Genomic DNA, 55,758 nt, shown 5'->3' with positions numbered 1-55,758 from the left:
CGTTCGGATAGCGAGCGGTCAAAAGTGCAGCAGCGCGATAGGGAGATTCCGAAATCCATCAAGCTTCGCCCGCCTCAGGAAAAGGACAGAGACCGCGGCCGCTGATGTCGTTATTAGGGGCTACCGACGATCGATCGGGTCACACTTAAAAAACTGACCGATTGCTGCAGAAAAACACATCTCATCCTTATTGTTTTAGCCGTGCTTGTTCGGGATAGCCTAGACCGCCACGGTTTCCCAAACCCCGGCCTTGCTCCAACGCCGGAAACGACGATAGATCAAGTTCCAACTGACATATTTGGGCGGGAAATCGGGCCACGGCTCTCCGCACCGAAGCCGCCAAAGGATACCATTGATGATCGTTCGATTTTGCTCAGGAGCCCGCCCCTGACCACGGCTTTCAGGCTCTAACGGCAGCAAGTCTTTCAGAACCCGCCATTCCACTTCAGTGAGATCGCCCCAGCCCAAGTCTGCCCCCAACTAGCAGCCTCGATTCAACCATCTCTCATTCCGGCAATATCAGCCACGTTTCCGATCCGGGCTGAGCGCCAAAACTTCGATGCCATCTGGTGCATAGGCCTTTCCGTCCGACATCCGAATATGCATTTCATCAAGCGGTCCCTCATGACCTTGCTTAGCCGTGATCACTAAAATCCAGAGACGATCAGTTCGAATGTCATAGCCGCCGACCCTATTGCTCAGCGTTCCGATCTGATCCCAATCAACGGCCATACTGCTACCCACCGATCTCAATCTCGATTCTACCGCCACCGCCCACTATGGTCGACGTCAAACACCAATTTCTCCCCGATGCCTAGGGTTCGTCCGATGGCGCTGGAAAGCGAGTCCATGTCGGTAATTTCAATTCGATCAGGTTGCGCCTTAATTTCGTTGAGAATATTCTCATCGCCTCGCCGGCTAGAACATAAAATTCCCAAGATGCCCGCTTCTTTTGCCGCACGGATAGATTTCACTAAACTGCTGACAATCACGACACTACCTTTATCGGCCCCATAGCACTCGATGGCTCTGAAAATCATGCGCGTGGCGGTATTGGGTCGCGATTTGTTTGAACCTTGAAGTTCGGTTCCGTTTGGTTGAGACGAATCCGTGTCCGTGATCCAGAAATCGGGTCGTGCTCCCCGAATGGAAAGCAACTCAAAGAGGACTGCCATCACGGTCGAAATTTCTGATGTTCCGTCCCCTTCACTGCGGCGCGAGATAAAGCCAAAGTGAACGTTAAATTCTCGGATTTGTTTTAGAACTTCGACGAATTCGTGATTGATATCCTTCAGCGTCATGTCTCTGGATACACCTCTATGCCTCAGGAGGAGACCTTCTTCCTCAAAAATAACTAGGCCGGCAGAAGCAATTCTTCGTATTTGGCAAATCATACCTTGACCACCGGGGCCAACAAGGTCCCGCCTTTTTGAAGTGTGCACATATAATCAGACGCTGGCTAACGAGTCGGGGGCTGTTTCGCCGCCATGTCTGGTCATGGTTGCCTAAAGCCTAACACCTTGTGTTTGCTGCTTCGGATTCGGATAAAGCCGATGAGGAAGGTCAGTATAGACATATTCTCCTGGTATTGCGGCCGGGCACAGCTTCGATAGAAAGAGGTCGAGATTTTTTGCGCTGTTGCTGGACACAAGCGAATAAAAATTGCCGCTGTTCCATGTGACGAATGTGTGCTCGAAAAAGCGACTCAGTGTCTTGGCTATGTTCGCCAAGCTGACTTCGTTTCGATTCATTCGTGTTAAAACAGTTTCTTCTTTTTTTCGAATGTCGGAAGGGGTAAAAAACCGAGCCTTGAAGCCGTGGTCCTTTTGCCGCTCGCGCCGATGGTATTCCTCGGCGTCGTCGTGCCTGAATTTTTCGATGAAGATGAAAAGCCCGTCTTTTCTGAGATGCTGCGATACAAAGCGAATTTGATCGAAGCGATTGGGCGAATACATCTGAAACGTCGTGTCCTCGACGATGATGTCAAAGCCGCCAGTGAATGCGCGTAGCTCATCATCATCTTGGATTTTTCGCGCAGTCAGATGATGAAATGGTCCGTGAAAAAATGTGGCATGCGGAGGAACACCGTAGGCGTAGAAACTTCGCAGATTCTCGACATTTGGGCTGCAAGATAATGTGTCTATCCTGCCATTGCCGAGTTCGGCAATCACGCGCGCCATCGTGCCCTCTGCTGTTCCCAATGTGTAGAGCTTCAACCGTCCCTTTCTGGCTCGGGCATATTTGAGGATTGCACAGCCCATGCGGCATTCCTCTTCGAACCTATAGGGTATGCTGCCGAGATAGTGCTGATCGAATGGCCCTTGCCGTAGCGGATGAAGAGCTGAAAAGCGCTTAAATGTTGAGTCGAGCGGGAAGAGCCGATAGTCGAGCTTCGGTGGCCGAATGGGCATGCCAGTTTGACCGGCTGCCGTTGTCGAAAAGAATTCCGAGAGCTCGTTGAGACGGGGTGCGCGGTCGCACTCCACTATGAAATCTTCAAATCCGTGCATGCGAAAGACCTGCCTTTCTCTCGCATTATCGCAGCCTGCTCATTTGAAAGACGAACTTCAGAAATTCGACGCGCCGGCGCTGATCTTGGATGATCAACGACACCAACGCCCTTTTTGCGACAATGCTCGGCCGAAACATGACCGCGCGCTCTGGTTTCTTGCATCCACGATTTTGATCGGCTTACATGAAATTGATATGAAATTCGACCTCAGGTTAGAGGAGGTTTGATCGGCAACTTTTAGTCAGATATGCTTGCCTCTACACCGATCTTAAACAGGAGAAGCCAGTCAACTTGGGGATCGTTCCGGCCGTCCAACCCGAAAAAATAAAGCAGTCGCAAGCGCAGGTCATCCTTCACAAGCAAGGTCGTTGGAGCCACGCGCGGGCCGATGTCGTTCGTCGGATCGGCTTAGCTCGGCAGGAAATCGACGTGGTAACGGATCACCACCTGATTTTTCTCAACATACGCGGTGCGGCGAAGTCCGGCGAAAATTATATTGACGGGCGAAATGTCGGCTTTACTCCGCGTCAGGACGGCTCACTCGTTTACGTTCCGCCTGGCTGCCGCTGGAGTGGTTGGGACGAGGGCGACTGCGAGGCCTGTTATCTCATGATAATAGTGGCGAGCGAGTTCTTGTCCGACTTATCTGCAAGGTTGCCGAGTGCGGAAAGCTTGCGTCCGAAGCTCGGTTTCAGGGATCTGCCGATACAATGCTTAGTGCGTCAGATTGCCCGCGAGCTCTTGAATGACGATCCTATTACCGACCTGATCGTCGAAGGACATCTAACGGCCATCTTTGGACTTTTGCAACGTGGCTCTCGAACATCGGGCAAGGCGCACCGCGGAGGCCTGGCGCCGGCGCTGCTCAAGAGAGTGATTGAAAAAATCGATGCGTATATCGAGCGACCTCCAAGCGTGCGCTTGCTCGCTGAAGAAGCAGGCGTGACCTACGAGCACTTTTGCCGCGCATTCAAGTACTCGCAAGGCATAACACCCTACGCCTTTTACAATATGCGTCGCCTCGAGCGCGCCAGCGACCTTCTTCGTACGACAGCGATGACTGTAACGGAGGTGGCGCTTGCCTGTGGCTATGCGAGTGGAAGCCATCTCTCGACCAGATTTCGACGCGATACGGGGATTTCTCCTGAGGGATACCGTGCTGTCTGGAGGGAACCTGCTCGTTCCGAGCCAAGAATAATATCAATTTCATGAAAGCCGCAGGCCCCTGAGGGGACTAGAATGAAATCATTCTATTGCCAGAGGGCTTGCTGATGGGGTCGGGATATTGATACGCGGCGCAATCGAGCGGAAGGCCGCTTGCCGCATCTTTTTGTTCTGCGTAGTGGCATCGTCTGTCGGCCGCAATGCCTATTTTGTGCTAACGGCATGGATCGCCGTCGATATTGGCCACAGGGCGAGCGCTCTTGCCATTCTCCTCGCGCTCGGCAGTGCCGCCGAATTGTTGACGAGTAATGTCGGCGGCGCGGTGGTCGATCGATTTGATCGCAGCATTGTCTGTATGATCTGTGATCTGCTGCGGGTGGCGCTGATGGTATCGACCGGAGTAGGTTTTTCGTTTGTGGACCCCCTCCTCATCCTATACATTTCATGGATCATCTTTGCTGTCATCGTCAGAACCTATTCGACGGCATTACAAGCCATGATTCCGTCGATTGTCGGTGCCGAAAAGCTCGAGTCATTCAACTCTGCCTCGTATGTTGGAATGCAAGCAGGCAATTTGCTCGCAGCCATTGTCATGGGAGCCGCTCTGACCGCTATGGGCATGGATCTGGTGCCTGTCCTACCTGGCGCTTGCTTTATTCTCTCTCTGTTGGCGTTGCGGGCTATGCGCAGCCGAAGGCAACTCTACTCTTCCAAACAGCTCGCTATGAGCGGCGGCATTCGTTACCTCGACCTCTTGCCAACGACGTTCACACTTCAGTCGCTGAAGGCCAACGCGTCTATATACGCTCTGATTTACACAATGGGCATGCTTGTGAGCGTGCTCGCCTCAGCATATGTGATCCATGAACTGGACGGCACGGCGCTGCAATTTGGCTATCTTGAGGCGGGATGGGCCTTTGGTTCAATCTCTGGGTCTGCGAGCTTTTTTTTGGGCCGTGGGCATTGGTGGCAGAACATTCTTGTTCATTTGGGGCTTGCTGGCCTATTTCTTCTCGGTTTTTGGATGGTCCCAGGCGTTGTCTTGGCGGTCTTTCAAATGACGATTCTTGGTATGAGCTATAATATCGCGCGTGTTCTGATCGACGTGCAGGTTCAATCCGTTGTCCCAGTTAGTATGCTGGGACGTGCTCGCAGCCAGATCCACACACTTTGCATGGCTGTCGGGCTCTTAACCTATGGAATCATCGGCTTTTTCGGTAACACCGTCCTGCCTTCACAAATATTCGCGTATTTCGGCGCGGTTATGATCGCCGTTGCTCTCGTCCTTTACTTTAGGATGGATCGGGGAGGGCCGCTGAAAAGCCGGCTTGTTTGAGGAGTAGAGATGTCGAGCGAAGCAGAACTCGTATCCAAGGGCAAGGTTTTGGCTCTGATATTTGAGCTTTTACCCTGGGCTCGACCGTTCGAGCAGGCGCCGGTGGAAGCTTATGCCAAGTCGGTCTTCTCTGTTGCGCGCCATCATCCCGCTTGCGCTGCTCGCAGCCAAGCCATGTCGCTGTTGCAGTCACGGATTGGTGCGGTGGCGCGGCGCCGGGGTTTTTCGGAAGAACAAGCATCTCGACTTGAAAGAGAGATTGAGTTCGCGCCCGTCCTGCAGACCGGTCCGCACCTTCACCTTTTGATTGAGCCTGATGCATTCTATACCCATCTTTTCTCATTGATGGGACTGCGCGCCCATGGCAGGAGGTGCTACATCTCCTATGGTTGTTCGACCGTAAAGTTCGTGGAACGCGGCCGTAAGGGTCCTGCTTGGCTTCAAATTGAAGGCGAGGCGATCAATGTCTTCGGCCTGTCGCGCAGCAAGATGATCCCCTACAGCATTTTAGGCAGAAACAATCGCTACAGCTTCCGACTTCAAAATGCCGACAAGCCCGGCCCCGACTCAGACGCAATTTCCTACCTACGTGCGAGCTTGCCCGCCGACGCGTTCCCTTCAGCATCTGAGGCAATCAAGGCGGCTAACATCGAACTCTGGAATCGCTATTTCGACCGCCGGATCGACTTCCTTCAGTTCGATGATGATGATGTTGCCGATCTCGTGAGAGATCATCTTTGCAATGAGCGGTCCTGGTTGCGGACGGGGCTGATCGAGAACAGACCTTTTGCTGTCAAGCTGCTCGATTGCATCGATCAACTCGCCGGTTCGACGTGGCAGGGTTGGCTTAAGAACTCGACGCACTTTTTCTGGGGCTCTACTAATGGGCGGCTAATTCCGCTCTGGCTCGATGGTTGCGTTCTCCGTTCGAGAGGTGCGGATGACATCAGAATTGACTTTCTATCGGAAGGTCTGATCGAGGCCTTGGCGAAGCGGCGGATCGTACCGAACCTCCTCCTAATGTTTATCGTCACATCGATTCTGCCCGGCGTTCGTGCACTTGGCGGAAGTCGACACACCGTCTACTATCCTTTGATGCGCTGGGCATTTTGTGAAGCGCTGAGAGGCCAGGATCATGATGCGCAACTTCTCACCGCGCTGGCCGAGGACGAGCGACCGGGCGCGTGGGCCCACCGAATCATCTCCTCGCCATGCGAGCCATTTTCGCTCTTGAACACCGTCGGCGACGCCGGCGTTGAGACGCTTCTCGACCGGTTCGGCCACATGCGTATTGACGAAGCTGTCGGATCGCTGACAAGCTTCACAAAGGATCCTTTATGGGCGGAGCTGGCCGCAGCTTTCGCATCAGGAAAGGTGAGCAAGGGTTGCCAGCAATGGGCATTTTCCTGATCGTGCTGTAACAATCCACCGCGACACCTTATCTGCGAGGTTGTGAGCTTTGGCTCGATGACGAACTCGCACTCCTGACCCGAAGTCTTTGAATTTTGTGACGAATTCGGTTGCGCAGCGAGCTTATTTCAACTATCTTTCTCGGCGGGGCGGTACGCGCTGCCTTGGGGATTAGAACCCCCTGCTAGCGGTTGGTGCCGGCCGGTACGGCATCACACTTCTTAACCTTTGTGGTCGGGGAGCCTGTGGCGCATGTCCAGGTTCCTCGGAACTAAAGGCCATTGGGCCGTCTAGCACGGTGTTCTAACTCCCCGATCAGTGGGTTAAGCGAGTTTTCAGCGGGGGCGTACCGCATGAAACTCTCCAGTCGGGGTGTCGAACATGAATAGCCACATAGCAGCCATTCAGATCCGATCATCGAGGCGGGCGCAAGGCACGCTATCGCGAACTGAACACGACACGGTTCATCCAGTCGATCTCCATGTCGGGCAGCAGATTCGGATCCGCCGGATACAGTCGAATGTATCGTTGGGAGATCTTGGTGCCGGCATCGGTGTCAGTCTGCAACAGGTACAGAAATACGAAAGTGGCAGAAACCGTGTCAGCGCCTCGATGCTCTACGAGGTTGCAAGTCGCCTCGGCGTCCCTGTTTCAAAGTTTTTCGAAGGCCTTCCGGATCCGGTAGACTCTGAGGGCAGCCAAATCACAACCGAGATCGATGAAAGGATTGCCTATATTTCCACTGCGGAAGGGCGTCGTCTGATTGAGGACGTTTTGCTGCTTCCGGCGCGTGTCCGCAGCCGCGTTGTCGCTCTCGTCACCTCAATTGCTGAGGAAGAAATGGAAGAGCAACTCGGGACGGATCGTTAGTGTAGACGAGTGTGAAATTGGCGGCTGTAGAGCCGCCACTCCTTGAGATTGAGACGCACAACGTCAGATCTTCTTATTTCCGCTTCGAGCCTTACAGAACGATCCGACCGATACCGTTCTCTAGAGACAGGAGAGTGCCGAAGCCGGCACTACGGTCGGCGAGATCTTTGAGAATCTCGTCCGCCATCTCGCCGTCGACCAAAACAGGAAAGGGGAGTCGATCGCGGTCTTGGTCGGCCAGTGCCTCGGTTCCGCCGATCACGATTGGACGCAGGTTGATGTCTTGCAATCGCCCACCGGGGCCGTAGTTGCAGGTCGCTACGACACTTTTCCAGACTTCCGCCGGGCTCCATTCTCGTTCCTCCTTCTGGGTGTGGAACAGAAAATTTCCGAGGCCATAGAAAATCGGTGTGTCTCGATATATCTCGATTGCTTGCAGAACTGGTGCGCCATGGCTGACGAAAAGGCCTGCGCCTGCGTTCACGCACTGATGGGCAAATTCCTGGACCCAAGAGGGTACCTGCTGCCAGCTCGGCTCCCAATGGTGGTGATGCAGGTACACGATGACAAATGTGTCGGTGCTTGCTTCTTCCACGATCGCGGAAAGCTGGGCCCAGGCGCTATGTCTGTCGATCACGATATGGCGGACATTGTGATCGGCTTTACGAAATGTCGTTCCGTAAAAATCTATTTCGATGTTGTCATCGACCTCAGGCGAATCCTCGGGTTGGGCATAATTGGCTCTTTCCAGATTTGAACTTAGAAATCGGCTTTGTATGGAGCGAAGTATGTTGAAGGTTTCCACCTCTACATCGAATACTCTTGAGACCTTCAGTCTGTTGATGCCGGGCCTTGCCATCCGGCCCTGGCTTGCATCCTCAGCATACATGAACGACGGTCCTGGGCCGGCATCCATAGCAATCAGTGCCACGCTCCTTAATCCGAATGTTTTTTTCTGAGGCTTGGCGGCACGACTCTTATCCGCACCGATACCGGCATGAAGAAAGTCTTGTAACGCCACCTCCTCCAGCGTCGAAAGGATTCCGGACGGGCCGAGATCAAAGGCATGGTTGTTTGCCAAGGCGAGGCTGTTAAATCCTAACTCCTTCAGAGCTGGCAAAACCTCAGGTGCGGAGGCGCCGAAGTATGAGCCCTTGAGTGGCCAGCCGCCATAGCGGCCATAAATGGTCGTCTCAAGATTGGTGAAAGCGACGTCGCTGGCCTTAAGAATCTGTGCGATGTCATGCAGTCTGGGGTCACTTATTGTTCTCAGATCGTGACGGATTAGTGATTGACCAGTCAGGGCAATGGAAAAGGGCGAGGACATGAAGTCTCCCTTGATTTTCGGATAATCGATCAGCTATGCATTCAGCCAATTGGCCAAGGAAAAGAGCGCGGAGCGCGCCTCTAGTTCGAAGCCTGCGGTGAGACGTCAATTTTGAACCATTCCTCGCTCAGCCGCTTCAACGTTCCGTCTCGCGTCGCAGCTTCGATGGCACTATTAAACGCGGTGATCAGGTCCTGATCATTCTTTCGCAGGCCGACACCGACGCCCGGTCCCCACAGACCGCCCGAGAGCTGTGGACCGTATAACGTTGCGGTTTCGCCATCCTTGCTATCCAGGAATGCTTTCCATGTGAAGTAATCGGCAAGGCCGCCGTCGATCCGCTCGGCCACGAGATCTAGATGCATATTGTCTTGGGAATCGTAGCTCCTGATCGTCGCGACCTTACCGAACAGCTCATTCAACACGGCCTCCGAATTCGAAGATCGCAGAACGCCAAGGGTTTTGCCGGCGAGCGCCATGCGAAGTTGATCAAGCATAGTCTGCTCTTCGGCATCGATGCTCGTCAGGTTCAATTTCTTTGATGTATCGGTCGCAGGCAGGTTGAGGTTCTTGCGCACGACGAGTTGGTTGAAACCTCCGGCGTAGGGCTGAGAGAAGGCGATGGACTTCTTTCGCTTTTCCGTAATCGCCATGCCTGACATGATGGCGTCGAACTTGCCAACGGTCAGCGCCGGTATAATGCCGTCCCAGTCCTGCGCTGCGAAAGTGCATTCCACATTCATCCGCCGGCAGAGTTCACGCCCGACCTCGATGTCAAACCCGAACAGCTTACCTTCGGCATTGATGGCATTCCAGGGCGGCGACGCACCTTCGGAAGCGATGGTGATTGCCTTTCTATCCATCGCGACTGAGTTGGCGGCGCAAATCAGCAGGGACAATAGAGCGAGCATGGTGGTTCGTTTCACGACGATAGTCCTTTCATCATTGGGTTTGAATCTTACGGTTCTGATAAGCCAGCGGTAACCCCGGGCTTAGCTTCGCGTTCCAGCGGTAGCGAAGGGTGGCTTTGGTGGGCGCTCTTTTGGACGGCCCGGGATGGCGAGGGGGGTTTGGTTGCGCGCGCCCAGTGCATTTCGAGAAACCCGAAAATCTTCGTGATCACGAGGGTAAGGAACAGGTAAAGACAGCCGGCGACAACGAAGACTTCGTACGGAGCGAACGTCTCGGAGACCAACTGGCGTGCGAGGCCGGTTATCTCCAGCAAGGTAATCGTGCTCGCGAGTGAACTTGCCTTCAGCATGCCAATGACTTCGTTCGTGTAGGCTGGAAGAACAATGCGGATCGTCAGCGGGAAGATGATCAACCGAGCCATATGCAGGCGCGACATGCCCAATGCTTTGGCCGCTTCTACCTGGCCTTGCGGGATCGCACGGATTCCGCCGCGAAGAACTTCTGTGGTATGGGCAGCGCTATTCAAAGTGAAGGCAATGAATGCGCACCAGAACGGTTCTCTTATCAAGGGCCAGAGAAAACTCTGCCGGATAAACGGAAGCTGCCCGACGCCGTAGTACATCAGAAAAAGCTGCACAAGCAGTGGTGTGCCGCGAAAGGCATAGGTGTAGGCAAGCACGGGTGCAGAGGCCCAGAGGTTGGATGACGCGCGCAGGAAAGCCAACGGTATCGAGATCGCAAAGCCCGAAGCAAGTGATGCAAATGTGAGCGCCATCGTCAAGAGGAGGCCTCTGGGAAGGGTGAAAAGTGCTTCGAGGGCTACTGAGGTACTCATCACGTCAGCCTTTCGCGCAGGAAACGGAGTACCGACGTTCGATCAGCTTGAACGAGAGCAGGGAGAGGCTCGTGAGCGTAAGGTAGATTGCGGACGCGGCGAGGTAGAAGGGAAGGGGCGCGCGCAAGGAACCTGCGCCTACATAGGCGACACGCATGACATCCGTCAGCCCCACGACTGAGATCAGCGACGTATCCTTGATCAGGGAGATACAAAGATTACAGAACGCGGGTAAGGCGATTGGGATCATCTGGGGAATGATAATCAGGAGCCATACCTGCCAGCGGGAGAGCCCGAGTGAAATGGCCGCTTCCCTTTGGCCCGCCGCAATTGCGTTGATAGCCCCACGGAATATCTCTGCAGCATAGGCGCTGAACACGACGGTCAAAGCCGTTACCCCGGCGCCGAACGCATTGATCTCGACGTAGCGACCAACAATCGCGCTGAGGAGAGCCGTTCCACCAAAATACATAAGGAGAATAATGAGGAGTTCGGGAACACCTCGAACAATCCCCGTATAGGCCTGCATACCGCCTGCGAGAGTTTTTCGGCTTGAGTTTCTGAGAATTGCGATAAGCAACCCTAATGTGGTTCCAAGTGCGCAGCTCAAAAAAAAGACGATGAGCGTGTTCGTCAAGCCCTGAAGGAACTGGTCCGTAAAGTCTAACAAATCCTAAGCTCCTATTTTCATAGCGAATAGTAGATATTCATAAGTATACATACTACTCATTACTTCACTTGCGCTGTACATGTAACCATATGGCGAAAGAACAGTCTGTGTTAACTCATGATTAATGTGGCTTATATCTAAAAATATACTTTGCCTTTCGGCCGTCAATTTATAAGATGAGAGAAATATCGATAAGTATGGCTTATGGCCCATTGCGTTGCGCGATATGGGCTGGGGGATGGACGCCTATGGAGATCGTTGGATCAACGGTAAGGATCCGTCAGCTTCAAGTCCTGAGGGAGGTCCTGCGCGCGGGATCGGAAAGGCTTGCAGCGCGAGCGTTGGGAATATCGCAACCGGCGGTTAGTCAGAACGTCAGGCAGTTGGAGGAGGCGATCGGCTTTGCACTCTTTCGTCGCGAGACAAACAGATTAAGTCCTACCGACAAGGCATGGGAACTTCTGCACACAATCGATGCGGCGTTCGCGGGGCTAGACCGGATTGGACCGTCGATCGAATTTCTGCGCAACAATGATACGCGAGTGATTGGGATCGCAGCGCCGAGCGCGTTCTCGTTCGGGACCTTACCGAGGGTTGTCAAGAGCGTCAGAGAGACAAGCAGTTCTTATAAAGTGCAGGTCAAATCGGGCAGCTATCAGCAGATTGCTGACCATGTTCAAAGCGGTAGGGTGGATCTCGGGATCTCACGGTTGCCGCTAGACGAACGCATCTTCGATTGGATGCCAATTGGTGCGGCGACCAACGTGTGTTTGTTCCCACCAAATCATCGGTTCGCATTACAGCATGTGGTCACCGCCAAAGATCTTGTCGGTGAAGCCATTATCGACATCGACCCGCAAGTTGCGTCTCACCAGATGAGCGTCAATGCGCTGCGACATATAGGAATTCAGCCGGAAATTGTCGTTGAATATGACTCGAATGGTCACGATGTCGGCTACGTAAAGGCAGGGATTGGCATCTCCATTTCGAACGAGATTATTGCGAAGGAATATGCCAGTTTCGGCATCGAGTTCCGGCCGTTCCAGCCAGGAGCAGTATATCACTATGTTATTATCTGGCAGAAGGAGCGGAAGCTGAGTGATGCTCTTCGATTCGTGGCCGAGATTCTTGTCGCAGCGGCGGTGGATCAGGCTCGCTAGCCGTGCTGCACTTGCCGTTCCAATATGGCCGCTCCCTCGGCTGAAAGCATCGAGATCAATAGATTGGTGCTTAAGGAAATTTCCATGAAATAATTGCTTCTTGTCCCGGGGTGGCTGTATGTGGTGGTCGAATGCGGCTTAACGCGCTTCGACGGGCAAATGGCGGCGTCACACTAAAAACTTTGACCGAACAACCTTAGCCAAAAAGTCAAGCAGATGTCGATTGAGGCGATCAGGAACGGTTGCAAGAAGCCCGTGAGGCTCACCCTCATACTCGATCAGGCGGGCAACCACGATACCGGCCGCCGCTGTGCGGCTGGAGGGGCCGATTGGTACGGTTTTTATCGTTTGTTCCATGGATGACTAAGGTTGGGATTGTAAAGGAAGCGAAATCGCTACGAAAGTCCGTTCGGCTGAAGGCGTCGACGCAGTCGAGCGTGGCCTTGGGACTGGCCATGGTTCCGAGAGTGAACGACCAATGGAGGATGCCACCGCTCACAGGGCTGGTAACCTATCCAAAGGCTTAGAATGTTTTCGCAAATTCCTGAAGGAAGACAACGCGGTCCTTGCGGATCTGGGACTTCATGCCCTCGAACACACTCGTCGTCCTTCAGAAGATAGCCCGCAAGGGACGCTATAAGGACGGACTTGGGCATGCGAGATGCGCCATGGCGGCTCAGATAGCGGGCAATCTCGCCACCCCCATCGAGAAGCCGACGAGAGCAACCTCATTGAGATCGAGTGCTTCCAATACGGCGGCAAGATCGTCGGCATACGTGTCCTAGTTGTACCCATCCGCCGGATGTCCAGATTGGCCAAAGCCACACCGGTCATATGTGATAACACGGTATCCAGCCTCCAACAGGGGTAGGGTCTGAAATTCGAACATATCACCGGTCAGCGGCCAACCATGAATGAGAACCGCGGGGCGACCCTTGCCCATTCCTTCACGTGTAGTTGCACGCCATCTTTTGTTTTCACAAATGCCGTGATTATCTCCTCGAAACAGCCTCTGAATAGCTACTGAAAGTGTCACATGTTCCGTGGAATTGGGCTGACTCTGCGGTTGGATGTTGGCATGCCTCCGCCCGTGGTGCCTTGGCTTTCATTTTTGAACTGGTGATTGTTCCATGGGTCTGACCCTGACGTTGTCGGCTCGTCCATCGTCTATCCTTGGCCCAATGTCGGCAAGGCAGCGACCACGCGAAGTGAAAGTCCTTCATAAGGTTCGAGGTTTATCGTCAGCTCTCCAGTCTCCGGCAGGTCGCCTTCGATGGTTTCGTGGATCATGTCGATTACAGGGCCGGAAGCCTGATTTTCCAGTTTGACGATTTCCGAAATGGGTGTGTTCCCAAAGTTCAACGCGGTGATCTGCGTCCCGCGATCTTCCGGAAGCTCATGAACCATGATCAGAAGCCCCGGTGAGTGAACATCGGGGATCGCGATCTGGCGCGACATTGCAATGCCATATGCTTCCCTGACCGACAGCAGCTTCTTGAGTTGAGATGCAAAAGAGCCCGGCTTTTCGAGCTGATCGGCAAGAGAACCATACAGCGACTTTGCCCTAGGAAGGCCATGGGAGGAACGCTCGACATGGGGCAGGGTGCCCATGAGGTCATAGGCGCCACGGTGGATCCACCGTGTGTCCCCGTCCGCCACGAGTGACCCGACGCTTTCGATGGGCAGTGGTAACGCCCCCACGATATCCCATCCGGAAAGCGCAAAGATTCCCGGCTGAAATGCGTTGTACATAGCTAGAAGCAGGTGGACTTTCTTGATCAGCTCAACGTCATCGTCCGAAAGCTGCGTGAGATCCTCGATGTTCAGAGCGGCTGCAATCACGCTAGCTGTCGTGCAGGAAACGCCATTCGTCACAAACTTTTGATTGTAAGTTGCCTTGGCTCCGCTCAGTCTCTCATACATCGTCTCGCGCAGGTGGGTTCGAAGCGTTCTTCCTTGCCAGGTTTGCCCCTGAAACGTGTAGATGTCGTCGGCGTGCAGCGTCCAAAAGTGGACAAGCTCGAGTGTCAGCTCGTCATGGTTCTGAAGAGCGTGGATGAGGCTCGCAGGGTCTATCCCGAACTCGTGGACAGTACGCAGCATCATTCTCAGGAATTCGGTGTCGCCAGTAAGCAAGGCATGGTGATAGGCGGGTCGCGTAACGAAGTCGTAGGAGAGATCTGCCCCCCCTTTGGACATCGTGGCGATGTCGTCGACCGCGAGGTTCAATTCCTGAAACGAGAATGCACCTGCCTTTCGGATCACACCCGCCAAGAGTTGATTGCCGACGACGGACAGAGGATGTCCTTCCGACCATGCTTTTCCGGAGCCCAAACCTTCGACCCCAAGGAAGCCATTGGCATCCAAACGCAGACCTCGTGCGCCGAGCACATCGATAGAGTGAAGGGCGTCTCCGACAATCATCTGCTGCGCTGCGAACGAAGGGTCGAGCCAATTGAGGCTCGGCTGGCCTTCCTTGAAATAATGGAGGTAAACCCATCGCCGCTCTACGCCATCGACACCTAGAACGGGCGGGGTCGCGCTCCAGTCGGTTTCCTTGACGCCGGGTTCAAAGAAGATGACCCGTTGCAGATGACCGACGATGTAGCCCTTTGCACAGAGGGCGTCGACGGCCGGACCGCCCAGATTTGCCGCGTCCTTGCCTTCCTCGACCTCAGGCAAGAGGCCCCAGTCCTCAACGGCGATCTCGACCATGTGATAAAGGCCGGGGTAATCCTCATAGGCTCTCTCCGCCAATCGGAAATCTGGCCCTTTACCAGTGTGTCCGGGGATCACGTCGTCGAGCACTACGGCGTTAAACGCCGCTGCCATGCGCCCGAGATTCACGAATTCCTCTTGGGTCCCGAAGGCCGGGTCCGTGCCGACACCGATCCTGTCAAAATGACCATCGACAGAAGGCGTCAGTTCGTCGCCCCTCCAACCACCCGCCTGCTTCGTCGGCCCGATATGAATTGCTTTTATCCCGACGTTAGAAAGGCTGGACCATAGCTTCGCATCGCCTAGGGCCGCGAGCACCGACCCGTCGCGGTCGGTTATGATAGAGCTGGGGTATGCGGAAAACCAAACCGAGGCGATCGCCGCTGCCGATCGCGGGTTGGCCTCTCCGTACCGGCGCTGCCACATACGTGCCTTACCTCCGTAAAGCGCAGCTCGTTCCCGTGCGTAGGCCAACATAGAGTTTGTACGAAGTTTCTGCGTATATTGGGTGTCTTGATTGCCCATATTCGACCTCAAAAGTAATTGCGATCTTCGGACCAGATGAATAGTCGGCCGAACTCGTTTTTAATGCTTGGCGCGTTAGTCGGGGGAGCGTCCCGCTATTCTGTCCATATTTTGATCAGGGGTCCTAAACGTCCCATGATAGGATCTTTTCCCGGTATCCTTACCCGCGCGATCTGCTTGAGTTGCGCTTCAGAAGCGGCCGAGGTCCGGATGTCGGCTTCTTGACCGGCCGGATATGCACCAATCATGACAAAGTCGCTGGTCGAACTGAGCTTCTTGTGCCCAGTACCTGCAGGGAGCGCCAAGGCGTCGCCAGATCTTACGGTCACCTCAAACCCGCTCATACCTCCAATCAACAAATCGGCTTCCCCTGAGGCAACCCCTAGCACTTCATGCGCCATCGAATGATAATGATGATAATTGAAAACACCGTTGCGCCAGATTCCTTCCCAGCCATTCTTGGCAAATAGCTGTTCAAACCCACTGGCAGCGTCCATTGGGTCGATGGCCGATTTGTATAGCAACACCGGAAGCTTGGTGTTGTTTGGGACCCAACCGCTGGGCTGAAGAAAAATTCGCTCGACGTCCATGATACCCTCCCCGCTGAGAGCGCAACGAAAGGAGCACTCAAAATGTTCCTTAGCCTAGGTGAGACGGGAGGATACTGCGGCGAATGGTAAGGATCCGCCGTCCGCGCACAGACACCAGCGGCGAATACTGGTGGAACCTTCGAAGGCAACGCCTACTGTTTTGGAGATCTCGAAGGCACTGGGAAACCTTCTCGTCTAGATACGATATTCCAGCCCCCAGCCGGACGGTTTAGGAAAGAGCATGATTTTCCATCTTGGAATACCCAAGCGATCTCAATGGCAAAGCCCCTCTCGCCGAGAGAGGACGCTTCAAAGTTGGAAAAGACAATCGTTCGGCAACAGGCACTACTGACGTGTCCGAAGGCTGTAGTTCAAGCGGCTGAGTGATGTCGGCTCCATACGAGACGGTTCATCTACCGTGCCGGAAATCAGGGCCTCAGCGCCAAGATCGATCCCGACGTTGAACGGCTGGGAGTTGATCGCCGCGATCTCAGCCGCGAGGCGGTTCAATTCTGCAGCTAAACCTTGAAGCGGTTAATGGTCATGAGTTCCTCCTCTAACAAGGCGCCCAAAAGTTGCAATCGAAGACAACACACTTTATTTTCTGCAGGAGACCCCTTTGATTGCGGCCTGGGCAACATCCAGTCCGCAACAAAGAACTTCCTGGACCAGGCAGTTTGCCGGCATAACATACGCTCAAGCACCGAAGCTGGTCCACGATGCAAGCTGAATGCCCCTCGCAATTGAAGCGTTGCATGTATCGAGACCTCAGCGCCTATCGCATTCAAGACAAGCGCCGCCGATGAGCCCGCCGGCTTCATTCACGGAGACGCTACAATAGATCCTCATGTTCGTGTGGGGCTCGCATTGTTTTTCGCTTTGTAGCGCCGATATGTGAGGTATCGATACTCGACGCCATTCTGGTGGTGACCAGATCGTTTTGAGATCATGTGCCCTAGAACCACAGCTCCGGTGAGAAATGCTTTTAACGCCCGGTCGCCTTACACTCGGCATAGTCCTGCCGATTCAGACCAGCCATACCCATGACTTTAACTATCCCAGTCAGATAGCGATCGCGCGCAAGGCCGACGAACTCGGATTTGATGCACTTTGGGTGCGCGATGTGCCGTTGAACAGCGATAGTTATCCTGATCCCGTAGGTCATTCCGATCCTTGGGTGCTCCTAGGCGCTCTGGCAATGGCGACCACAAACATCCAACTTGTTACCGGTGCAATCGTCCTGCCGCTTCGCAATCCCTTGCATATTGCGAAGGCCGCGCTCTCCGTAGGCGCTCTGTCGGGCGGACGTTTCGTCCTCGGTCTCGGTTCTGGCGATCGTCCTTCTGAATTCGCGGTATTTGGAGAAGAGTTCGATCGGCGAAAGGAGATCTTCCGAAGCAACTGGAGACGTCTAGCTGCGGCCTTGGGGCCTGACGGTGAGGTGCTGGACGGTGACGGTAGGGTTCAAGTTGAATTCTCAATTCGGCCGTTGAGAGCAGAAAGCGCTATTCCGTTTCTATCTGTTGGATCCGCCTCGCAGTCGCTGGAATGGATAGCCAGGACTGCCGCAGGTTGGGCCACATACTACCGACCCTTGGCAGCACAGGCGGATCGCATCGCGTTGTGGAAGACCGCAATCGGCAAGGTAACCACTGACTTTAGAAGTTTCAGCCAGTCCATGGTGCTTGAACTCGTCGACGATCCGGACGCGAGCACCGAACCTCTCGGCCTCGGTATTCGCACCGGACGAAAGGGGCTGATCCGGTATCTCGACGAGATCGGGAACCTTGGTGCAAACCATGTCATGCTGAATATCGTTCCTCGCACTAGGTCGGTGGACGAAGTGCTGCAGGAGATCGCGGAAGACGTATTGCCCGACATCAACAATTCGAAGGCCGAGGCTATGATTTGAGAGATTTTGTCCGAACTGCCGTTGAACGACGGGTCCTGAGCCTTACTGGTCAGAAGATAGGCCGCATCGAATACGACCAGCCAAAAGGCGATTCCGGACTGTTCGGGCCCGGTTCTGTCTGCTGGCGGGTCCATTGGCGATTTTCCTTCGATGCTTGTCGGCGGCATTTCAATGCTTCTCCCTTCAGATGTTCCATTAACTTGCTCTCGTGCGGGGCTGGATCACTCGAATTTCCGCGACGACATGCTTGGACGCTTCCGGAGGACTGCCCGGTTCGTCTCTGCGACGACCTTCGCACCCAGGGAACAGGCGACCGGCGAGATCGAAAGGGTCAACCGGATCCACGCCCATATCCGCACGCTTAGGATGAGAGTCTAACGTGTGTTCAAATCAATGCTCCTCGGCAGAATCGTATATGGCTAGCCAAACCGCCTCCAGCTTGGCCGCTGTCGATAGTGCACCACCGACCCGAGCGGTTGGCCTTACAGGTCGATGCCGACGGATGTGATGCCATTCCCCTTGTCGTCGATGTGTCCAGCAAAGGCTGACGATTTTAAAACAGATACTCGTGTTGCGTCGTGGCTTCCGTTGCTGATTGAAGCCGGGATTCCAGCCCTCCTTCTGTCAGCTCGCTGAGATCGCCAGATGGGCTGGCGCGGCTACCTTATTTGATGGTAGTGGCGCACTTGGTCGATAATGTTGCCTGATGCGATGGTGACCGCCGGCTATTTGGGAGGAATTCGTATGAAGCCTGCAGTAACCGAAGGGAACCTCGGCAATGCCGTGATGCTCGGCGTGGTCCTGATGCTTTTCGGCGACCTTCTCTTTGCGGTAAACGACGCCGTTGGGAAGTGGCTTGTTGCGAGCTTTGCTCTGGGCCAAGTACTCGTGATGAGGTCGTTAGGCTCATTCATCGTCCTGATGCCAATGATTGCACGGCAGGGGCCGAGGGCGTTGCTGGATGTTCGGCAACCGGGCCTGCTGTTCGGCCGCGCCGTCATGGCGACTGCGGATGTATCCCTTTTCTACGCGGCGGTGGCCTATCTGCCACTTGCCGACGTGATCACCTTCTACATGGCGGCACCGATCTATGTCGCTGCTCTGTCGCATTTCCTTCTGGGCGAGAGGATCGGATGGAGGCGTTGGCTTGCTGTCGGGGTTGGATTTGCGGGTGTGGTGATCGCGCTGAGGCCATCGACCGCGATGTTTACCCTGCCTTCGTTATTTGCTGTCGCCGGGAGCATCGGTTTCGCCCTGACACTTATCTTGAGCCGTTATCTTCGATCGACAAGCGACACCGCTCTTGTCACCTCGCAGACGCTCCTGGTTATGGTAGTGGGCATAATTCTTTCGGTCAGCGACTGGCGGGAGGCCGGGTTCGATATTTGGATCGCAATGCTTTTCCTCGGTGTCGTCGGTACTTGCGCCCATCTTCTGCTGACGCGCGCACTGAAACTCGCGCCGGCCTCACTGCTTGCCCCACTGCAATATACACTTTTGCTGTGGGCGGTCGTGTTTGGGTTTGTGTTCTTCGGCGACATTCCTGACGCCCAACTTCTAGCCGGCGCTGCGATCATCGTCTTTGCTGGTCTATTCATCTTCTACCGAAAAAACGTCAAAGGCGAGGATGCTCAGCCAACCATTCCGTTGGACGGCCGTTGAGCAGGCCGTTCCGATAGGATTGCAGAGGGAACAAGCTTCAGCTTGAAACGGGCATAAGTCACATGGTCGATGTCCTCGCGCTGAGGGGCTCAAAGATCAACCGTTCGCCCCGATGCTCTGGCGCAGCGTTTCCGTAATGCTGATGAGATTGCTTCCCGGCTGAATGGTCGGACAGGGCGCCGGTTTGCCCTTCTTAACAGGCTTCGGGGCATTCTTTTTCTCGGCGATCATTGCCAGCAGGCCCTCGTAGCCCGGGTCCTCGACCATAACCGGCGACCAGACCTTTTTCCGTTGCTTGATAAGCTGCACGAGCGGCATCATTTGCGGCTCGGCCTCGCCAGCAAAGCTTTCGAAGTAGCTATCCTCAGCCCGGACCTCATCTTCGTATTGCAGGGTCGAGTGCACGATGTCTTCGCCGCGCGGCTCAAGGGCGACTGCCCTTCTATGGGATCCGAGCGCCAGCCAAGAGACGCCAACGACGTTGGAAGCGGCCATAGCATCGCGATAACGGAGTATGCCTCCTGGCCGACTGGTTCATTCGGGGTCAGGTAACGTGGCTGTTCCAGATAGACCCATTGGACCGAGACCTTTGGCGCGAACATCTCGAGATCGGTCGTGCGAGTGCTCTGAAGGGCCACGCTGTCGACGTCTCTATTGGTGATGAATGTCGTGGTCGCTCTCGCCGCGGGCATAGCCCTTGGCCTCGGCATCTTCGCTGACAGGTCTCCCAGTGACGCCGTCGACATATGCGCTAAAGACCCGTTTTCCTGTCTACGATTAATGTCTTCGGCGAAGATCCGTTCGATGTCATCGATATGGGAACGCCTTTTTTTGACGCCGTCTTCTGGTCACGATGCCCCGCTATCCGGCCGCCTATGGATACGGATCAGGGGACATCTCGATGAGGAATACAGTCTTCAATGCGGCGGCAATTCACCTTGGCTTTCGCACTTCCGTCTTGCGCATCCAGTAAGGCCCCTTGGAGTGCTCTCTTCTGTGAGAGGAAGTCGGGGCGAGCCTCGATTGCAGAATACCAATGGCTTGGGAAATGAACCGCGAAGGATCGCTTCTGGCAGGCTACGCCCGGCGTAAACCCCATTCGCGCTCGAAGAGCTCCTCCTCATCTAGGAGTTGCGTCTTTGCCATAGCCTTCGGTGGATCATTACGCTCGATCAATGGTAGCGGTGCCGCAATAACTGCGACTTCTTCGACAAACTCCTTACCTCCACGGTTTGCGACCGAAAAATTGACCGCTGCGCCAGGCTCGAGTGTCCCAAGGCCGGCCTTCTGCAGCACCTTGAGGTTGATGTAGATGTCGGCACCGCCGTCTGACGGGATGACGAATCCGAAGCCTTTAGCGGCGTCGAACCATTTCACGGTTCCTGATTGCATATTGTTCTCTTGATGTTGGACATTTTCTGAGAAATTGTTGGAAACGCGCGACCGCAAATAGATGCGGAAGACAGCTCGCAAATCGCTCGCTGACGCGGCACTTGCGCATCGTCCTCACGATTCTCGCAAAATTCGCCCTGATTTGCAACCCAGCGGAAAAGCGACGCCATTCGTGCCCCGACAAACTCGAACCCTGCGGGTTTTCGGGCGTTTTCTTCGGATGAAACGGAGATCGAACATGAGAACCTTCCTTATCGCATCCGCCATCGTAATCGCGGCAGCTTCAGTTAGCCAGGTGTTCGCTCTGGACGAGCTCGCCAAATACCGGTCCCAGAACCGCGTCATCATCCTGTTCGGTGGATCAGGAGACCAGAAGCTCGCGAAACAGGTCGAGGTCTTGAAAACCCAGGAGAGCGGTCTCGCCGAGCGCGACGTCGTGGTGATGACCGTAATTGGGGACGAGGTAAGACCGGTGCATGGGGATGCCACTGGCGTCGATGCCCGCAAGCTGAGACAGGAAGCCGATATCAACGGCAAGACGTTCGAGGCTGTTTTGATTGGCAAGGACGGCGGCGTCAAGCTGCGCAGTCTCGACGTCGTGACGGGCGGCAAACTATTCGAATTGATCGACAGCATGCCGATGAGAAAGGCCGGGCGGGGCTGATCTACTGCTGGGCAACGCCCGGAACTCCTGTCGGCATGGGGTCAATGACGAAATCGTACCCGCCTACGTCCACCAGGCCTTGGATCGAGACCGCCCGCCAGCGGATCGAATACGTATCCGGGCGAAGAGGGGTTGAAAGGGGGATTTCCAGATCGGTGCCATTCTCGCCGGTACGGAGGTCGCCGATCGTCACGCGAGCGCCGCGCGAGTTCCTGATCTCCACGATCGTTTCCTTCAGGCGGACGCGTTGGGAGAAGGCCAGAACCATGTTGAAGCTGGTGACGTTGGCTTGCTCATGCGCATCAGGCTGAGAGTTCTCGAGCCGGGCGCTCGCGAAAGAAGGCAGGCCGAGGAGCATTGCGGCGGTGATGCATAGTCCAATTCGCGAAAGCTTTTTCATCGCCTTTTCCTTCGGGAGCCTGAACGTCAATCATGCTGCGAGGTCCGCACTGCTGGAAATCGTAGATCACCGATTGTTAAGTCCGTCTTGGCAAAAAATAGTTAGCAAAGTGTGGTGCGATAGGTTCCTGCTGGCGCGATGCAAGAAGGCAACGGGCAGCCAGCCAACATTATCTTGAAGTGCACCGCGCGATCGCTCGGCGCCGGTTTCAAATGGACCCGACCGTCCCGTCAGACCTCTGGTCACTTGGTTCCGGCTGGCGCAGCGCCAGGTGGCGCGATCAAATTTCGCCCCTTCATGGAGCGCTCTCGAGATGCCCTAGATTATGCCGGCCATCAAATGGCTCCGGGGGTCCGTGTGTTCATGATGCGACCTCCTACAAAGTCTCCGACGATGCGACGCGCGAAGGTTGCTCGCGTCCGAAGTGGATACGGACCCCGACAAATTCGCACTCCCTCACGGCATGTGACGGACCGGTTCGCTGATGATGATGCCGGTGGTTTCGCCTTGGCGTTGGAAGCTTTCAACGGCGCGTTTCGCAGCGGCCGACGCTCCGTTCCCACGTAGCCAGGGCGGTCGTTAGTGGTTCGGGGTCGACGGCCAGGAGTTGCGACCGGAGAGTGTCGGAATGGTGAGGGAAGCCTGAGACAAAGTGGTCATGGATGTGGTCGAGCAGGAAGGCTTCGCTCATGGGTTGGGGAGGGTGACCTTCGTTGGCATGTCTCAAGGATCCATCATAGCGCTCGATGCGGTCGCGTCGGGACGCTGGAAGATCGGTACCCTCGCATCGTCTGCTGGGCGACTGGCCGCTGCCGCCTTTGCCCGCAACGGAGCGAATGGCAATTCTGCTTTTGCACGGCAAGGAAGACGAGAATATACCGTCAAGGGCACCCGGAGCGGCGGCCGGACAACTGAACGCCGCCGGGTGTGACGAGACGCTCGATATCGAGCCCGGCGTCGGCCACACCATCTCGATCTTTTATGCGCAGAAGGCGCTAGTGTTTCGAAAAACGAGATTCGCCACCTGACCACCTAACAGGCGGCGATGTCCGATCGCACATCTCAGAGTGAAATCGTCAGACTAGCGCGGCGAGCGGCACCGTTGCCGGATGCCTCCAGCAGCCGAGTAAGTGTCGCTCACGGCGTCGTACTCCATAGTGTATCGCCCGGCACACCATCTAATGTGTCTGATTTCATATGGGGTCAGGATCGACGGTTCCGAGCTAGATTCTGATTTATAGTCGCCCGCGTATGCCGATACGGACTTCTCTCGCGTCGCTTCATTTTCGTCGTTGACCGGCATCCGCAAGGCATAGGCGGGTGTCAGAACGGTGCCTACCAGAACTGCACCCAGGGTGAACATAGAAGCAAGTTTAGCGACTGTGGACATCGATGACACCGTTTGTTGTTCGCCAAAGCAACGGTGTTCGGGGTCTTTCCGTTCCGTGGGTCGGGCAACTTTCGTTTCAATAATCAATTTGCCGACGTCCGCTCACGTAAAACCGCGCTCGCGTCCCAGTCTGCCTGGCCAACCGGCAAGTCTCGGCGAACATGCGCCCGCCCGAACCATCGGTGCGTGTGGGCGTTGCAAATTGAGAATAAACTCGAGGTTCCAATGTCCGAAGACCGTACCACGACAATCAAGGCCGTCTTCGGGACCCGCGAGGCGGCCGACCTGGCGATCGAGCATCTTGTTTAAGGGCACAATATCTCCCGGCCGGACATCTTCGTCCAATCGATCACCGAAGGGAACTCGGCCGGTGTAAGGCCATCGGGGGGGCGACCTGTCGCACGAGTCTGAGAGCTGGGAGGATGGAGCATTAGGTGGCGAAATCGGGGTTTCTGCGGACATATCTGTAAGCCAGGTCGCCAAGGGTCAGCGTACGTTCGGCGACGCAGGCGCTATCCGGGTGTCGGGTGGTTGACGAGCCGCGCAAGCCGGTTGTTAGGCCAAAGCCGTGTGCAAGCATCTCCCCGTTGGCCGCTCACGACCGCTTAGGGAGCACCTGTCAACCCTAAGGGGATAGGACATCGAAGGCCTGGGCAGATCGTATCTCGCGCTGCTATGATTTCGATTATAGTGGAGGCATATCAATATTAGCATAAAGCCTGTTATTGGGCGCGACAGGTCCGCTCCATCAATAGGGTCCAATTATGCCTATCCGACAGCCCGCCACACAGCCGTGTAGGAGAACACAGATATGGATTGCCAGGAAGCCTTGGAGCTTCTGTGATTGCGCCGTCTCGACGAAGCTCAAGGGGCAGGCTGGTCGCAGGCAGAGAGCATGTACGCACTCGAGGCGCTCATCGAGAGCTTCCGGACGAGCTGTTGAGGGTCAGCGAGAGTTCCGACTGTCTAGGACACCTTCGCCCGCAGCTCCGCTTTACCGAAGTATTGACTTTCGGGACGCGTGAGACCGAGGTGCTCGCGTAGCGTGGATCCCTCATACTTCGTGCGGAACAGCCCGCGAGCGCGAAGGATCGGGAGAACCTCGGCGACAAACACGTCGAATTGGTCAGGCAGGATCGGCGGCATGACGTTGAAGCCGTCGGCTGCACCTGTCGTGAACCAGTCCTGGATGATGTCGGCGATCTGCTCGGGCGTCCCCGAGGTCGCGAAATGCCCGCGTGCTCCTGCAAGCCCATGAAGCAGGGCTCGAAGCGTCGGACGCTCTCGTCGCACGATGTCTACGATCGAGACGGCCCGGCTTTGGGCAGCTTGGACGGTCTTCGGATCGGGAAAGTCATCTGGCGACAGGACACCATCCAGTGGCAGGTGCGACAAGTCCAAGCCGCCAAAGCGGTTGGAGAGCCTCGCCAGTCCGACCGACGGTTCTGACAACTCGTTCAGATCCTGAGCGATCCGTAAGGCTTCCGTCTCGGTCGAGCCGATCGTGGCGCTGATCCCTGGAAGGATGACGATCTGGTCGGACGATCGTCCGACGGCAAGGGCGCGGGTCTTTAGATCCTTGTAGAAAGCGCTGGCGGACATCTTGTGGAGGTGCGCGGTGAACACGGCTTCCGCATGCTCGGCGGCAAAGCGTCGTCCTGTGTCGGAAGAACCGGCCTGGATGAAGACTGGGCGGCCTTGGGGCGGGCGGGCGATGTTAAGCGGGCCGCGGACGGAGTGATGCTTGCCCTTATGGTCGATACGCTTCAGCTTTGACGCGTCGGCAAACACGCCGCTGTCGCGGTCGTCAAGAACCGCATCGTCAGCCCAGCTATCCCAGAGCTTCGATACGACATCTACAAACTCGAAGGCGCGCTCGTACCGATCGGCATGCTCAATCTGCTGGTCGTATCCGAAGTTGGGGCCGGCCCCGTTGACCCAGCTTGTTACGATGTTCCAGCCCACCCGGCCATGACTGATATGATCCAGAGACGCGAACTGCCGGGCCAGATTGAAGGGCTCCGTGTAGGTGGTGGAAGCCGTCGCAATCAGCCCGATCCTGCTTGTGGAACGGGCGAGGGCAGCCAGCAGCGTAATTGGCTCCAGGCCGCCGCCTGCCGCATGCGAGAGCCCGTCGCCTGCGGCCAGCGCGTCGGCAAAGAAGATAGCATCGAAGGCGGCTGCTTCAGCCTTGCGGGCAAGTTCGTCATAATAGTCGACGTCGGTCAGCGCCAGCGGCGAGGATTTCGGATGACGCCATGCGGTCTCATGATGACCGCGGCCATGGACGAATAGGTTGAGATGCAGTTGACGTGGCATGGAGGTCTCCTCCGCTCAGTGGAACTGGTCGACGCCGAGAGCGGACAGAAGCCGCTCGCGCATCTCTTCGAAAGCCTTTTCGGATCTCCGGCGCGGACGCGGCAGCGAGACCCTGACCTCGTTGATGATCTGCCCGCTGTCCATCACGAGCACCCGGTCGGCCAGCACGAGTGCCTCCTCAACGTCATGGGTGACCAGCAGCACGGTTGGCCGCTGTTCGGATACCAGCTTGAGGAGGAGGTCCTGCATTCGAAGACGAGTGAGTGCGTCGAGCGCTCCAAACGGCTCGTCGGCCAGCAGAAGAGCGGGCTGCCGTGCCAGAGATCGCGCCAGAGCCACACGCTGCGCCTCGCCGCCCGAAAGCGTTCCGGGCCAGGCATCGGCGCGGGCGGACAGGCCGACGTCGGAAAGTGCCTTGAGGCTGCGCTCGGCGAGTTCTTTGCGGGGGACGACGTCCAGCCCAAGGCCGACGTTTGTCACGACAGACTCCCAAGGAAGAAGACGCGCATCCTGGAAGAGCACCGAGACGTTTTCCGAGACGGCTAGCTCGCCGTCGCCGTCGGCATCGTCATCGAGGCTCGCAAGCGCCCTCAGCAGAGTGCTCTTTCCGCAGCCGCTCCTACCGATGAGTGCGACGAATTCGCCTGCTGTGACCTCGAGGGAGACGTCGTTGAGGACGGTCCGACCGGCAAAGCTCCTGCTAAGCCGGTCTGTCCTGACGGCGACTGGAAAGGTAGGCCGCTCGACGGGGGAACGTCTGGTGACAGGATGAGAAATCGATACGACACTCATGATCCGATGACTTTCCTGTATCTGAGAGCGCGGCGCTCGATTGCGCGGACGACCGCATCCGATGCGAGGCCCAGCACGGCATAGATGACGAGGCCGAGCACGATGATGTCGGTCTGCCCGTAGTCGCGTGCCCGGCTCATCATGTAGCCGATGCCGTTCGTGGTATTGATCTGCTCGAGGACGATCAGAGTCGTCCAGCATGTAGTCACGGCAAGACGAAGCCCGGTGAAGAAGCTCGGCAACGCGCCTGGCAGGGCGACCCTGCGAACGAAAGTCTTTCGGTCGAGCCGTACCGTGCGCGCCAGCTCGACGAAGCGGAGATCGATCCCGCGCAGCCCCGCATGCGTGTTGAGATAGACCGGTATCATGACGCTGAGGCTGATGATGGCAATCTTCATCGTTTCGCCGATACCGAGCCAAAGAATTGCCAAGGGAATGAGTGCAAGCGTGGGGATGGCGCGCTTGATCTGCACAATGCCGTCGATAGACGCCTCTCCGGCGCGGGTCAGTCCGGAAAGAAGAGCGAGAACGACGCCAGCGGCGACACCAATGGCAAGGCCGGAATATGCCCGTAATGCCGATGCATAGAATGCTTTCCAGAGAGTGCCGTTGAGAGCAAGGTCCCAGCCAGACGCCAATGCGGTCGAGGGAGCTGCGAGGAGGCGCTGAGGAAGGATTCCCGTCCGTGAGGCGAGCTCCCATACCAGCAACAGGACCAGTGGCGCGACCAGAAGACCGCCCGGTCCAAGGACACGTGGCGTCAGCGCCGATCGCTTGGCGGCGTTCTTCGACGGCGACCCGCGCTGGATGCGAAGTGGACCTATTGCCGGTACTGAACCCATTCCAGATCTCCTAGTTGGACTTCTCGCCCTGAGCGATGACCTCGTCGAAACGAATGTCGAACTCCGCCTTGGCGTCGAGCCTTTTTGGCAGGTCGCCTGCATCATAGATGACGTCGATCAGGCTCTGCTGATAAGGAATGAGGCTTGTCAGCGAGGGAAGGGTGGCCTTGCCCTGGCTGGCGACGATGGCGTCGCCCTGCGTCTTCGTCAGGTGCTGGCCCTTGACGTAGTAGGCATCGACCCACTCGGCCGGATGGGTGTTCTGCCATTGAGTGGCGAGGACGAAATGCGCCACGAAATCGCGGATCGCGGCCGCCTTGGCCGGATTCTTCAAGGAGTCGCCGCCCGCGTAGAGATATGAGACGCCACGGGGCAAGCGGTCGTGCTGGGAGTGGGGAATGGCGCTGGCCTGCTGGTCTTTGTAATCTGAGAGGTAGCGGGAATAATGCGGTTCGTTGAGCGAAGCCACATCCACCTGTCCCGTCCGGATCGCATCAGGGAAGTCGGCCACACGGAGCGGGATAAGCTCGACGTCGTCGCGGGTCAGTCCAGCGGCCTTGAGTGCGTTAAGGACGAATGCCTGACGACCGCTCCCTTCGGCATAGGCAATCTTCTTGCCCTTGAGCTGCTCGAGGGTGTCGATCTTCAGACCGGGCCGCACCGCAACTCGTAGTCAGTCTCGGCGATCTTGACGGCTGCGACGATGGGGACTTCCTGACCCGCGGCCTGCGCCTGGATCGGCGGCACGTTGCCGACCGTCGCAACGTCGAGCGCATCCGCCCGGAAAGCTTCAAGAATAGCCGGGCCGCCGAGGAAGTTCGCGTATGTGGCCTTTGAGGAGAGCCTGTCCTGTTCACCGGAAGCCGTCATCAGCGTCTGGAGCTGCTCGTTCTGGTCGCCGATCACAATGGCGGTTCCATTGGGCACTTCGGTAGGTAGCGCATCTGCAAAGACCTGTCCGGCGGCGATCAAAGCAAGCGAGGAGGCAGCCACGGTGAGGTTCAGTTCCTGAAAAGTTGGTGCCATGGTCGTCTCCTACCGATCGTCGGTTCAAACGATAGCCGCAAGTCGCGGGAGTACGAGGAAGCCCATGCCATTAAATGCTAAGCATGTAGAATATTATGCCAGCCTTAGGATCGAGATTGGCTGTTCCGGACGTTCGCCATCCAAACGACTTACGTTCGGTCGCAAGTTGGCAAACGTAATGGCGCTTAAGGCACGGCTTGGTCCTGTTCGCTTGAGGGTCGTGCGGGCAACCAACCACCATTCTAAGTGTTCCACCAGATCGCATTGGTCACGATGGCGCGACCGGAACGTATTGCGTTCTTCCGATCCGCACGAATATCTGTGGTACGCTGCTCGTTAACGCCAATGGGAGGGCGTCGAATGCAAGCGACGGAAACTCTGTTCGAAATCCGCCGGCTGGGCTACCGCCACTTGCCTTCCTATCGAGACATCCGACAGGAAGCTGTTATGGAATGTCCGGAGGAGTTCGGGATCGCCGCGGAACAAGAATTCGCTCGAACCGACCAATGGTATCTCAATCGTCTGTCTACCAGCTTGGTTCTCGGAGGTTTCGATCACGGCGGCTGGCTCTCGGGAACGGTGGCATTAGATTTGCGCCAGACCACAGCCGGCAACGAAGTCGCCGTCCTCTCGGGCATGTACCTGAGGACTCACGCTCGCCGATCTGGACGATCCAGACAGCTTCTTCAGGCTGCGATCTTTCATGCATTTGAGCGATCTCCAACCATCGTGCTGGCGGTCACGTTCTCGAACCGGCGAGCTAGGCTGCTCTACTTAGCCGCAGGGTTTCGCGAATGGAAAGCGGGTCCTCCAGAGGCAGGCGGCGACATCTCTGCCGGTGAGGTCCTGATGCGGTTAGATCAGGAAGATCACTCTTCCACGAACGGGTTTTGCCCATAGAACCATAAGGTCATTATCGAAATAATTCACAGCGTCAAAAGTAATTGACAGCTTCTCTTGCGTTGAAAACACCGCCGTCATGATCATGATCATGCTGATGTCGACTGGCCGTTCAGTTAGAACTGCAAGCGTCAGATGGGGCGGATACCCTAATTCCTGCATGGAGGCGGAAGGCTCGAAGATGCTCGCTTCCTCCCATAGGTTCCTGATTCAACCGCTGTAGCGTTGCAGCATTTCACACTGATCCCATAGGGCATTCGTTGCGTCCGGTGTGGGTTGTTGTCCGACCGTATAGCAAACGGATGCCCTGGGTCGAGTGGCCGCTTCGGGCCGACAGTAGTCGTTTTGCTCCTCATCGCTGCGCAGATCACTATATCGCTCCGTCGGTATCGTGCATCTGATCTGTATTGCGGTGCATAAGCTTTAATGGTCCGTCCGCCGACAATGTGGAAGTCTCCGAGACTTGCCTATCGTCTTTCCACTTCGAGGATCATTGGCATTGCCCACGAGGCATCGGGAAATGGCCAGCGCAGCAGGGTTACTTTGTCTTCATGCCACTGCGATTCCCACTTTGCATAGAACTTTCGCGCGAAGCCATTCAGTCTAACGCTCTGACAGGCGATAGGCCCCCCGTCGAAGTTCAGCGCGACCTTCAGGTCGAGCTGCGAAGACTTCAGGAATTGGGCAAGGGTCGCGAGCGGGAAAAAGGCTTCCTTTGTGGTGCCGACTATAATCCTGCCAGCGCCGTCCTTCCCAACGAAGGTTCGGTTCGCGAGCCATTTGCTTGTTGTCGGTACATGCGTCTGCCCGTCAGTTCCAATCAACAGGGGATACGAGACCATTGCGTTGGTCGACCCGGAAATGGCGGTCTGCCAAGGCTGGTCGGCAAGTTCCTTAATATCCGCCGTGCCGTCGCTCGCCACGAATGCTCCGGCCTTGGCATCGTATGTCGTTGGCCCCATCGCGACGCCTTCACTGATGATCGGAGTGTCTGGAAGCGCGTGGAGGTCGAAGTAGCTCCCGTTGACGATGAGCACGGCATTCGGCAGTGCCTTTTCCCATTCGTCTATGCCCTTGTCGCCAGCTGGAGCATTGCGGGCGATGAACTTGAACCGGGTGGGATCGATCCGGTTGAGAAGAACGCGGTCGGCTTCCTTCCCGTCTGCAATCACGGGCATCTCGGCGACCTCGTACCCAGGTTCTACCTCCCGCCACTCGTAAGCGCCAGCGATACCGATTGGGGGATTGTCCTGAAGAGCCAAACGCATCGACGGAGAAAGCCGAGGATCGTCTTTTTCGATGGTGATCCAGTAGGTTCCGCCTCGTCTCAGGATGGTATTGAACCCGTAGGCTCCGTTTCGATCCCAGATGTACCCGATACCTACGCCAAGAAAAACGATGGCAGACGCGGCAATGGCGAGTGGCAGTTTGTACTTCAAAGGGTATTCCTCAGCGGAGACTGGATATGGCGTCTGCAGTACACTGGTGGCCGATTTATGTTTAAAAAGCGGCAGTCGCAATAGTGCGTCATTTGCTCCTTCTCCGCGAATCGGATTCATCATCGAACGTGAAACTTTCAGCATCTGGAAAAGAACGGAAACCCCATTTTCAGGATCGAATATTTCAAGCGTATCGGGGTTCGCTACCGGCTCCAGCTATCTCTGGCGACATTGCTGGGATGGCTCGTGATAATGGGGGTCGCTGGCCATTTAAGCGCGGGCAGCGAACGTTCGGTGGTCAAATTTGTCGGCCAAGGCATCGCGTGGCCAATGGTCTTCGCGGTGGTTTTCCTGGCGATAGTAATCTCCACGTTCCGGTGGTGGGACCTGGGTTTTTCTGCATTCTCGGTGAGAACGGCGCTCAAGCTGAGTTGGCTGCCCATGGTCTACATGGCCGCACTTGGGGTCCTAATGGCAATAGTCGGATTGCCGCCGCTGCGAAGCGCGATTTTCATAGGCATCAACACGGTTTTTGTCGGTATGTCTGAGGAAGTGATGTTCCGGGGAATATTGTTCAGCGGGCTGCGTTCGAAGCTCAGGCTATGGCCATCCCTCTGGGTGTGTTGTGGACTTTTCGGGTTCGTTCACGTCCTGAATGCTTTAGCGACTGCGCAATGGACAGTCGCAACCCTTCAGGCAGTGGCGGCGTTTCAGACTGGCTTCATGTTGATGGCGCTTCGTTTGAGAACTGGTTCGCTTTATCCGGTCATACTTCTGCATGCCGTGTGGGATTGTTTGCTGCTGCTGGTTGCGTGCCATACCGGTGGCGGGAGCCCAAATCAGCCACTGCCAGCATACGCCTTTGTAGCTCCGCTTTTCCTGCTACCCAATTTTTTATATGCATTGTATTTGTTGCGGCCAAAGGGACTGGCCAAAAATTAATCGGTCAGTTGGACTCTCCACTCCGATATAGATGATGCCCTGAGGAATGCTGTCACGCCGGATAGCGCCAACAGCGGTCTTCCCCAATTCGCCTCTGCGATCGCTTCAAAGCCGCTCGAAGCGGAAATTGCGAATACGGCCGCCGTTCATCAGCATGCCGGTGACCCGGCCTTCTCCATCGCGGGTGAAGGTGAACCGGTCGCCGTTACCGAGAAAATGGCCCGGAGCGACGGCTGTCAGTGCTACTTCTCGGGATTTCACGGATTTAAATACCAGCCCCGCCTCCTGAACTTTCACGCCGTAGGGCATGTCGTTTTCGACCGGACGATAGGTGCCATGCTGGCTGTAATAGCCTATCAGTAGCTTCCCCTTATGCGCCACAAGGCGGGCAACGCCGCCGGCCAGTTCTGGTTCGGTGTAATAGCCGGTAAGCAGTTCCAATGCATCGGCGTCGGGTTGCGGGAACGTGTTCGGCACTTGCTCTGGCACCGGCTGCAACAGATGTGCCAGATAGATATCGGCGATCCCCTGTGCGAGGTTGCTCGGCACGATCGACCCGAGATTGGCAAGGATCGCCACCGAGAAATGCTGCTCGGGAAAGCGGATGATATCGGAGCGGAAGCCGGCGTCGCCGCCGGTTGTTCGACGATCGCCAGGCCGCGATAGGTACCGAGGCCGAGACGCGAGGCATAGTCGATGTCACTGCCGTCGTTCAGCCGTCCACGATCGACCATTCGAGCAATGATGGCAGGCCCTCCGACGCGGTGATGGTAGAAATCTTCGTCCCAGAGCGCGAGATCTTCGACCGTCGTCAAAAGGCTGGTCGCGCCCACGGTGTCCAAATTGGTGTCGGAAATCTCCACACCCCGCTCCGTATCCACATAGCCCTCGGCGACATTCCTGATGACCTCGGCGTAATTGTCTCGGAAGAACGTGTTGCTCATGCCGAGCGGTTCGAAAATCCGTGCCGAGGTAAAGGCCCGCAGCGACTGGCCACTTACCCTCTTCAAGACCTGCGCCACCAGGGCATATCCGGTGTTGCAATAGAGGTATTCGTCGCCCGGCTGGAAATTCAGGTCCTGCTGGCGGGAGACGACGGCAAGGATGTCATCATCAGTAATCAAATCCTTGGAGTATCGCCGGCCGGCGAGGCTAAGCAATTCCCAGTGATCGCGCAGGCCGCTCGTATGCTGCATGAGGTGCCGCAGAGTGATCGGCACGCCAAAATCAGGCAGGCTGGGCACGTATAAATGCACCACATCATCAAGTGACAATTTTCCTTCGGCCGACAGCAGCAGTATGGCAAATGCCGTGAACTGCTTGGAGACGGATGCTGAATGAAAGACGGTGGACGGCCCGATCGCGACACCATGGCCCAGATTGGCCATGCCAAAGCCGCGCTTATAGATAACCTCGCCATCCCGCATGACTGCAACCGCGCAGCCGGGAGAATCTTTAGTGTTCCAAGCCTCGAACAGTTGATCGACGCGTTCCGCTTCCGTCATCAGTGTCTCCCAGATCACTTTAGTGTGGCAATGAAATCGAGAGTTGAGGATATTGCAAGACTCGGAAAAATGAGAAATACAGTGAGTGTCGATGGCCGCTTTGGGCCGATAGCGGTCACGTAGTAGCCGGTCTCCACAATTGCCCGAGCGCCAAATTTACCTAGTGTAGCGGGAGGCATCGCAGGGATAACTCGTATGGAAGAAGTCTGGACAACTCTTGCGTCAAAAACGTTGGTGAAAGATCGATGGATTGACCTTCGCGCCGATCAATGTCGCACGCCGAGCGGGCAGGAAATCAGCCCATACTACGTGTTGACCTATTCAGACTGGATAAACGTCGTGGCCATCACGACCGATGAGCACGTACTGCTGACGAAGCAATATAGACATGCGGCGGGTAGGGTGTTTTGGGAAATTCCGGGTGGTGGTATTGACGCCAATGACCCTGACCCATGCGCCGCAGCCGGTCGAGAACTTGAGGAAGAAACAGGCTATCGGGCAGGAAAGATTGAACTCATAGCAACCTTTTTCCCCAATCCAGCCTCTCACACCAACCGCCTACACACGTTCCTCGCGACTGAAGTGGAACCCGGCGGAACACAACTGCTCGACGCTGGTGAAGACGGTCTAACAGTTCACCGCATGCCGGTTGGAGAAGTGATCAAAAAACTCCACCACGGCTTTCTAGAGCAAGCGCTCCATACCTCATCTGTCCTCACTGCCTTGCTGGTCTCTGGACGCATTGGAGAAATTGCGCCCTGATCAAAGACCAAGTGGAGTTGGTCGAGACTTGACCGCGAATGATCTCGTGGCCTATGGCTCCGGAAACGCGGCCAGCGAAGGAGTGGGTTTAACGTCTAGCGGCCACGGCCGCTTCGCTGGGACATGATTTAGACGTCGCTTCGTCAGGCTGGCAACTGGAGACGAAATGTTCGGTTGATGGTCGGTCACCAACCTCGCCCAATGCGTTTTCAGAAACAAAAAAGGCCGGGGCAAAATTGCACCGACCTTCCTCATCATCGTCTACTCGTCCTGCCAGTACATCCGTGGTCAGAAGTTGAAAGCGACAGCGGCTTCACGAACGCCGAAATCATTTCAGCGCTCCTAGCGAGCCGACATTCTTCAATTAGTTAGTCATTGTGTTCTAATTAAGGGTGCTAAAGCGCGCCGCCCGTTACTGGACTTACGATGGGGCGCTCGCTCTCGTCTTTGGAGCCCGCTGGCTGCACAGTCGGCGGAGCCATAGACTCTTCATCCGCAAACTTCTCGTCATTCGGTCTCGGAGAAACATCGTTGGGCCGCTTTTGCTCGGGGGAGGCGTTCTGATCATTGGTCGACATGTCGGTCTCCTTTTAAACAGAAACAGGTCTCAGCGTCCAAAGTTCCGGTATCTCGGTAGATAAGTGAAGGTGGACCGACCCGCTGTCGTTCCTCTAACCGGCTCGGCCTTGAACGGTAAGCCTCGGTAAGTTCATAAGGCAAGGAGATTGACAGTCGCTTTGCATGGTCTCAATCTTCTAACGGCCATAACGGCGACGTGCTGACTTCGGTTCGACCAACTGTCCGGTCTTGCTTGCAGGACGTGGGGCGCAGATATACGTATAGGGCCGGACTGAGCGCTGCTCGGCAACGCAACGGAGTGAACCGACCATGGTCGATGCCATTAGACCGATTACCGGTTCATCAGCAACGTCGCCCACCCAGGTTGACCGCAGTCTTTCGATAACATCGGAACCTGACAACAAGTGGGTCGCCACACGTCAGTCGATCATCGATTCAGATCAAGTCGCACTGAAGCAGGCGAACGCGGAACTTCAGGCAGATATGGCCCGATACTCAGGTGTGGCCGATGATGAAATGTAGGTTTCTCCCGATCATCATTCCCATGGTGGAAGCGATACCGGACGTGAAGGGCTTAGAGTCGCTGACAAGGATGAGAAAGAAAAGCTTTCAGGGGAAAGTGATCTGATCGGAACTGTCGATTTCGACGATGATACCCCCTTCGGGCATCGCACAGCCATCGTTTAGGTCGCTCATGGCCATTTTTTTCAGGCGCTCACTGGCTTAGTCACCGGAAGGATGGGGACCGATAATGAACGTGATCAGAGCCGCCTCTGCGACCCCATTTTGTCTTTATCCAACGAGCTGTAGAAGCTTGGGTCTCTGTCGAACACGTCGTGGTTCTGCGCTGATCGAAATCCTCCTTTCTTTGTAGCCTTCCTACGGAAACTAACCCGAAAAGCTATTGCCAGCAGAACAATCCCGCATCCAACTCCTAAAAGTACAGCAGCGAATGTTGGCACGACATTACTCTTTTCAGTTGGAGATGACAGATGCTTGGACGTTAGCAAGTAATTTGTCCGACGAGGCATCACCGCGCCGCCGAAAGCTTCTATCATCCTAAGTAGACGACTGCTCTAAAACGGCGTCGTCACGTTCTCCACTGAGGTGGGTTTGAAGCGACGACTGAAAACGCGAAACGTCCCCGTAAGTTACAGAAAAATCTGCGCTAACAGTATTCCGCTCTTGTTCAGTCGGCATGGTTTCCCGCACTGGTGTAGCCAAGAGGACCTTCACACTCAGCAATCCTCTCGGGCCAATCGGAACGATTTGGAGGCTGAGATGTGCCTGATCAATCGAGTCATCCTCGAAGAAGCCACCCATCAATAACGGTCGGGCGTTGCCTTGGCCTATTGGATATGCCCCAAGGGACATCTCGAATTTACGAAGTTCGGCAAGGCTAAACCATGCAGCGCTTTTTCCGGCAAAGTCTCCGCTTTGCACGACGGCGGTTAATTCACCATGATGATCGTCGTCTGGTTTGTATCGGAATGTGATTTTCTTCAAGGCACCCCCAAAAACGGTCCATGACCTCAACGTTAGGCTTTTTACCATAAATAGCGAGCCCAGTATCTATGGCCGCTTCGGGCCGACAGCGGACATAGCTTTAGAAAACGCTCAGCATCTCAAAAGAATGCTGTCCACCACGGTATCCAGGGGCGCGGTTGCATCAATCAGAATTGCATCGCCTGGAATATCCTTTTTCGTCGCGTGCAGATGCAACACAAATTCCCGTTCTTCCGGTTTGCCGCCGAACTCGTCGTCAGGTCTTTCCGAAAGCCGCCGCGCCAAGGTTTGCGCATCAATGTCGAGGACAAATACCGCGTCGAAAAGATGGATGAAGCTGTTAAAGTTCCTTGAACCGCCACAGAAGAAGGAAGCCGGATGGCTGTCGTCCTCTACAAGTGCCTTAACCAAGGCAACATTCCACAAGTGGTGCAGGTGTCCAAAAGCCATGTCTAACTGGGCGCTATCGAGTGTTGATACGTCAATTGGCTCCCCAGTGATGGGGTTGCCCTTGTAAGCGAGTTCACGATCACCGTGCAGAACGTGATAGCCCCGGCGCTGCAGCTCTGTCGCGACAGACGTTTTTCCAGCGCCCGAGACCCCTTCGATTAGAAAATTCCTTTTACCCATCCTGCCTCACTCATATCGATCTGAGTCTTCCCGACTTGCCCAAACCGCGAATTTAAAGCGAGGTCAGTGTCAAGCAACTGACCGCCTGTGCCGATTGCACCAACGCGCTACAAGGGGTCGTCGGAAGCAAGGCTCCAGGCCCAAGCTGACTTGCGCGACAAGACCTGCAACGTAGCAGGTTTTAGAGGTTTGCGACAACTTGGCCCCGTGCGCCAACAGTGGAAATTTGCGCAAGACGACGCATTGTCCGATTGAGGCTGCGTCCAGACAGTTGGTTTCGGCAGCCGGGCATCGATAAGATGCCATTAGGCATGCGATGGCACTACCCACTACGTGGACGACCTGAAGGAAAACCGGCACGCGCCTTGTATAGCTGTAGGCATATGCGAGAAGGTTTCCTGGCCGACCTAGAACTTAATAAGAATAAAGAACCTTTTATCTGTGCGCACCGACGCGAAAAATTTCACGCAACAACCATTGGCCTGTATATTCCGGTTCAGATGAATCGCCGGAGCCACTGCCATCTCATTGCTGTCACCAAAGCCTGCCGAGCCCGTCAATGAGGCAAAGCCGCGTAAGCAACTGCTCTACTTCTGCGATGAAAGCAGTCAGAGCGACGACGCCTACATGGCCGTCGCTGGCATTGCCGTGGCTAAAGAGGCGATCCCGTACATTTTGGGAAAGATGAACGCTGTCCGGGAGAAATATGGGAAACAAGGTGAGGTGAAATGGAAGAACGCTAAGTCGAGGAATGGCGTTGTCCATGAGGCCTACATCAGATTGCTGTTCGATCTAATCGAGGAAAACCGACTGCATCTCCATATCAAGTTTGCCCGAATGGACGAATAGGATCACAAGCTGTCCGGTCCACGCCGGAAAATCGACACGGTCAGCAAGAGCTTCTTTCAGCTCCTGTTGCATCGGCCAGTCGCCTATTATGGCCATGAAGCAGATATCCATATTCATCCGGACGACGGCAATTGCACGGCACAGCTGAAAGACCAGATCGGAGCGCTGAATTTCGTAGGTAAACGTTTGTGCGGTAAGCCAGGCGTGGTGAAAATTGTCCAGCCCCGTAGTTCGGAGCGTGAGCCCATGCTGCAGCTGTTGGACTGTACTCTGGGAGCGCTGGCAGCTTACAGGAATGGTCGACACGAGCTGGAAGAGATTAGCAACACGAAGAAGCGTTTGACCCGCCTGGCGTTTGAGCTGACCGGATGGCCGGACATCACCGGTAGCTGCTACGACAAGCGTAAGCTCAGTAGATGGAACTTGGTTCCGAGGTTCAAGAAGAGCTGAGAGCGCGACCGAAGGGGCTAGTCTGTGATATACAGACGATCTGGTTGAAGACCCAGGAGTTCGCCCGCATCGGTATCCAAGAGCTAGCGTTGCGTTGCGCGATTCGCAACATGGTCCGTGTCGCAATAGGACTCATCCTATTGATTGAACGCCAATAAAAATTATTGCAAGCTGATCTTGCGGAGCAGTTCCGTATCATGGTGATCGCTGTACCTCAGAGAAACTGCTTTCATTTCCGCCATACTCTGTGCGGCACAGAAAGACATGGGATGACCGCTTCGGGCCGGTAGCGGACTTTAAACGATCCCATGGGCTTGTCGTGACCGGTTTGGTCGAACCATGGGCCGACGCACTTCGCCAGCCATCTATCGCGGCATGTCTCTTACCGTCGCCGCAACGCGGCTCGAATTTCGGTCTGCTGCCGGCAGGGATGACACATCAGGTGTCCGGGCCGGCAGCTAAGGCAGGCTGCTGGCCGTAAGCGCGCAGAATGGCCAGGATGAGCCCCGGGAAACGGCCGTCCACTTCCTGACAGCGCGAATGATTCCTCATTTCGATGCCACGGCGCTCGGAGCGGATCAGGCCGGCCTCGCGCAGGACTTTGAAATGCTGGGAGAGCGACGACTTCGGAATGACGCGCTCACCAAGGCAGGCGAGCGCCGTACACGTTCCGCTGGAGCCGACGCCGGCGATCTGCGCAAAGATCGCGGCCCGTTCCGGATCGGAAAGCGCGTACAGGATGGCCTCAGGCCGGATGTCGTCTATCGCGGGGTGCACGAGCGGTCTCATAAACTTTATATAGGGGCACTTGAAAAGCAGATCAACAGTTCCGAAATTCTGAACTACGGAACAGGCCGGAGAGAGCGATGGCGTCCGTGTCGAAAGGAACGATCATGTCTAAACTTAAGGGAAAAGTGGCTCTGGTGACCGGTGCGTCCAAGGGGATCGGTGCGGCAATTGCCAAGGCATTCGCTGCCGAGGGCGCACAGGTCGTCGTCAACTACGCCTCGAGCCGGGAGGGCGCTGACGCCGTTGTTAATGCCATCGCTGCTGCCGGCGGCAAGGCCATTGCGGTACAGGGTGACGTGACGAAAGCCGATCAGGCAAAGGGGCTCGTCGACGCCGCCATCGAGGCGTTCGGTCGTCTCGACGTGCTGGTCAATAACTCGGGCGTCTATGAGTTCGGCGCGATCGAGGACATCACCGAGGCGCATTATCGTCGCATGTTCGACGTGAACGTTCTCGGCGTCCTGCTGACGACGCAGGCAGCGGTCAAGCACATCGGCGAAGGCGGCAGCATCATCAACATCTCGTCTGCGGTGACGAGCCTTGCTCCGCCGACCTCCGCCGTCTATTCGGGCACCAAGGGCGCCGTCGATGTCATCACCAGCGTCCTTGCCAACGAGCTGGGTCCGCGCAAGATCCGGGTCAACGCCATCCTGCCCGGCATCGTCGAAACCGAGGGCACGCATACGGCCGGCTTCGTCGGATCCGATTTCGAGGTTACCGCCGTCGCCCAGACCCCGCTCGGCCGCACCGGCCAGCCGGACGATATCGCCGATGTCGCGGTCTTCCTCGCTTCGAACGACGCGCGCTGGCTGACGGGCGAACGACTGACCGCGAGCGGCGGCTTTCGCTGACCTTTGCGCCCGGCCGATTGCCCTGCAGCGTCCCACGACGCTTGCTCGGTATCGGCCGGGCGTTCAGTGTCGGGGCCGGCTTGGCCCGCGCCTTCCCCCTCCTTTCGGGGGAGTATCGCACATGCAGGGTGACACGCATTCATCTAACCATTTGTTCCGCATCGCATAATGAAAGCAATTTCTTTCCGAGTAGAGACACCGGCCCCTCTCCGAGATCGGCAGGCAGGTCGATTGCTGGCTGTCCCGAAACGTTAAGTCTCGCCAAGGATGTGTTCCGCTCCGAATCTACTGGAAAGAATATCCATATGCAGAATGCCATTGAGAAGCGGCAAAATACGAGTTGAGGGACCGACCGCAGGTGTCAGGTCATTGATTGCAGCCTGAAGATCATAGGCTTTGCAGCTCAACACGATGAGGTCGTACGGCGTATCCAATTTGTCAGCGGTGACGGTTGGCGGTTTGAGGTTTGTGACATCGCCAGCCGGACTTTTGACCACAAGTCCACCCTCGTGCAGAAGATGGGCTCCCAGTGAAACGAAACGCTCGCCGGGCTTGATCCCATTGGAAACGGTAGCGGTCTCGACGCCGATAGCCGCGACCTCCACCCGCTTGAACGAGACGCTCGACGTTTTGTCGTCGACGATCTAGATGCCGGGGCCACCGCCTATATCGAAAACAGCCGCGAGCGGCACTTGCAGCGCGTTGGCGACACCGTTGTCTGGAACTGCGATGTCTATGGTCGAGCCTAGCGGAGCGTCAGACGCGAGGCCACCGAGGACATAGCGAGCCTCGAACGTTCTTGTCTGGAGGTCCGCGGAATTCGAAAGCTGCCGCAGCATGGCTTCTCCGGAGACCTTGCCGTTGAAGACAACCGCAGTGGCCTTCGAGCCGATGGAAGGCAGAAACGTCTCGGGCAGACTTATGGTCGCTTCGCGCGGGCCCGACGCTCCCAGCCGCACGACCGTCTGGCCCGCGGCCACGACCTGCCCAGGCTCTGCCAGCGTCTCCACGACGACCCCGTCGGCATCCGCGGTCAGGACAGAGTAGCTTGAGGTGTTTTCGGTGACTCGAACCTGCGCTTGCGCTGCATCGAGCTGCGCGTGGGAAACGTCGGCCGCAGCCTTTGCCCTCGAATAAATCGTTGCCGATGTCGCGCCCGTTGCTACCAGGTTCCGGAAGCGATTTTCATCCGCGTCCGCTTGGACGACCTCGGCCTTATTCTAAGGATTTTTCCTAGACGCACGCCTATCACAAACTTGATGCCAGATCAGGCCTTCCTGACGCATAGACAGCCGAATTCATTAGCAGCCAGCAGAACGACGCTGCCCCCAGCAAACAGGACGAGGCGACCGCCGCCCTTGCGGCTCGCAGGTGTCGATACGGCCACGTCGGTCGGGGTTGGGGACGCAGTCTCTTTGTGGGAGGGATCGTTGATCTTTACCTCATTGACCGTTTCAAGCGAGGCGGGGCCACCTTTGTCGACCAGGTACAGCGTCTCATCCATCTGTGCTTTCCTCAGTGAGGTCGCCGTCATGGAGAGGCTGCGGACAACTGTGTTATTAGAAACGTGTTGTTTTCCAAAATAGGAGGCATGTTGCAGAAGTCAATCGGAATTTGGAAAACTGTCATGGTAGAAATTATTGAGAAGAAGAGGTCGCGCGGAAGGCCGCGGGTTCGCTCGGATGATGAGACCCGGTCGGTGGTTACGGAAGCAGCCAGTCGCATGTTCAACGACTTGGGCTACGCCGCGACGTGCGTGGCCGATATCGCTCAAGGAGCGGGGGTCTCTACGAAGACACTGTATAGGCTTTTCCCCGCCAAATCGGACCTATTCGAGAGCGTTTGCGCGGGTCGCATAGAGCGCTTCACCTTGGAAGCCAGTACAGGCCAGCAACCGTCTGCTGACATTCATACGAGCCTCGTCCACTTGCTGGAGGTACTGGGCCGGCTAACTCTCGATCTCGATACGATCGGCATTTACAAGCTCGTTGTTACGGAGGCCGACCGCTTTCCGGAGGTCGCAGACGCTTTCTACAAACGGGCGATTCTGGGTACTTCCAAGGTCGTCGAGGGGTGGCTGCAATCTCGCTGCCGGACGGGAGAAATCGCTATCGCCGACATCTCCCTGGCGGGCGGCATGCTCCGTGGAATGATGGTGTTCGAGCCTCAACGCGGTGTGATGCTCAATCAGAAAAAGCCTCCCTCGTTAGAAGAGGTACGGCAGCGGGCCGAGCTATGCGCAGGAATCTTTCTTTGCGGGTGTATGGCGAAGACGAGGGGTTCTGCCGAGAAGGAGGGCAGAGGCTGATATCAGGGAGGTTTTCCGAGAGGCCTCAGGCGCGCCGACTATATTTGCGAATTTCCTTCGACTCTACCCGTGAACATGTTGGACGGCGGTGTGGTGTACGAGTCCTGAGTACGATCACCGGCCAGCGGGTTCTCAGTGATTTTGTGTGCTCTCGTGATCTTCCGGCTCGAACGCATCGGCAATGATCTGCTCGATGTTGGCCACTTCTTTGTCCGTCAGCTTCACGAATTCCCTATTTCTTCGCTTTTGGGAGAGTTGACCGTTGTTCTGGCTAACGAACGTAATAAGCGAGCCAATCATCGAATCTGGCATTTCCAGCAGGTCCTGTATTCTTTGTTTCGCCTCGTCGTAGGAAGCCAAATATGCAATTTCTTTGGGAAGGTCTTCTTCGATTGTCCTGATGACGCACGCGTATAAGAATTCCGACAGGGATGTATAATCGCCGTAGCGATAAAGATCGGCGGTGTCGTTCAGGACGGAAACGTTCTGCTGCGCAGTCGGCACCCACTCGATATACGGTAGAAGGGGTCCGGTGAAGTTGCGTAGGTGCGCTGCGTAGTCGGCTTCGCGATCGAGCAGAACAGTTGAGACTGGGAATATCAATCCTGCCGGCGTGAAGCCGCGTTCGGCAAGTACATGGTGTATCAGATAGCGGTGTAGTCGTCCGTTCCCATCAACGAACGGATGCACTGCGACGAAGCCGAACGCCACAATAGTCGCTTGCACAACGGCGTCTACTCCGCTTTCCGCCATTCTCTGCCCAGCATCGATTATGCCTTCAATAAGAGCTTTAACGTCTTCATGTCGGGCTGACACGAATTCTGGCAGTGGATTGTTTTCTCGGTCTCGTACACCAACAAATCCATCTTCGTCACGCAGGCCTTGTTTTATAAAGCGGTCTTCTTCGATAACGATGGTTTGCAGGCGCTCAAGTTCATCTACGGAAAGTGGGTATTTGCCAGCTTGGGAAACGGCTCTCATCCATCGTTCAAGCCGATTTCGGGGCGGGCGTTCACCTTCGATTTGATAGGAGGCCTGTGTGTCAGCAAGTAACATGAAGCTGGCCGCGCGCGCGATAACGCCTGTGCTGACTCCGCCGATCAGGTCTTTTGTCTGCACGTCCCAATGGCTGCCGACAGCATTGTCAAGTGTAGGCGTCCTTCTTACCATCGGGCAGAACTCGCGGTTGCCTAACAAGTTGTTCCTCACGCGGTGGCGGGTCGAATTGGCCGGCAGAGATGTAAAATACGCGGCCGGATCGATGGCATCGACGTAGTTGCCGCGACCGGCATCTGGAACATTTAGTTTTTCATCTGTCAGCCATTCATAGAAAAACCAGACGCGGCGGGCCATCGCCCCCGTCGGTTCGCTGAGCACCAATTCCTCGATTTCACGTTTTGGTGCCGCGGTAAGGAGACGCTTGAGAATCAGCAAGTCGACGCCTTCGTAACGTAGGGCGAACGTCAGGTGACCAGCGAGGGTATTGGCGGGCGCATAGCGTGCATCGTAGATTTTCCAGCCGTCCATCTCTCGTTTGGTATCCCTGAGGGTGACGTCTGAAATGGCTGTTGGTGTTTTCAAGGGAGCCTTTACCGAAAATTCGGTTATCAGAGCGCTCCAGCCGACAAGGGTGGCGCGTGCCGGCACCAAACGTTCCTGAAATATGCGGGGGAATGGTCGGAACGTCATGATTGGCTCCGTGTAGGAAATCAATTAAAGATATGGAAATACGATTACCATCACGTGTCAATGTGGAGAGTGGATTACTTTCATTTATTTTCGGTTATTTTGTGCGGTTTTTGCGGAGAATTGATTACGGCTATAAACACAAAAAAATGGAAAATCGATTATTAGTGTGGAAATTTGATTATAAATAACATGATCTGCGATTTTTTGATTATTTTGAAATCGGCAGCGGCGCGAAGGAACTGACTGCAAATAGCGTCCAAGACCCTCCTGGCGGCCCCTGTGCAACATTCAGACGCGCACCATCGATGTCGACGGCTTCCTGGACGCCGTGATCGATGCGGACAATGGCAACAGTCCTGTTCGACATCGCGGCCAAGTACGTCACCCCCATCGCCGAGGGCAATGCCAGACGCCATCCCGTGTTGGCGATGATGCACGTCTCCGTCATGGTCAACGATCATTTCGCCGCCAAGAGCAATGGAGAGGAGGACGGCGACGGCCTCTTTTCAGGTATGCGGACATCGTGATCGCTTCTTCGACAAGAGGCCGGCCGAACCGGCACTGTCATAAGCCTGTAGCAGCCTGTGGACCTGGCTGCGACAGAGAGCAAGCAGTTCGGCCGCCTGAACTACACTCAAGCGATGATCCCGGATCTTCTGGATGACTTCGAGGCGATGCAATTCTTTCTGCGACATGGTGATCAAACAGGACATGACGACTCCGTTCGCTCCTGGTCTCCACCAGGCTGGACGTCGTCATCCTTGCTCCCAACATTGATGTTGACCAGTGCATCGAAAGGCGAGACTGTCGCATCTCTAACTGGCTCAACTGTCGCATTACTAGCTACATGTCAAAGCTGCGTAAGGTAGGTTATGGAACTAAAAAGAAAATAGGGCCACTTAACGGTGTCCTTTTGACGCGAGAGAAAGGAACGCGCAGGCGGCTAAATCGATCCTTGGCCAACAACTATCTGCAAAAGTATTACGAGAAATCTCGATCACGCGCCGCTTGCGGAAATGGTCATGAACCTGTGGTGCCGCTCGAAATCCTTTTCACCGGACCGCTTACGCTGCATCGGAAGCCACCTGGAGCAAAAACGATTTCGGGAGCCGTTCCGAACAGCGATCCCAACGCAGACCTCACATATCGCGTGCCGTATCCCTGCCGCGTCGGCTCGCGAACCATGGGCCCGCCCACTTCGGTCCAGTTCACGGAGAAATCGGAACTGTCGTCTTTTGCGAATGTCCAGACGATCTCTACATGCCCCTCAGGTCGGGAGAGCGCACCGTATTTGATGGCGTTGGTGATGAGCTCATGCAGGCACAGCGCTATCGTCGTTCCAGCGTTGCGACTGACGACGATGCCCGGCCCACTGACTTTTATGCGGCTCACGCCATCCTTGTTGTAAGGAGAGACAGTCAGGTCAACCACTGCGGAAAGCGCGACCTCCTCGCCACCGGCTTCGAAAACGGCCGTATGCACGTCGGAAAGCGCTTGAAGGCGACCGGTATAATTGCTGGCGAGGTCCTCGACGGTTGTGGCTCCGCGTCGAGTCATCTGAAAGATCGAGCCAACGCTTGCCAGGATGTTTTTTACCCTGTGATTGAGCTCCAGACGAAGCTCTCTTTCGCGCTCGATGGAATCTCGGACCTGACGTTGGCGCAGTCGTACCAGGAGGTTTGACTGGATCCCGTTCACAAGTTCCAGCGGGGCTATTGGGCGCGTGTGAAACAGGAGACGTGCTCCGGGCCAGGAATTCTGCAATTGGACACGGATTCGTGCAATCGGCGCGCTACGTTCCAGGAGGACGATGATGGGTACTTCCGACCAGTCGGGCTGCTCTGCAAGATGCTCCGCAATGCGCGCAACTGCCTCTGGATTGAGCGCCTCATGGGTAATGACAATGATGCCGGGCGAACGGGCTAGGTGCTCACCCAGCTCGTCGCCGGCCTTTGCGGGCATGACCTCGATCATCTGTTCCCGAAGAAATGCTGCAATGTAATCGGCATCCTTGCGAAAGGGAGCCAGGACGAGCACCCAGTCCAGCTCGCTGTCGGTTGGAACATCATTCATTTTGGATCTGGAAGCGGATTATAGGCAACCACGCTGACGCTACCGCTTTCGATCAGCAGTTCACGTACATTGAGATCATGCGGGCCGTGGCGCTTCTTGACCACGGTTATATTCCGGCGCAGTCGCCCCTCATGCTCCATGATCCGCAACAGCAGGACGGTATCGCCAAGAAAGCTGACATCGACATCTATGCCAACATTCTGGCCTATCAAGCCGTGTTGAGCGACAATCAACATGGTCAGGACACCGGAGCGGGCCAAATACTTCAAGAGGGACTGGATATCGCGCACCGCTTTCTCGCGGTGCGGCAGAGAATTTAGGTATCCCGTCAGGCTGTCGATCACCACCACCTTCGACTTGTTCTGTGTGACCGCATCCTGGACGATCTGGCCGAACTCTCCCGGCGAGATTTCATTGGGATTGAAATCTCGCAAGATGAGTTTGCCGTCTTTATGGAACTGCCTCAGTTCCATACCCAGGCCCTCGGAACGGCGGAAGAAGGTTTCCAGCCGCTCCTCGAACAGGAACAGCGCCACACTTTCACCGCGCTCGAGCGCTGCTGTGGCGTAGAGGGATGACATCGTCGACTTGCCGGTGCCCGACTGCCCGATGACGAGTGTCGTGGTCCCGGCCTCCTGGCCTCCCCCAAACATTTCGTCGAGCTCTGCGACACCGGATTTGATCAGTTGCGGCTTCGGATTTTCCGACGCCTTGCTGGACATAATTCGAGGGAACACGAGGACGCCCTCCCCTTCGCGGATAGCCATGTCGTGATATCCGTCGGCAATCGGTACGCCGCGCATCTTGGAGACCTCGATGCGGCGGCGCACACCGCCATATTCCTCGAGCGACTTGTCAAACCGGATCACACCATGAGCAAGCCCCTCGACCTCCTCGCCACTGCGGTCGGGGCCAGCGGTCTGGGTATCGAGCAGCAAGGCCACGACGTTCTGTTTGGCAAGGAATGACTTAAAGCCAATCAACTCGCGGCGAAAACGGGGGCTATCGCCGGTGATGAGCCTGATTTCGAGAAGGGAGTCGTAGACGAGACGGCGCGGCTTGTGTTCCTCGATCGCCGCTTCGATAGCTTTTCTCGTTTCGTCCAGACGAAGATCGGCCGTCAGGAAGATGCTCTGATCGTCCGCTTCGTTGACGGTACCGGATGTCGACAGTTCCTCGACCCGGATCCCATCGAGCGTCCACCCGTGCGAAATGGCGATAGCTTCAAGCTCTGCGGCGGTCTGCGAGAGCGTGACGTATATGCAGCTTTCGCCGGCCTCGACACCTGCACGCAAAAATTGCAGAGCGGCTGTCGTTTTACCCGATCCCGGCGCTCCCTGCAGCATATAAAGGTTCGACGCTGGCAGGCCGCCGCGCAAAATCTCATCGAGCCCGGTAATTCCCGTACTGACAAAAGTAGGCTTTTTCTGTTTGGGCATGTTCGTCTTCCGCTGCAATGCTTGGCGCAAATTGGAAATCGGTGGCGCGCATCGTCCAGGGAAGAGCCGCTCTCTTCTTATATTCACCTTTCTGCGAACTTCAATTCCGGGGTCGCGCCCGCCAGCCACAATTTTCAACAATGCCTGTCATGGAGGCAATCGGATTGCGCCCGCAGGATCTCTGCCGAGAATTTTGGGCGCGTATTGTTGGGTCAGCCGGAAACTGACTGAAATCGCGTGTATGCGTTCATCGGGTAAAATTGACTGTCTCTGTCCGGGGCTATCGCAGAGCGAAAGCTACGCATGGTCGAGGCGAAGGCGTTGCGATGCCCTCATCTTACTCGAAGCGGACGGTCTGCTTGGCTAAGCGCTCTCTTGCAAGAGTTGAGCGACAGGCGCGTGAAGTTCCGTTGGGTGCCTGCTGCGGTCGCTTTTTGATCAGCCGTGTTCGATTGGGTGACGTCGAAAGACAGCATGTCGGTGATATCTCTTCTCGCTTCAAAACATCCTTCAACCAATCAGGTGAAGGGTAGCGAGCGCAAGCACGACGTAACGCCCGGTTTTCGCGATGGCAACAAGGATTGTGAATGTAAGAAGTGGCTCCCGAAGAACACCAGCGATAACGGTGAGGCCATCGCCGACGATTGGCATCCATGACAGTAAAAGCGACCATTTGCCGTATCGCCGATACCATTTTATCGAGCGTTCCAATCCCTTGTCGCTCAACGGGAACCAGCGATACTCTCTAAAGCGCTCTATCCACCGCCCAAGAAACCAGTTCGCCATGGCTCCGAGAGTGTTGCCAACAGATGCAACGATAACCACGCCCACGACCGAAAATTTTGTCGAAAGGAGCATGCCGACCAGAACAGCTTCAGACTGCAATGGGAAGATGGTGGCAGCAATGAATGCCGTTGAGAACAGGCCCGCATAGGCGGCAATATTCAGCATTTTTCCAGCAATCTACGAGTTTGCGAGGAGCTTCACCTCCAATGATCCCGTCGGTCAGGACAGGCGCACCAAGGACCGAGGCCATGTAATGCGACAGGAGGGGATAGTCATCTCCGAAGAACATCCACGGGAACAGAATCGAATCCGAGCGCCAAAATTCCTCGCGCAATGGCCGCCAAGCGGATAACGCTTTCTGCGAACCCGGCGTCATAGAATTCCCTTGAATTGTGATTGGCCTGGCTCTCTAAAATCGGACTTAATCCCTGTCTCAGCCAGCGAGGTCTCGTCGGGAAATCAGCCCGGCAAACGGAAGGCGATCTGCGAGCGGATGGGGACCAAGGTCGGCCTGTCGGTTGTCTCTCTTAGGAAAGGGCGTCCCGTGCCAAGTTGAGAAGCAACGAGAGAGGCGCCAGAAGGGCTCCTTCCCGTCCACAGGTTGTCTTGAGAAAAACGGCAAGGGTGTGCGGTCTCTGCAAGAGGCGCAATCGATGACCACCACCGCCGGTCTTGCCCCAGGCCCAAATATTGGGCTGAACCGCCGAAAGCCCGTGATTGCTCAGGCATTCAAGGCCGCTCGGTTTTGCCGACGATCGGCTGCGCCGTCACAGCGCCGCCCGCCCAAAAATGTCCGGCGCCCGCTGGCCGCATCAGGCTTTCCCGAGCTTGATGCCGGTCGCATCCGCCGTAAGATAGCCGACGGCCGCGCCGAAGCGGTCCTTGTAGTTGGCGCGAACCAGCGGATCGAGGCTATCCTTCACTTTGGCGTGGAGCTTCTCCCAGTCGCCCGGGTGCTGAAAGTTGCTCATCACATAGGTCCAGCCATTGAGTTCGTCGACCGCGTGGAGGCCCGTCGATTCCGCGCCGGCCGGCATCGACATGATGCGCGACAGCTGCCTGTTGTCGACATTGTAGGCCCACAGGAAGTTGTTGACATGCATGCCGCTGTCCTCGCCGACGAACAGGGTGCGCAGGCGCTCGGAGAACTTGATGTTATCCGGATTGCCGATCTTGTCGGGATTGGCAGTGTTGCCAAGTTCGTCGGTAGCGATATCCTCGCCCGTCAGGACAAATCGGGTCTCAAACGGCACCCATTCGCTGGCGATCGCCTCTCCGCCGCTGTCCTTCTGGGCACCACCCATGGAGTGCGCGAGAATACCGCCTGCCTCGAGAGGCTTGTCGAAACCGATGCCTGACGTTTGGTACCACCCCTTGCCGCCCTTGACCATCGAGTCCTTGATGTAGGAAATCGCCGAGTAGGCAAACTTGTCCTTCGCGTTGACGGTGGTGCCTTCCATTTTTGTAAAGGCCATGCTGCCGCCCATAAGCGCTGCATAGCGGTGTGTTTCCAGGAAGGCCGCGGCCTTTTCCATGCCTGGCGCGAGCTTCACCCAATGGAAGGATCCACTCATGGCGATGCGCGCGTAGCGCAAATCTTTGGGATCCTCCTTGGCGATCTCCATGATGGCCTCAGGCTTCACCGTGTCGGCGAGTTTCTCGATCTCCGCGCTGGTGGCATGGCCGAGCTTAATCCAGGTGATCGTGTCGGCCGGTGCTGCTGTGTCGGTGGACAGGGTGCCGCCGAGCTTGGCAACGTAGAGCGTCCCGCCGGAAAGGTCCGCTTCCCTGTCGGCGACGAACATGAACAGGCCGCCATTGGTCGCATCGTCGCCCATCAACAGCGTGCGACGGTCAGGCATCACCTGCACCAGTTCGTGCGAGATGCGACCAATGCAGTAGTGCTTGGTCAGCGTGCCGCTTCCGTCGGCATTGACCCTGACTTCAGGCAGGTGACCGTAATGATAGGGATTTGCAGCCTTCTCGTCTCCAAACAGATTTTTGCTATAGGCCAGGAGCTGCTTGTTCGATGAGGCCGCGAAGGCGTCGGGCTCGTATTCCTCGCTCGACAGATGGGTGTTCCAAGGCGAGAGGCTGGCGCCGCAGGTGATCCAAAGACCATGCGCCTGAGCGGTGTCGACGTTGTGGTACTTGACCAGGCCGAGCTTGCCGGTGCCCGGATCCTGATCGAGTGTCAGGACGGCGATTGGCGAGGGCATGCGGCCATAGGTGTCGTCGCCTTTCTGGTCGCGCGACATGTACTCGAACTGGACGACGGCGAATACAGTATTGCCCTTGACGCCATCGACCTTCGCGCCGGCGATCGGTGCCAGCAGCGAAGTCCCGTCTGGACAGTCGGAGAAAAACTGGCGCTCCCTGCCCGGTACCGAAGTGTCGATGATCGGCTTGTTGTGGATATCGTAGTAGCCGCCGGCCAGGATTTCCCCGCCCTTGCCGTCCGGCACCATGTCACCCGTCATGAAGAAGGGCTGATAGGACAGCTTGAACGCCTGCGTATTTCCGTCTTCGAGCGTCACCGTCAGCTGCGAAGCAACGGTCGTGGTCGCCATGGCCGCCGGATCCGCCAAAGAGGGCGCGGCCATCGAGCTGAACGTTGCCGAGACAAAGTTTGACGGCGCGGCGGCGGCATCACGCGCCGCGCCGAGAGCGAGAAGCGAGCTGGCGGCCGAAGCGCCGAGTGGCAGCATGGGGACGCTAGCGAGGAATTTCAGGGCCTGGCGACGCGTAGAGTGGGTGGATTCCAACATTTGATACCCTCCGTTTATGCCGGGTCATGACCCGACGCGACCGCGTTCGCCATGAGCAATGGACGGACTGCGAGCCTATTGTCTGGTGGGATAGCGGGATTGCAGGACGTCTTGATGAAGTGGAGCCTAGCACTTTTTTGTCCCGGTCGAAGGACGGATACCGGAAAGCGTCGATCACGGAGCGCTTCCCTCACCGTCCTTGCAATGTGGGGGCGGTGAAAGTTTTCACACCCTGTGACTTGGAAAATTCGCCGCCTTCTCCCGTCTGAATGTGGCGTGGCATATGAAACCTAACTCAAAGGTTAGGATTTTGAGCCCCGTTTTCGGACCGTCATTTCCCCTTTCAATTCTAGGCTAGAGAGGCTCTGGTTTTGGCCTATGCGGCAAGTTGAAAATCCTGTCTTCTCTGGGCCGGGCAGCCTGCCTTCTGGCGAGTGCTCGTCTCCCTCGGGTATCGGCTGGAGCAAATCGCCCTGCAGCGGGGATGGCCAATCGCCCTTGCGCCGAGCGAAAAGGGACGCGGTCGACTCCCTCCTGACCCATCTCGACGCCTCCGCCGCAACGTCACGCCATTGGCCGTAACACGACGACGGGTTGGCCCGTTCGATTGACGAGCCGTGATCAGCCTCGGCGACTGGAGCCGCAATGGGCCACGCGGCAGCGCGGTTTGAAACCGTCCCAGACTAGGCCGGGCGCAGTACCTTGGGGCCGCTGCCGTGAGGCAGGCCGACATCATATTGGCGCGGTGACGTCGAGATGGCTCGGGAAGCCACGGCAGCGCCCCTCTCTAAGCAATTGGGAAAAGCGTTTTGGGCGCTCAGGGCAGCCAGGAAGGCGGCATTGAAAATATCGCCTGCGCCGACCGTATCCACCGCATCGACATGCGGCGCCGCAGTGCGGTGAAGGGCTCCCCGCGCATCGACGCCAATCGCCCCCGACGGCCCGCATTTCACGACAAGAAGCGAACCGGCGGGCATATGCGTCTTCAACTGGGCGGCAGCGCCTTCAACGCTCTCAAGACCTGATAGACCCAGTGCCTCAGCCTCGTTGAACAGGGCGCAGCCAGCCCGGGCCAGCCAGGCCATCGTTCGTGCCCTGTTCGCCGCGGTCCAGCCCCCGTCAGGCCAACCGGGATCAATCGATGTCGTGATACCGTGTAGGTCTGCCCAATCGAACAGTCGGTCGTAGTCGCGGGCCAGGGTCTCGGTCTGGAAAGCTGCGGACAGCAGCAGATGTCCTCCCTTCAGCCGTCGTGCATCGAGCGCCACCAATGCATCGTCGATACAGAACCGGCCAAGATGGCCGCGCGTGCTGAAAAAGGTCCGCTCGCCATCTGGATGCGTCACACCGACTGTGATCGCCGTCCTGTCGGGCGCCCGCACCCATGTCTCCGCGTAGGAACCGAACGCGCTTCGCAGCCATTCCCCGAACATGTCCTCACCCGTGCTGGAGGCAATCGCAAAGTCCACCCCCATACCCATCCAGGCGAGCGCTGTATTGCCAGCCGAACCTCCGACCCGCAGCTCGTCATGATCGACGATGACCTCCGTGCCGGGACGGGGCCAGGGGCTTGCGGGCCCCAGTATCAGATCGACATTCACATTGCCGATGACGGCCAGAGGGGTCCCGATATTCATCGCGCCGCCGCTTTTATCATGGCTTCAAACAGGGCCAGGTCAAATTTGGATTCTGCGGGCGGCGTCCGGTTCTCTCCACCTTGCGTTGCCGCCGTATGGAAGGCGCGCAGCTCGGCGTCGAACGGATCCTGGTAGAAGGGACCGAGTCTCGTGAGGACGTTGCCCTTCTCCGTGGACGCCTGGATATCAAGCGTCATCGGCAGATTGCGGATATAGGGGGTCGGATATTCGAATGCGAGACGTCCGGTTCGCGTGTTGATTTCGAAGCCCGCCTCGAAACGCACGACATCGCCAATCATGCATTCGTAGAGCGCGGTAAAGTGACCGTAGTCAAACAACGCGGTGATCTGTGTGCCGCCCTGCTTGATCTCTGTCGCGATAACCCGTTGGGGCACGCCGAGAAGGTCACGCATGGCCGACAGGGAATGGGATGACAGGCCCGTCAGCACGGAATAGGCAGTGACATGATCGGACGGCGCATCGGCGCCGCAGACATCGGCAACCATCGCCTGGCGCAGCGCACGGCTTTCCGCGACAAGAGCCGCGGCGATGTCGTTCTGCGGCGTGATGACCCGGTCGGTCTGCCGAAAGAACCACGGCCCCTCGCAGATGACGTCGCGCACGCGCACATAGGTGATGTCGTCGAGCTTCGGTAGGCGTGCTTTTGCCTCAAGGAAGGCAGGGGCGTATCGCCGCATGTAGCCGACCATCGCCACACGGCCGGAGGCCCGTGCCGTGGCATCGAGCTCGTCGAGGTCGCTCTGCGTCAGGCAACACGGCTTTTCGACCAGGACATGCTTGCCTGCTTCCAAGGCCGCGCGGGCATGGCGGCCGTGATACTGGTCGGGGCTCATCACCAGCACGGCGTCGATATCGCCTGAGGCGATCAACGCGCCGGGCGTGGAAAATAGCCGGGCGATGTTCCAGCGCGCGCCAATCGCTTCGGCGACAGACGGGGACGGGTCATAGGCGCCAGCCAGAGCGAACTGGTCTCCCAGTCGCTGCAAAATCGGCAGGTGGATGAGTTGAGCCACTTCCCCAAGGCCGATCAAACCAAGTCTGAGCACGTTTTTTTACCTTTTCACTCGGGGCGCCGCATCGGCGCAGACCTTAGACTCGCACCGTAGTGATGCGGGGCCCGTACTGCGGCGAGCCTGTTACATAATAAATATGCATTGAGGATTTTATCAATCCGAAAAATCCTGAATTCTGGACAATTTAAGGGGATCGCGGCTGGGGAATGCTCCCGTTCTCCTATAAAAGTCCTAAAGTTAAAGAAAAAGCATGGACTCCCTTTCCCAACTTGCTGTTCTGGAATAGAAGATGTGTCGAGGATTTAATTCTCGATGGAGATGGAAACGATGAAGGTTGCGACGGCTCCGGACGCTTGGGGCGTATGGTATGCGGATGACCCGAAACAGACGCCGTGGACGCGTTACCTTGACGAGGTGCGCGATTCCGGCTTCACCTGGACGGAAACCGGGCCCTGGGGCTACCTGCCGACCGATCCCGCGCGTCTCACCGACGAACTGGCTGCCAGAGGACTTTCCGTATGCGGGTCGGCTCTGGTGCATCTTCTTGCGCCAAGGGATGCGATGGACACTTTGCGACCGCGCCTTGAGCAAACTTGCGGCCTGCTCAAGGCGATGGGGTCGGAGTGGGTCGTGCTGATGGACGATTCGGACCTTCCTCCGGCGGGCGGGCAGCGCGCGCTTTCGGCGGATGCCTGGAAGGGAATGGTGACGACTGTCAGGGAAGCCGCTCGCTACGTGGCCGAGGAACACGGCCTGCATCTCCTGTTTCACCCGCATGTCGGCTCCGGCGTCGAGACGGAAGAAGAGGTCATCCGCCTGGTCGAGGAAACGCCGGCCGAACTTGTCGGCCTTTGCTTCGATTTCGGCCATCACGCCTATACCGGCGCCGATGCCTTCGCCTTCATGAAGCGCTATGCCGAGCGGATCCCCTACTATCACTTCAAGAATGTCGATCCTGCGCTACTCAACAAGATCCGCGACGAGAATATCGATTTTATCAAGGGCTTCCAATCCGGCGTGATGTGCGAACTCGACAAGGGCATCGTGGATTTTCGCGAGGTGCGGGATTTCCTTGCGGCTCGGAATTTCGACGGCTATGTCGTCTACGAGCAGGATATGTATCCGTGTCCGCCCGAAAAGCCTTTTCCGATTGCGCTTCATAACCGTAAGGTGCTCAAAAGCCTCGGGCTCTGAAGCGGTATCGCATGGCGATCGCGCGGCAGGAAAACGGGCAGCAGGCGGAAGCGATTTGGAGCAGGAAGACAACAGGCCGATCAAGGATGAGGATGTCCGGATCGCGGGCAGCCGCATCGAGGATGCGCGGATTTTCAATCGGCGCCTCGTGTTCGAGACGATCTTCCAGCGCGCTCCAATCAGCCGTGTCGAGATTGCCGGCATTGTCGGGCTGAAACCGCAGACGATTTCATCAATCACCCGCGAACTCCTGGAACAGGGGCTTATTTCGGAAGCCGGGCGCTCGTCCGGCCTTCGCGGCCAGCCGCAGATCTACCTCGAACCCCATGCCGACGCTGGCTTTTCCGTCGGCATCCACATCGACCGCAACCATTGCCAGCTGATGATCTGCGACTTGAAACGCAGAGCGCGCGCGCGCCTGGAAATCTCGTGCAACACCCGCGATCCGGAAGAAACGGTTGCCCGCATGGCCGAGGGCATCGCGCAGGCGCTGGACGACAACGCTATTCCGCGCGGCAAGGTCTGGGGCATCGGCCTCGTGCTGCCGACATTCGGCTCCGATGTCTACGACTTTGATTTCTCCATGCAGCATTGGGAAGCCTGGCGCGACGTGCCCTTCGTCGAGAACCTGCAGAGCCTCTGCGGCTTGCAGGTGCTGGTGGAAAACGATGCGACCGCGGCAGCGATCGGCGAGCGCATCCACCGGTCAGGCGCACAGGATGCCACTTTCGTCTATTTCTACATCGGCCACGGGACAGGTGCCGGCCTCATCATCGACGGCTATCCGTTCAAGGGCGTCGGTGGCAATGCCGGCGAGCTTGGGCTGCTGCCGATCGCCGGTCTTGATGGATCGCCCGTCTGGCCTGAGACCGGCGCCAAGGATATCCTGTCGCTGACGGGTCTTGCCCATGCCTGCGGCATGACGGAGGAGACTGTCGACAACGATGAGCTCAACCGCCTGTGTGCCCTCAGGGATCATCGCTTGATGAACTGGCTGGCCAGTGCGGCTGCCGTGGTGCGCGATGCGACAGCGATCATCGAGGTCATGTTCGACCCGGGCTTCATCGCGGTGGGCGGGGCGCTGCCGCGCGCGATCGTCGAGATGCTGGTCGATCGCGCCTACCCGCTCCGGCCGACGCCGGCAGCCCGGCGCGACCGCGCGTTTCCGCGCCTGATGCCGGCGATCCTGATCCATGATGC

At 56.6% G+C, this 55,758-nt stretch carries 58 protein-coding genes and 3 pseudogenes (2 of these 61 running past the window's edge); 23 read left to right on the top strand and 38 right to left on the bottom strand.

All coding sequences use genetic code 11. The features are described 5' to 3' along the window. A protein-coding gene (locus tag J5274_RS23780) for a relaxase/mobilization nuclease domain-containing protein (RefSeq protein ID WP_219275348.1) crosses the window boundary here: on the top strand, positions 1–105 show its 3' end. It extends 1,911 nt beyond the left edge of the window; the window shows 105 of its 2,016 coding nt (coding positions 1,912–2,016); the start codon falls outside the window, past its left edge; it ends in the stop codon at positions 103–105. Positions 106–219: 114 nt separating this feature from the next. Here the strand turns inward: J5274_RS23780 and J5274_RS23775 are convergent, their stop codons facing one another. The 4 genes from J5274_RS23775 to J5274_RS23760 all read right to left on the bottom strand — a co-directional run bounded on the left by J5274_RS23775 (position 220) and on the right by J5274_RS23760 (position 2,510). Then, positions 220–444, bottom strand: a complete 225-nt coding sequence (locus J5274_RS23775) for a transposase (protein ID WP_257625743.1) — start codon at positions 442–444, stop codon at positions 220–222. Positions 445–519: 75 nt separating this feature from the next. Further along, a complete protein-coding gene (locus tag J5274_RS23770; RefSeq protein ID WP_219275347.1) occupies positions 520–732 on the bottom strand; it encodes a hypothetical protein in 213 nt (70 codons plus the stop codon). 29 nt (positions 733–761) lie between these two features. Continuing rightward, the gene (locus J5274_RS23765; RefSeq protein ID WP_219275346.1) at positions 762–1,301 is read right to left on the bottom strand and encodes a hypothetical protein; all 540 of its coding nucleotides are present in this window, start codon (positions 1,299–1,301) and stop codon (positions 762–764) included. A 204-nt stretch (positions 1,302–1,505) separates the two neighbouring features. Continuing rightward, positions 1,506–2,510 (bottom strand): class I SAM-dependent methyltransferase, encoded by a 1,005-nt coding sequence (locus J5274_RS23760; RefSeq protein WP_219275345.1) that lies wholly within the window; start codon positions 2,508–2,510, stop codon positions 1,506–1,508. 293 nt (positions 2,511–2,803) lie between these two features. Between J5274_RS23760 and J5274_RS23755 the strand changes: the two genes are divergently transcribed. The 4 genes from J5274_RS23755 to J5274_RS23740 all read left to right on the top strand — a co-directional run bounded on the left by J5274_RS23755 (position 2,804) and on the right by J5274_RS23740 (position 7,292). Then, positions 2,804–3,724: an AraC family transcriptional regulator gene (locus tag J5274_RS23755; RefSeq protein WP_209185776.1), complete on the top strand. Its 921-nt coding sequence runs from the start codon at positions 2,804–2,806 to the stop codon at positions 3,722–3,724. Positions 3,725–3,797: 73 nt separating this feature from the next. Further along, positions 3,798–5,012: an MFS transporter gene (locus J5274_RS23750; RefSeq protein ID WP_257625697.1), complete on the top strand. Its 1,215-nt coding sequence runs from the start codon at positions 3,798–3,800 to the stop codon at positions 5,010–5,012. A gap of 9 nt (positions 5,013–5,021) precedes the next feature. Further along, positions 5,022–6,422: a hypothetical protein gene (locus tag J5274_RS23745; protein WP_209185775.1), complete on the top strand. Its 1,401-nt coding sequence runs from the start codon at positions 5,022–5,024 to the stop codon at positions 6,420–6,422. A 381-nt stretch (positions 6,423–6,803) separates the two neighbouring features. Further along, positions 6,804–7,292 (top strand): helix-turn-helix domain-containing protein, encoded by a 489-nt coding sequence (locus J5274_RS23740; RefSeq protein ID WP_143123038.1) that lies wholly within the window; start codon positions 6,804–6,806, stop codon positions 7,290–7,292. Positions 7,293–7,383: 91 nt separating this feature from the next. Here J5274_RS23740 and J5274_RS23735 read toward each other — a convergent pair whose 3' ends face one another. The 4 genes from J5274_RS23735 to J5274_RS23720 all read right to left on the bottom strand — a co-directional run bounded on the left by J5274_RS23735 (position 7,384) and on the right by J5274_RS23720 (position 11,036). Continuing rightward, positions 7,384–8,619 (bottom strand): CapA family protein, encoded by a 1,236-nt coding sequence (locus J5274_RS23735; RefSeq protein WP_142831898.1) that lies wholly within the window; start codon positions 8,617–8,619, stop codon positions 7,384–7,386. 80 nt (positions 8,620–8,699) lie between these two features. Further along, positions 8,700–9,545 carry a transporter substrate-binding domain-containing protein gene (locus J5274_RS23730; RefSeq protein WP_219275344.1) on the bottom strand — a complete coding sequence of 282 codons (846 nt, stop codon included), beginning with the start codon at positions 9,543–9,545 and terminating at the stop codon, positions 8,700–8,702. Positions 9,546–9,577: 32 nt separating this feature from the next. Then, positions 9,578–10,306 (bottom strand): ABC transporter permease, encoded by a 729-nt coding sequence (locus J5274_RS23725; RefSeq protein ID WP_374113767.1) that lies wholly within the window; start codon positions 10,304–10,306, stop codon positions 9,578–9,580. 64 nt (positions 10,307–10,370) lie between these two features. Beyond that, entirely contained in the window at positions 10,371–11,036 is a 666-nt protein-coding gene (locus tag J5274_RS23720) for an ABC transporter permease subunit (RefSeq protein ID WP_219275342.1), read from the bottom strand. A 248-nt stretch (positions 11,037–11,284) separates the two neighbouring features. Here J5274_RS23720 and J5274_RS23715 point away from each other — a divergent pair, with 248 nt between their 5' ends. Continuing rightward, positions 11,285–12,196, top strand: a complete 912-nt coding sequence (locus J5274_RS23715) for a LysR family transcriptional regulator (protein ID WP_219275341.1) — start codon at positions 11,285–11,287, stop codon at positions 12,194–12,196. A gap of 781 nt (positions 12,197–12,977) precedes the next feature. Here J5274_RS23715 and J5274_RS29435 read toward each other — a convergent pair. From J5274_RS29435 to J5274_RS29035, 4 genes and pseudogenes are all read right to left on the bottom strand, one after another. Next, positions 12,978–13,085, bottom strand: coding sequence for a hypothetical protein (locus J5274_RS29435; RefSeq protein ID WP_348529189.1), 108 nt, complete (start codon positions 13,083–13,085; stop codon positions 12,978–12,980). Between the two features lie 278 nt (positions 13,086–13,363). Next, positions 13,364–15,391: a maltose alpha-D-glucosyltransferase gene (treS, locus tag J5274_RS23710; RefSeq protein ID WP_257625742.1), complete on the bottom strand. Its 2,028-nt coding sequence runs from the start codon at positions 15,389–15,391 to the stop codon at positions 13,364–13,366. A gap of 143 nt (positions 15,392–15,534) precedes the next feature. After that, positions 15,535–16,029, bottom strand: a complete 495-nt coding sequence (locus J5274_RS23705; protein WP_219275339.1) for a cupin domain-containing protein — start codon at positions 16,027–16,029, stop codon at positions 15,535–15,537. A 209-nt stretch (positions 16,030–16,238) separates the two neighbouring features. Next, positions 16,239–16,358, bottom strand: a pseudogene (locus J5274_RS29035) (transcriptional regulator); the annotation flags it as partial. A gap of 650 nt (positions 16,359–17,008) precedes the next feature. Here J5274_RS29035 and J5274_RS23700 point away from each other — a divergent pair. The 3 genes from J5274_RS23700 to J5274_RS23690 all read left to right on the top strand — a co-directional run bounded on the left by J5274_RS23700 (position 17,009) and on the right by J5274_RS23690 (position 19,603). Continuing rightward, positions 17,009–17,941 carry a TIGR03571 family LLM class oxidoreductase gene (locus J5274_RS23700; RefSeq protein WP_219275338.1) on the top strand — a complete coding sequence of 311 codons (933 nt, stop codon included), beginning with the start codon at positions 17,009–17,011 and terminating at the stop codon, positions 17,939–17,941. Between the two features lie 150 nt (positions 17,942–18,091). Continuing rightward, positions 18,092–18,319, top strand: a complete 228-nt coding sequence (locus J5274_RS29430; RefSeq protein WP_219275337.1) for an oxygenase MpaB family protein — start codon at positions 18,092–18,094, stop codon at positions 18,317–18,319. Positions 18,320–18,685: 366 nt separating this feature from the next. Then, positions 18,686–19,603 carry a DMT family transporter gene (locus J5274_RS23690; protein WP_219275336.1) on the top strand — a complete coding sequence of 306 codons (918 nt, stop codon included), beginning with the start codon at positions 18,686–18,688 and terminating at the stop codon, positions 19,601–19,603. Positions 19,604–19,699: 96 nt separating this feature from the next. Here the strand turns inward: J5274_RS23690 and J5274_RS23685 are convergent, their stop codons facing one another. Next, positions 19,700–20,008, bottom strand: a complete 309-nt coding sequence (locus J5274_RS23685) for a hypothetical protein (RefSeq protein WP_219275335.1) — start codon at positions 20,006–20,008, stop codon at positions 19,700–19,702. Between the two features lie 672 nt (positions 20,009–20,680). Continuing rightward, positions 20,681–20,995: a cold-shock protein gene (locus tag J5274_RS23680; RefSeq protein ID WP_142831879.1), complete on the bottom strand. Its 315-nt coding sequence runs from the start codon at positions 20,993–20,995 to the stop codon at positions 20,681–20,683. Positions 20,996–21,233: 238 nt separating this feature from the next. On the opposite strand from J5274_RS23680, the gene J5274_RS23675 reads away from it, so the two are divergent. Next, on the top strand, positions 21,234–21,659 hold the full coding sequence (locus tag J5274_RS23675) for a DUF4174 domain-containing protein (RefSeq protein WP_219275334.1): 426 nt from the start codon (positions 21,234–21,236) through the stop codon (positions 21,657–21,659). Between the two features lies 1 nt (position 21,660). Here the strand turns inward: J5274_RS23675 and J5274_RS23670 are convergent, their stop codons facing one another. Further along, complete coding sequence (locus J5274_RS23670; protein ID WP_219275333.1) at positions 21,661–22,059, bottom strand: copper resistance protein CopC; 399 nt, start codon at positions 22,057–22,059, stop codon at positions 21,661–21,663. A gap of 836 nt (positions 22,060–22,895) precedes the next feature. Between J5274_RS23670 and J5274_RS23665 the strand changes: the two genes are divergently transcribed. Both J5274_RS23665 and J5274_RS23655 read left to right on the top strand, forming a co-directional pair. Next, on the top strand, positions 22,896–23,087 hold the full coding sequence (locus tag J5274_RS23665) for a hypothetical protein (protein ID WP_209185758.1): 192 nt from the start codon (positions 22,896–22,898) through the stop codon (positions 23,085–23,087). Between the two features lie 587 nt (positions 23,088–23,674). Continuing rightward, positions 23,675–23,984 (top strand): annotated as a pseudogene (locus J5274_RS23655) (hypothetical protein). A 431-nt stretch (positions 23,985–24,415) separates the two neighbouring features. Here J5274_RS23655 and J5274_RS23650 read toward each other — a convergent pair. Genes J5274_RS23650 through J5274_RS23630 form a run of 5 tightly spaced genes read right to left on the bottom strand, consistent with a single transcriptional unit; the run spans position 24,416 to position 28,428 of the window. Beyond that, positions 24,416–25,768 carry an LLM class flavin-dependent oxidoreductase gene (locus tag J5274_RS23650; RefSeq protein WP_219275331.1) on the bottom strand — a complete coding sequence of 451 codons (1,353 nt, stop codon included), beginning with the start codon at positions 25,766–25,768 and terminating at the stop codon, positions 24,416–24,418. Between the two features lie 15 nt (positions 25,769–25,783). Further along, positions 25,784–26,560 (bottom strand): ABC transporter ATP-binding protein, encoded by a 777-nt coding sequence (locus J5274_RS23645; RefSeq protein ID WP_219275330.1) that lies wholly within the window; start codon positions 26,558–26,560, stop codon positions 25,784–25,786. Continuing rightward, on the bottom strand, positions 26,557–27,402 hold the full coding sequence (locus tag J5274_RS23640) for an ABC transporter permease (RefSeq protein ID WP_142831859.1): 846 nt from the start codon (positions 27,400–27,402) through the stop codon (positions 26,557–26,559). Before J5274_RS23640 ends, J5274_RS23645 begins: the two co-directional genes overlap by 4 nt. Before the next feature lie 10 nt (positions 27,403–27,412). Beyond that, entirely contained in the window at positions 27,413–28,063 is a 651-nt protein-coding gene (locus J5274_RS23635; protein ID WP_219275329.1) for an ABC transporter substrate-binding protein, read from the bottom strand. After that, on the bottom strand, positions 28,048–28,428 hold the full coding sequence (locus J5274_RS23630; protein ID WP_219275328.1) for a hypothetical protein: 381 nt from the start codon (positions 28,426–28,428) through the stop codon (positions 28,048–28,050). The genes J5274_RS23635 and J5274_RS23630 overlap by 16 nt, the downstream gene beginning before the upstream one ends. Before the next feature lie 360 nt (positions 28,429–28,788). Between J5274_RS23630 and J5274_RS23625 the strand changes: the two genes are divergently transcribed. Beyond that, on the top strand, positions 28,789–29,328 hold the full coding sequence (locus tag J5274_RS23625) for a GNAT family N-acetyltransferase (RefSeq protein ID WP_219275327.1): 540 nt from the start codon (positions 28,789–28,791) through the stop codon (positions 29,326–29,328). Between the two features lie 467 nt (positions 29,329–29,795). On the opposite strand, the gene J5274_RS23620 is transcribed toward J5274_RS23625, so the two are convergent. Next, positions 29,796–30,890 carry a phosphodiester glycosidase family protein gene (locus tag J5274_RS23620; RefSeq protein WP_257625696.1) on the bottom strand — a complete coding sequence of 365 codons (1,095 nt, stop codon included), beginning with the start codon at positions 30,888–30,890 and terminating at the stop codon, positions 29,796–29,798. Between the two features lie 129 nt (positions 30,891–31,019). Here J5274_RS23620 and J5274_RS23615 point away from each other — a divergent pair, with 129 nt between their 5' ends. Continuing rightward, positions 31,020–31,709 (top strand): CPBP family intramembrane glutamic endopeptidase, encoded by a 690-nt coding sequence (locus J5274_RS23615; protein ID WP_143122981.1) that lies wholly within the window; start codon positions 31,020–31,022, stop codon positions 31,707–31,709. Between the two features lie 105 nt (positions 31,710–31,814). Here J5274_RS23615 and J5274_RS23610 read toward each other — a convergent pair whose 3' ends face one another. Beyond that, on the bottom strand, positions 31,815–32,090 hold the full coding sequence (locus tag J5274_RS23610; RefSeq protein ID WP_219275326.1) for a hypothetical protein: 276 nt from the start codon (positions 32,088–32,090) through the stop codon (positions 31,815–31,817). Further along, a complete protein-coding gene (locus J5274_RS23605) occupies positions 32,066–33,214 on the bottom strand; it encodes a serine hydrolase (protein ID WP_219275325.1) in 1,149 nt (382 codons plus the stop codon). Before J5274_RS23605 ends, J5274_RS23610 begins: the two co-directional genes overlap by 25 nt. A gap of 195 nt (positions 33,215–33,409) precedes the next feature. Between J5274_RS23605 and J5274_RS23600 the strand changes: the two genes are divergently transcribed. After that, on the top strand, positions 33,410–33,976 hold the full coding sequence (locus J5274_RS23600) for an NUDIX hydrolase (RefSeq protein WP_219275324.1): 567 nt from the start codon (positions 33,410–33,412) through the stop codon (positions 33,974–33,976). Positions 33,977–34,371: 395 nt separating this feature from the next. Here J5274_RS23600 and J5274_RS29030 read toward each other — a convergent pair whose 3' ends face one another. Next, positions 34,372–34,554 carry a hypothetical protein gene (locus J5274_RS29030; protein ID WP_257625695.1) on the bottom strand — a complete coding sequence of 61 codons (183 nt, stop codon included), beginning with the start codon at positions 34,552–34,554 and terminating at the stop codon, positions 34,372–34,374. Positions 34,555–34,864: 310 nt separating this feature from the next. On the opposite strand from J5274_RS29030, the gene J5274_RS23595 reads away from it, so the two are divergent. Beyond that, positions 34,865–35,077, top strand: a complete 213-nt coding sequence (locus tag J5274_RS23595; protein ID WP_219275323.1) for a hypothetical protein — start codon at positions 34,865–34,867, stop codon at positions 35,075–35,077. Between the two features lie 537 nt (positions 35,078–35,614). On the opposite strand, the gene J5274_RS23590 is transcribed toward J5274_RS23595, so the two are convergent. Together J5274_RS23590 and J5274_RS23585 are read right to left on the bottom strand one after the other, a co-directional pair. Then, entirely contained in the window at positions 35,615–36,061 is a 447-nt protein-coding gene (locus J5274_RS23590) for a hypothetical protein (RefSeq protein ID WP_219275322.1), read from the bottom strand. A 111-nt stretch (positions 36,062–36,172) separates the two neighbouring features. After that, the gene (locus J5274_RS23585; protein ID WP_219275321.1) at positions 36,173–36,691 is read right to left on the bottom strand and encodes an AAA family ATPase; all 519 of its coding nucleotides are present in this window, start codon (positions 36,689–36,691) and stop codon (positions 36,173–36,175) included. A gap of 528 nt (positions 36,692–37,219) precedes the next feature. Here J5274_RS23585 and J5274_RS23580 point away from each other — a divergent pair. Both J5274_RS23580 and J5274_RS23575 read left to right on the top strand, forming a co-directional pair. After that, a complete protein-coding gene (locus J5274_RS23580; protein WP_219275320.1) occupies positions 37,220–37,540 on the top strand; it encodes a hypothetical protein in 321 nt (106 codons plus the stop codon). A gap of 66 nt (positions 37,541–37,606) precedes the next feature. Continuing rightward, entirely contained in the window at positions 37,607–37,990 is a 384-nt protein-coding gene (locus J5274_RS23575; RefSeq protein ID WP_219275319.1) for a hypothetical protein, read from the top strand. Between the two features lie 438 nt (positions 37,991–38,428). On the opposite strand, the gene J5274_RS23570 is transcribed toward J5274_RS23575, so the two are convergent. Further along, a complete protein-coding gene (locus tag J5274_RS23570; RefSeq protein WP_219275318.1) occupies positions 38,429–38,779 on the bottom strand; it encodes a helix-turn-helix domain-containing protein in 351 nt (116 codons plus the stop codon). 104 nt (positions 38,780–38,883) lie between these two features. Here J5274_RS23570 and J5274_RS23565 point away from each other — a divergent pair, with 104 nt between their 5' ends. Further along, positions 38,884–39,630, top strand: coding sequence for a glucose 1-dehydrogenase (locus J5274_RS23565; protein WP_219275317.1), 747 nt, complete (start codon positions 38,884–38,886; stop codon positions 39,628–39,630). Positions 39,631–39,881: 251 nt separating this feature from the next. On the opposite strand, the gene J5274_RS23560 is transcribed toward J5274_RS23565, so the two are convergent. The 3 genes from J5274_RS23560 to J5274_RS23550 form a co-directional block, all read right to left on the bottom strand. Next, on the bottom strand, positions 39,882–40,235 hold the full coding sequence (locus J5274_RS23560) for a ketopantoate reductase family protein (protein WP_219275316.1): 354 nt from the start codon (positions 40,233–40,235) through the stop codon (positions 39,882–39,884). Between the two features lie 39 nt (positions 40,236–40,274). Then, positions 40,275–40,640 (bottom strand): HlyD family efflux transporter periplasmic adaptor subunit, encoded by a 366-nt coding sequence (locus tag J5274_RS23555; RefSeq protein WP_219275315.1) that lies wholly within the window; start codon positions 40,638–40,640, stop codon positions 40,275–40,277. A gap of 257 nt (positions 40,641–40,897) precedes the next feature. Then, the gene (locus J5274_RS23550; RefSeq protein ID WP_219275314.1) at positions 40,898–41,134 is read right to left on the bottom strand and encodes a hypothetical protein; all 237 of its coding nucleotides are present in this window, start codon (positions 41,132–41,134) and stop codon (positions 40,898–40,900) included. A 123-nt stretch (positions 41,135–41,257) separates the two neighbouring features. Here J5274_RS23550 and J5274_RS23545 point away from each other — a divergent pair, with 123 nt between their 5' ends. Then, complete coding sequence (locus J5274_RS23545; RefSeq protein ID WP_219275313.1) at positions 41,258–41,938, top strand: TetR/AcrR family transcriptional regulator; 681 nt, start codon at positions 41,258–41,260, stop codon at positions 41,936–41,938. Positions 41,939–42,070: 132 nt separating this feature from the next. On the opposite strand, the gene J5274_RS23540 is transcribed toward J5274_RS23545, so the two are convergent. Then, positions 42,071–43,627 (bottom strand): Fic family protein, encoded by a 1,557-nt coding sequence (locus J5274_RS23540; protein WP_219275312.1) that lies wholly within the window; start codon positions 43,625–43,627, stop codon positions 42,071–42,073. A 344-nt stretch (positions 43,628–43,971) separates the two neighbouring features. On the opposite strand from J5274_RS23540, the gene J5274_RS23535 reads away from it, so the two are divergent. Beyond that, positions 43,972–44,154: a hypothetical protein gene (locus tag J5274_RS23535; protein ID WP_219275311.1), complete on the top strand. Its 183-nt coding sequence runs from the start codon at positions 43,972–43,974 to the stop codon at positions 44,152–44,154. On the opposite strand, the pseudogene J5274_RS23530 reads toward J5274_RS23535, so the two are convergent. From J5274_RS23530 to J5274_RS23500, 7 genes and pseudogenes are all read right to left on the bottom strand, one after another. Further along, positions 44,149–44,340 (bottom strand): annotated as a pseudogene (locus J5274_RS23530) (helix-turn-helix domain-containing protein); the annotation flags it as partial. The gene J5274_RS23535 and the pseudogene J5274_RS23530 overlap by 6 nt on opposite strands. A 307-nt stretch (positions 44,341–44,647) precedes the next feature. Continuing rightward, the gene (locus J5274_RS23525; RefSeq protein ID WP_209185974.1) at positions 44,648–45,700 is read right to left on the bottom strand and encodes a sensor histidine kinase; all 1,053 of its coding nucleotides are present in this window, start codon (positions 45,698–45,700) and stop codon (positions 44,648–44,650) included. Further along, on the bottom strand, positions 45,697–47,139 hold the full coding sequence (locus J5274_RS23520; protein WP_209185973.1) for an ATPase domain-containing protein: 1,443 nt from the start codon (positions 47,137–47,139) through the stop codon (positions 45,697–45,699). The genes J5274_RS23525 and J5274_RS23520 overlap by 4 nt, the downstream gene beginning before the upstream one ends. Positions 47,140–47,649: 510 nt before the next feature. After that, on the bottom strand, positions 47,650–48,090 hold the full coding sequence (locus tag J5274_RS23515; protein ID WP_142831822.1) for a YqaA family protein: 441 nt from the start codon (positions 48,088–48,090) through the stop codon (positions 47,650–47,652). Positions 48,091–48,737: 647 nt separating this feature from the next. Beyond that, positions 48,738–50,693, bottom strand: a complete 1,956-nt coding sequence (locus J5274_RS23510) for a PhoX family phosphatase (protein ID WP_209185972.1) — start codon at positions 50,691–50,693, stop codon at positions 48,738–48,740. 683 nt (positions 50,694–51,376) lie between these two features. Continuing rightward, complete coding sequence (locus J5274_RS23505) at positions 51,377–52,330, bottom strand: carbohydrate kinase family protein (RefSeq protein ID WP_142831820.1); 954 nt, start codon at positions 52,328–52,330, stop codon at positions 51,377–51,379. Then, positions 52,327–53,397, bottom strand: a complete 1,071-nt coding sequence (locus J5274_RS23500) for a Gfo/Idh/MocA family protein (RefSeq protein ID WP_219275310.1) — start codon at positions 53,395–53,397, stop codon at positions 52,327–52,329. Before J5274_RS23500 ends, J5274_RS23505 begins: the two co-directional genes overlap by 4 nt. Positions 53,398–53,691: 294 nt before the next feature. On the opposite strand from J5274_RS23500, the gene J5274_RS23495 reads away from it, so the two are divergent. Further along, on the top strand, positions 53,692–54,558 hold the full coding sequence (locus tag J5274_RS23495; RefSeq protein ID WP_224129352.1) for a sugar phosphate isomerase/epimerase: 867 nt from the start codon (positions 53,692–53,694) through the stop codon (positions 54,556–54,558). A 55-nt stretch (positions 54,559–54,613) separates the two neighbouring features. After that, positions 54,614–55,758, top strand: partial view of an ROK family transcriptional regulator gene (locus tag J5274_RS23490; protein ID WP_224129354.1) — the 5' portion only. Its footprint extends 121 nt past the window's final position; 1,145 of the gene's 1,266 nt are visible here — the first part of the coding sequence; the start codon lies at positions 54,614–54,616; its stop codon lies off the right edge, out of view.

Origin of the sequence: Rhizobium sp. L51/94, assembly GCF_019355555.1 — a bacterium.
In the GTDB taxonomy this organism is placed as follows: Bacteria; Pseudomonadota; Alphaproteobacteria; order Rhizobiales; family Rhizobiaceae; genus Rhizobium; species Rhizobium rhododendri.
The sequence above is the reverse complement of the archived record's forward strand: the minus strand, read 5'-3'. Positions and strand labels throughout refer to the sequence as shown.

What these genes read in the sequence shown, in the direction of transcription:
- J5274_RS23770 (WP_219275347.1), bottom strand. Translation starts at nt 732, where the DNA reads ATGGCCGTTGATTGGGATCAGATCGGAACGCTGAGCAATAGGGTCGGC.
- J5274_RS23765 (WP_219275346.1), bottom strand. Translation starts at nt 1,301, where the DNA reads ATGACGCTGAAGGATATCAATCACGAATTCGTCGAAGTTCTAAAACAA.
- J5274_RS23760 (WP_219275345.1), bottom strand. Translation starts at nt 2,510, where the DNA reads ATGCACGGATTTGAAGATTTCATAGTGGAGTGCGACCGCGCACCCCGT.
- J5274_RS23745 (WP_209185775.1), top strand. Translation starts at nt 5,022, where the DNA reads ATGTCGAGCGAAGCAGAACTCGTATCCAAGGGCAAGGTTTTGGCTCTG.
- J5274_RS23740 (WP_143123038.1), top strand. Translation starts at nt 6,804, where the DNA reads ATGAATAGCCACATAGCAGCCATTCAGATCCGATCATCGAGGCGGGCG.
- J5274_RS23735 (WP_142831898.1), bottom strand. Translation starts at nt 8,619, where the DNA reads ATGTCCTCGCCCTTTTCCATTGCCCTGACTGGTCAATCACTAATCCGT.
- J5274_RS23725 (WP_374113767.1), bottom strand. Translation starts at nt 10,306, where the DNA reads ATGGCGCTCACATTTGCATCACTTGCTTCGGGCTTTGCGATCTCGATA.
- J5274_RS23715 (WP_219275341.1), top strand. Translation starts at nt 11,285, where the DNA reads ATGGAGATCGTTGGATCAACGGTAAGGATCCGTCAGCTTCAAGTCCTG.
- J5274_RS29435 (WP_348529189.1), bottom strand. Translation starts at nt 13,085, where the DNA reads ATGTTCGAATTTCAGACCCTACCCCTGTTGGAGGCTGGATACCGTGTT.
- treS (WP_257625742.1), bottom strand. Translation starts at nt 15,391, where the DNA reads ATGTTGGCCTACGCACGGGAACGAGCTGCGCTTTACGGAGGTAAGGCA.
- J5274_RS23705 (WP_219275339.1), bottom strand. Translation starts at nt 16,029, where the DNA reads ATGGACGTCGAGCGAATTTTTCTTCAGCCCAGCGGTTGGGTCCCAAAC.
- J5274_RS23700 (WP_219275338.1), top strand. Translation starts at nt 17,009, where the DNA reads ATGCTTTTAACGCCCGGTCGCCTTACACTCGGCATAGTCCTGCCGATT.
- J5274_RS29430 (WP_219275337.1), top strand. Translation starts at nt 18,092, where the DNA reads ATGCTTGTCGGCGGCATTTCAATGCTTCTCCCTTCAGATGTTCCATTA.
- J5274_RS23690 (WP_219275336.1), top strand. Translation starts at nt 18,686, where the DNA reads ATGAAGCCTGCAGTAACCGAAGGGAACCTCGGCAATGCCGTGATGCTC.
- J5274_RS23680 (WP_142831879.1), bottom strand. Translation starts at nt 20,995, where the DNA reads ATGCAATCAGGAACCGTGAAATGGTTCGACGCCGCTAAAGGCTTCGGA.
- J5274_RS23675 (WP_219275334.1), top strand. Translation starts at nt 21,234, where the DNA reads ATGAGAACCTTCCTTATCGCATCCGCCATCGTAATCGCGGCAGCTTCA.
- J5274_RS23670 (WP_219275333.1), bottom strand. Translation starts at nt 22,059, where the DNA reads ATGAAAAAGCTTTCGCGAATTGGACTATGCATCACCGCCGCAATGCTC.
- J5274_RS23665 (WP_209185758.1), top strand. Translation starts at nt 22,896, where the DNA reads ATGGCAATTCTGCTTTTGCACGGCAAGGAAGACGAGAATATACCGTCA.
- J5274_RS23650 (WP_219275331.1), bottom strand. Translation starts at nt 25,768, where the DNA reads ATGCCACGTCAACTGCATCTCAACCTATTCGTCCATGGCCGCGGTCAT.
- J5274_RS23645 (WP_219275330.1), bottom strand. Translation starts at nt 26,560, where the DNA reads ATGAGTGTCGTATCGATTTCTCATCCTGTCACCAGACGTTCCCCCGTC.
- J5274_RS23640 (WP_142831859.1), bottom strand. Translation starts at nt 27,402, where the DNA reads ATGGGTTCAGTACCGGCAATAGGTCCACTTCGCATCCAGCGCGGGTCG.
- J5274_RS23630 (WP_219275328.1), bottom strand. Translation starts at nt 28,428, where the DNA reads ATGGCACCAACTTTTCAGGAACTGAACCTCACCGTGGCTGCCTCCTCG.
- J5274_RS23625 (WP_219275327.1), top strand. Translation starts at nt 28,789, where the DNA reads ATGCAAGCGACGGAAACTCTGTTCGAAATCCGCCGGCTGGGCTACCGC.
- J5274_RS23620 (WP_257625696.1), bottom strand. Translation starts at nt 30,890, where the DNA reads ATGATGAATCCGATTCGCGGAGAAGGAGCAAATGACGCACTATTGCGA.
- J5274_RS23615 (WP_143122981.1), top strand. Translation starts at nt 31,020, where the DNA reads ATGGGGGTCGCTGGCCATTTAAGCGCGGGCAGCGAACGTTCGGTGGTC.
- J5274_RS23605 (WP_219275325.1), bottom strand. Translation starts at nt 33,214, where the DNA reads ATGACGGAAGCGGAACGCGTCGATCAACTGTTCGAGGCTTGGAACACT.
- J5274_RS23600 (WP_219275324.1), top strand. Translation starts at nt 33,410, where the DNA reads ATGGAAGAAGTCTGGACAACTCTTGCGTCAAAAACGTTGGTGAAAGAT.
- J5274_RS29030 (WP_257625695.1), bottom strand. Translation starts at nt 34,554, where the DNA reads ATGTCGACCAATGATCAGAACGCCTCCCCCGAGCAAAAGCGGCCCAAC.
- J5274_RS23595 (WP_219275323.1), top strand. Translation starts at nt 34,865, where the DNA reads ATGGTCGATGCCATTAGACCGATTACCGGTTCATCAGCAACGTCGCCC.
- J5274_RS23585 (WP_219275321.1), bottom strand. Translation starts at nt 36,691, where the DNA reads ATGGGTAAAAGGAATTTTCTAATCGAAGGGGTCTCGGGCGCTGGAAAA.
- J5274_RS23570 (WP_219275318.1), bottom strand. Translation starts at nt 38,779, where the DNA reads ATGAGACCGCTCGTGCACCCCGCGATAGACGACATCCGGCCTGAGGCC.
- J5274_RS23565 (WP_219275317.1), top strand. Translation starts at nt 38,884, where the DNA reads ATGTCTAAACTTAAGGGAAAAGTGGCTCTGGTGACCGGTGCGTCCAAG.
- J5274_RS23550 (WP_219275314.1), bottom strand. Translation starts at nt 41,134, where the DNA reads ATGGATGAGACGCTGTACCTGGTCGACAAAGGTGGCCCCGCCTCGCTT.
- J5274_RS23545 (WP_219275313.1), top strand. Translation starts at nt 41,258, where the DNA reads ATGGTAGAAATTATTGAGAAGAAGAGGTCGCGCGGAAGGCCGCGGGTT.
- J5274_RS23540 (WP_219275312.1), bottom strand. Translation starts at nt 43,627, where the DNA reads ATGACGTTCCGACCATTCCCCCGCATATTTCAGGAACGTTTGGTGCCG.
- J5274_RS23535 (WP_219275311.1), top strand. Translation starts at nt 43,972, where the DNA reads ATGGCAACAGTCCTGTTCGACATCGCGGCCAAGTACGTCACCCCCATC.
- J5274_RS23525 (WP_209185974.1), bottom strand. Translation starts at nt 45,700, where the DNA reads ATGAATGATGTTCCAACCGACAGCGAGCTGGACTGGGTGCTCGTCCTG.
- J5274_RS23520 (WP_209185973.1), bottom strand. Translation starts at nt 47,139, where the DNA reads ATGCCCAAACAGAAAAAGCCTACTTTTGTCAGTACGGGAATTACCGGG.
- J5274_RS23515 (WP_142831822.1), bottom strand. Translation starts at nt 48,090, where the DNA reads ATGCTGAATATTGCCGCCTATGCGGGCCTGTTCTCAACGGCATTCATT.
- J5274_RS23510 (WP_209185972.1), bottom strand. Translation starts at nt 50,693, where the DNA reads ATGTTGGAATCCACCCACTCTACGCGTCGCCAGGCCCTGAAATTCCTC.
- J5274_RS23505 (WP_142831820.1), bottom strand. Translation starts at nt 52,330, where the DNA reads ATGAATATCGGGACCCCTCTGGCCGTCATCGGCAATGTGAATGTCGAT.
- J5274_RS23495 (WP_224129352.1), top strand. Translation starts at nt 53,692, where the DNA reads ATGAAGGTTGCGACGGCTCCGGACGCTTGGGGCGTATGGTATGCGGAT.